We start from the raw sequence: 56,117 nt of genomic DNA on the forward strand, positions 1-56,117 counted from the left end.
TCCTCTAAAAGATCTGCCGTTAGAGACCATCTTGCAAAAAATCGCCGCTTCGATATGCGAAGTAGACGGGGTGGAGGATTATTTTTCCCATCTGGATCATGTGGTCATCGTTCGTATCGAATCCTTGGAAAAGCACCCTCAGGCGGATAAGCTTCAGGTTGCTCAGGTGACCGACGGTAAAAATAAGATTCAGATCGTTTCCGGAGCGCCGAATTTGAAAGCGGGAGATCTGGTTCCGTTGGCTCTTCCCGGAGCGGAACTGGGAGGCAAGAAAATTCTAGAGTCCGAACTGCGAGGAGTAAAAAGCTCCGGAATGTTATGTTCCGAAAAAGAATTGGGTCTCTCGGAAGAAGACGCGGGAGTGATGGTTCTCACGAATGCGGAACCCGGTTTGATCCTTCGGGACTTTTTAGGTTTCCGGGATAGAATATTCGATATTGATAATAAATCCATCACTCATAGACCGGACCTTTGGAGCCATTTCGGTTTTGCACGAGAACTTGCCGCGCAGTTGGAATTACCGATCAAATTCCATCCGTTAGAGCAGGATTGGCAATTCGATAAGAATCTACCTTCTCCTAAGGTAAAAGAAACCGAGTACGCGCATTCTTATTATTCCGTTTCCATCGAAGGCATTTCTGCTCTTCCTTCCAACATTCTTATAAGCTCTCGTTTGAAAAAATGCGGGGTCCGAGTCATCAATAATATCGTGGACGTTTCCAATTACCTTCTTTTGGAAGCGGGACAACCGACTCACTTTTTCGACGCGGACCTGTTGAAATCCCAAGGCGGGGTAGATTTGGAAGTGGATTACGCTAAGAAGGGAGAATCTTTTCCGCTTTTGGACGAGACCAAACCGGAACTAGGTCCCGAAATATTAGTAATTCGTAATTCAGGAATTGGGGTAGCCATTGCAGGAGTCATGGGCGGATCCGAGACAGCAGTCGGCGACAAGACAAAATCCGTGATTTTGGAGTCCGCAGTTTTTGCTAGAGAATCCGTCCGAAAATCCATCCGTAAAACAGGAATCCGCTCCGAGTCTTCCGTTCGGTACGAAAAGGGTTTGGAGGCTACGACTACGATTCCTGTAATCAAAAGGGCCTTACAACTTCTGAAAGAGAACGGTTGTCCGAACGTATCCGCCAGTCTTCCCGCGGGATACATCCATACTGCTGACAAAAAGGTCTCGATCGAAGTCAGCTTGGATTTCTTGAACAAGAAACTCGGAACCGAAATCGATAAGGCCTTATCCGAAAAAATCCTGAAACAACTCTCTTTTACGACCGAATGGAAAGGGGATACGGTTTCGGTAACTGTACCTAAATACAGACATAACTACGATATCACCATTCCGGAAGATATAGTCGAGGAAATAGGAAGAACGATCGGATACGCTTCCATTCCGGTTCGACCTCTTACCTCGGATGTCAGACCTCCTGCACGAAATTTCTCACGGGAACTGGAACGTCTTCTGAAGAGATCCTTTTCCGCGATTCTGGGTTATAATGAGGTATTCAATTATTCTTACGCTTCTTTCCAGGATGTTTCCTTTCAGTCCGATTCCAAAGAAGCGGTCAAGATTCTAAACACGATGCCCGACGAGCAGGCCTATCTTAGGACTTCGCTTTATCCGTCCCTACTGAAGAATGTAAGATTGAATTCCGATCGATTCGAAAAGTTTCGTATTTTCGAGTTCGGAAGAACGTATAAGAAGGCGGCAGAACCCGATAACGAAGCGAAATGGTTCGCTTGGGCGGTTTCCACAGGTCGTAAGGCTGGAGAAAAGGATATCGGACTCTTGGAATCCGATTTTCTCGAGGTTCGTGGCGGAATAGAGCAGGTTCTTCGTCATTGGAATCTTAGAGAATTCGAATGGAAGATCTCTGAGGTTCCGTATTTCCATCCTAAGGCTTCCCTTTCCCTTATCGTAGACGGTAAAAAAATCGGGGAACTGGGATACGCTCATCCCGCTGTCCTGGATTCCTACGACGTCAAAAAGAGAACTATATTAGGAAAATTTGAATTTTCCGCTCTATTGGAAGTTTGGTCGGAGGAAAGAAACCGGAACTATTTCAAGGCCCCTTCTCATTTCCCTCAGACTGAAATCGATTTATCCATCGTTATGGATCATACCGAATCTTCTTCCGTATTTGCGGAATTAGCTGAAAAGGAAAAATTCCCGGAATTGGAAGACATTCGAGTGACCGTAGTCTTTACCGGTGGAAATCTCCCGGAAAATAAAAAATCAGTATCTTATCGGTTCCGTCTGCTCGGTAAGGATAAGAATTTAACCCAGGATAGAATCAAGGAGATCACGGATCGTTTGATTCAGATCGCAAATTCCTCAGGTTACCCTCTTAGATAGAATATGAAGATTCACGAAACTGCCTTCATTCATCCGGCGGCGACTGCTATGGGTCTTTTAGAAATGGGCCCGTATTCTTCTCTTTGGCCAGGTGCGGTCGCTAGAGCGGATATGAACGTGATCCGGCTCGGCGAGGGCGTGAATATCCAGGACAATACCACTCTGCATACGGATTCGACCGGGAGCATCGATATAGGAGATTATACTTTAGTCGGCCATAATGCGATGCTTCACGGATGCAGAATAGGCAGGGCATGTTTGATCGGAATCGGTGCTGTTGTTTTGGACGAGGCTGAAATCGGAGACGGAGCCATGATTCTCGCCGGATGTATGATTCGCGGCGGAAAGAAGATCCCTCCTCGAGCCATGGTCCTTCCCAAAAACGGCGACATAGTCATATACGAAAGAAAAGCCAAGCCGGAGATGAGCGTGGCAGGATGTTTGGAGTATATCCAACTGTCTAAACGTTTCCAAGAGAATCGATTCGGGCCCTTTACGAAAGAAGAAGAGGAACAATTCCTCAAAGAAGCCAAAATGATCGTTCAAAACTTCGGAATCTGATCGTATATCCGTTCGTAAGGCGAACCGACTAATACTTTCGCATTATCGCATATTATGCAATTATGATTTAAATGGCGTATGACGCTTGATATAAATCAAGTGCTTGTTCGGCGCCTTCATTCAGCTTTCACTATCCGTACCGGACCCTCTTTCTACTCTGAATCTGGAAGCAGACTGGAGGAAAAGATTTTGGTGCTAAACAATCAATCCATTCAGAAAATTCGAGGCATTTGGAAGACTTTCGACCTGGCTCTGGGAATACCGGAGATAGATAAACAGCATTTGTGGTTGATTGCGATTCTTGTGAACCTGGAAGAAAAACTCGAGGGTGGCAACGGAGCCAAATTACAAGAGAGTTTTTCTTCTGCTCTGACCAAAACCCTGGATTATACTCTCGAGCATTTCGCCTTGGAAGAGAAACTATTGGAAAGTATCAATTTCGATAAGCTCGGGCAACATAGACTTCAGCATAGCCGTTTCATTATGGCATTACGTAGAAGGGCGAGAGAAAACGTAACGGAAGATTTTCGCCAGGCAGGATTGGATCTCCTCAAGAATCTGAAGAAATGGCTTTTCCGTCACATTCTAGGAGAGGATAAGGCCTATGCAGAAGCGGCAAAGGATATGATGAGCCTCGAAACCCAGGAATGGATGCAGAATCGATTGGAACATTCTCCTTATCGGGACGAGATAGAAGTTCTATATTCTTTGGTCGTGCATTCCGAAGAGCAGGAAATCTCGGCCGAGTTTAAGAACGTCGGAGAGGATAATCTTAAGGCGATTTCCGAATTATGGTACAGATATAGATTAAGAACCGGAATCGCAATTGTGGATATGCAACATCTCTGGTTATTACAGCTGCTAGTTAAAACCGACAAACTGTACAAACAGAAGCTGAGGCAAGAGATTAATAATAATTCCCTGAGTAGACAGCTGAAGAACGCGATTACCGAAACGATCGAATATATCCGTGAGCACTTCAATACGGAAGAAGCGATCATGCACCATTTTCATTTCATAGGTGAGAAGAATCATATCAAGCAGCATGAAAGCTTTAATATGCTGATCAACGACCTGGCGGAAAGGAGCGAAAAGGAAGAGATGGAAGCGATTTCACTGCTCCTCCAAGATCTGAAGGAGTGGTTGATTTCCCATATCGCGATCGAAGATAAGAAGCTATTCTACTTTTTCCGATCGAGGCTTGGCGACGTAAACGATTTCGTACGCCAGATGAACCAGGAAGGAAAAATCCATATCTGGAAGGATGCGGTAACCATCTATAAATTACTCGTAGATTATGAGGATATCAGTATGAATCAACACCCGCACCCTCATTCCCACTCTCACGGAACCGGAGTGCGATAGGACTTATTTTTTCGGGTCCGGTTTGCTTTCGGTAATCGAAGACATGGTGTTTAGGATTTTCTTGGACTTCTTCGATTGTTCCGATTCCGGAGTCGTTGCGGTGAATATATAAGCCGTCTGATCCTTTAACACGATCCATTGAAACATCCTTACTTCCCTATCTTTTCCGGATTTGGGAAGTTGAAATTTGGATTCTACGAACATGGCCTTATTGTTTCCTAAATCCCGTCTTTGAGGAACGGAGAGCACTTCGTATCCTTTATACAAATTGGAGTATATGGCCCCGATCGAAGCGACGTAGTCTTCCAGTGCGACCTTAGCGTTTCGGTTGGGAATCGGTTCGGAAACGAAGTGGATTACGGTTCGGATCTCCGGGTGTTCCGTAGGTTCGTTTTCGAAAAGATAAAATAGAACATTCGCGTTCTTTTGGGTTTCCGGTTTTCGAGTCTTGGATTTAGAAGATTCGACCGGATCCAAGCTCGGGTCCTGTTCCTCATAGGTCCAGCCTTCGTAATTCAGAACGATTCCTAGTTCGGGAATTTCCAGAGTCTTACTTACTTCCGGAACTTTTTCCAAGCAGGATACTGAGAGTAAGGAAAGACAAAAGAGGGATAATAGAGAATAAGACGATTCGTTTAGCCTGCCGTTCATAAGTCCCTACCGCTCGCTCTCCGCCCATTCGGGTTTAAGCCTTTCTCCTACGAAAGAGAAGGCCGGACCAAACCGAATCGATTGCGCAAACTTTAACGTCGACCAGCCCCGTCTTCAATCCGATTTCTCGGATTTTGTCCTCTTTTAGATCGGTTTTTACTCCCGAAGCGGATTTGGGCCAGGAGATCCAGACCATTCCTTTATCCGCGAGATGTTTCGGAAATTGCGGAAAGAATTCTTTCAAATCCTCCTCGGTCTTACAGAAAAAATGAATATAGTCGAAATCTCCGTCCAACTTCTTTTTGAATCGGATTTCGGAAGGAAGACCCTCTAAAAGATCCCTAAAACCTTTGGGTTCTTTTAGTAGAATGGCCGTTTGTCCTTCTTTGAAACCTAATTTTTTAACCAAGGGTGTGCCTGAATATCCTGCCATGTGGGGTTTCCCGAAGATTGGAATCTGGAAAAAAGTTAAAGGAGAAGACTGAGACGGGGAAAGGCTACAAAAAAACCGGCTCGTAAGCCGGTTCTTGCAATTTCTTAGAATTTAAGATCGGTATTAGTAAGGGAATCCTACCAGGATTTTCGCGCGGGTAAAGATGTCCGCAACGGAGAATCCGAAGAGTAGAAGAAGGAATAAAAACCCGGATCCGAAAATCGCACGGTTCATAACGTTATCGTATTTCAAGTGCATGAAATAAGCGAGAACCAAAGAGGCCTTGATGGTGGCGACGAGCATCGCGATTACGGTGTTCATGGCGCCGAAGTCCACTTGAGCGACTAAAACCGTAACGATGGTTCCGACGATCAGAGCTCCGAAAACGAAAGAGTAGGTTTTAACGGAGATAAGATGGTGTTCTCCGTGTCCGTGATCTTCGGTATGAGCCGTAGCCGTGGAAGGTTGTAATTTGGTCTTTCCAGCATCCACAGCTTTTTGGAGAGCTTGGCCCAAGCGAGTGGACTTATTCTTTTCCAAGAAGGACTTGAGTTTGTCCTCTTCCAAGATTTGGGCCAAAAAGTTAACCGCAAATCCCGCGACGGTTGCGTTTACGATCGCTCCCGCTCCGATTACGAATCCCGTGAAAGGAATCAAAAATCCGATACTGACAATAATATATAGCGCGTAGTTAAGAAACAGTTCCATCTCTTTTCCTGGAGCCCGACCTTTTATGGTCCAAAGCGTTGTACCCGAGGGGTTGGAACCAGTCTCGAGAAAAGGTAAAGAATCACAAGTACATTTCAGCCACGTAGAAGCCGGATTCCTTCCTCCCAGACCGATTTCGAAACTTTCCAAGGATCCTGGTCGATCGGCTTAGGAATTCGAATCCAAACCAGATTTTTAGGCCTGGGTTTTCCGTTTTTCGTATAGAAGGGAGACAAGGGAAGGATCTTGGAATCGCAAGTCTTCTCCCATTCCGGAATACGTAGATAAGCGTCGGACACGGATATCTGCGGAAGAAAGAGGAGTAAGTCGGAATATTCTTCCTGGGGAGAATGCTTTCTCAATTCCCAAAGGATTCGTCCCATGGTCCATCTGAAATTGATTTCGGAGATCTTTCTCAAGAGAAGGGACTCTCCCGATCGGAAGAAAAAGGAGTCTATGGAACCGAATCCGGAATAGTCCTCGCAAAACGAGGAGATTTTTTCGCTCACTCCTTGCATCAAGGAAAGATAATAATCGATTTCCTCCGATTCTCCTATCCAGGTGCCTGAATACCTTCCCTCCGGATCAGAAAGAAGAATGGTACCTCCCTCCGTTTCCGATTTTCCGTTTTCAGAACGAAATAGTAGACTAAAATCGGAGGTTCTATTCTTCCAGGGCTCCAAGACTAGATTTTCATTTCTTTCCAGAAAGAATTCCCGGACGGTTTCTTCCAATTCCTCCGGAGTTCCCAGAAGGGAAGCGCCTGCAAAACCGAATTCGGGTTTGAGAACGAATCGGTCCCGGGGATCCAAAGCGCCTCTACATGCAATCCATTCGGAAATTTCCCGGATAGGAAATGATTCGAATTCGCAGAAGCCCGAAGTCTGTTTCCATTCGCTTTGCCTAATCTTGGAAGATAAACGCTTAGAGAGAGCGAGAGCGTTGGGATTCAAAATGGGACCTTTTCCGTTCACCCATCGGGAGACGTTTCCCCATTCTCCGAACCTTGGATTTTCCTGAAAGCCTTGCGCGAGCCCGTGGGTTTGGTTCCATTTTAAGTAAGCGCCGATGCGGAAACCTTTCTCTTCCAGGTACCGAGTCCATTCCGGATCTGGAAGATTATGGACGAGTATCGTATCCGCTTCTTCTTGTAAGCCGGCAAGTACAAGCATTGCGGATTCTATGATGGAATTTCGGGAGTGAAGTTTTCGTGGAGAAAGCCTTTCTTCTAGGATCTCTTCTTCAAAATAGGCGTTCGGGCGGAAGATTCGAGGCATAATCGGGTTCTGGGTCGGGAAAAAATCGTTTCTCGGATCAAGAATGGGGTATAGTCTTTTCGATATTTAGAAAGAAGGCAGTCTTATGAAAACCCTTATCTTTGTCCTCTTTTCCCTTTCGCTGGCTTTAGTCCAAGTCCAAGCGGCTCCTAAAATTCTCACTATGGAAGAGAGGGAAGTGGAACGTCAGATCGAAGCGATTCGTAAGGCGGGGTTCTCCGATATAGAGATAGATAATCTTCACGCTTCGATATCGGAAAACATTCATAAGATCAATAAGATCCTACAAATGGATACGACTAAAAAGGCTCTGAGATATATCGGAGACGAACCGCAAGAGCTTCCCCAATTCCTGAAAACGGATCGGGAGAATAAGCCGTATCTGGAGTTGGATATGGGATCGGGAGAATCCTTCTGGGACTTTCCTAAAACTTATCTGTACAACGCCCGCATTTTCATCTATCCGGGGCAGAATCCGGACAAACTCGAAAAGATCATTATGCAATTCAAACGTACGAATTCCAACGGCGAGATTTTCATACGGGAAATGAGAAGAGTGATCAATGTGGACCCAAAGGGACCTCAGATCGGATCCGAAGGAAAGAGAACGCCGAATAATAATAAGGAAATCAAACTGGAATATTACTCCAGTTACGATACCGATCAGATTTGGCCCGATACTCCGGTTCAGTCCATTCCCCCGAGCGTGGAATCCAAGTTGCACGAAGAAACTAATCCTCTACCTTATAATAAGCAGAAGCAAATCATCGTTACCTATAAGAAATATCTGCGGAGAGTGGATAAGAACGTTAGACATAAGCTTCGGGATCTGGAATTGAACCAGAAAAGACTGATCTCGAAGATGTTGGAATTCCAATAAGTCGCTTATCTATCGTCGACCGTGTTCCGATCCCGGATAAGGTCGGCATTCTTCCCGAATCTTTTTTAGGTTTTTCCTGTCTCGGATTCTCGATTTCCTAATATTAATAGAATATGAATTATCGAACGGGCAGAAGATGTGCCACCTTATTCCTTTGCCTATCGCTTCCTTTGGTTTACGGATGTTCCACTCTTCTTGTGGATATCATCGAAGAAGGAGCGTCCGATAAGGCCTTAGCTCTCTTGGATGAAGGGGAGGATCCGAACGGACTCGCTGCCTGTGATACCCCTCTTTACACCGCTGCAAAGAAAAACGATCAAATCGTAATCCAAGCATTGTTGAAGAAGGGAGCCGACCCGAAACTCAGATCCAAAGAATGCGCCTATAGGGATATGTTCGGTCGTTATAAGGCAGGAAACAGAAGCCCATTGGATTCCGTTAAATCCTTAGAGGTTGCCAGGATCCTGCTAGATGCGGGAGCAGACCCTCGTTGGGGTGGCTTCGAAGAGAGGGGAAATAGCGTAGCCAATTGGACTCCTTTGTATGTGGCGATTCTTGCGGACCGCTATGAGATCGCCCGTTTGCTTGTGGAGAAAGGAGCGAGAGTGAACCAGTATTCGGATTCGGATGGATCGAATATTTTTCTGAGATTATTATCCGGTAAAAAGGATGCCAAAGCCCAAGCTCTCCGAACCTATCTGATTGCAAAGGGAGCCAAGGAGCTACCTCTAGCCCAAGCGTCCAAGTTGATAATGGGGACGGAAGCCTATACGACTTACAGACATATCCCGAGCGGACAGACAACTACCCTGTCTCCCGAGATCGCTTCCCTGATTCGTAAGTCCCCAGAACAGGTGATCCCACTCACCTTATCCGCCGAAGAAGGAAAATATTATCATTATTCTGAATTCGAATGGACGGATAATAAACAGAACCTTCATGAATGGTTGGTTTTGTTCCGGGCCTCTTTGGGACTCGTCCGTAGTAGGAAATAAATGTTAAACTTCCAGTTCATAGATCAAGTGAGAGAAGCGGGCCGGATATCCAATCGCAATAAAACGTTCCGGTTTCCGGCTTGCCATTTCACTGCAAAAAGGATTCTCTTTACACATGGCTATCCATTCCGTTTTCGGTAAACTCCAGTTCAAACCGGGGGAGGGGGACGTTTGTGTCTTATCCTCGCCTTACGAATTCGAACCTGCCCTTTCCACTCTAGGAGGGCCGGTGGATCGGGCCCTACGTTCCGGAAAGCGTTATCGCCTGATTCTGGCTTTCGTCCAAACGGAAGTGGAAATCAGGAATATCGCTTCTATGGTTCCTACTTCTTTGATTGAAGACGGGTTATTATGGTTAGCATATCCCAAAAAGGATTCTCGAAAGTATAATGTCTCCATCCATAGAGACGCCGGATGGGACCCTCTAGGTAAAATCAATTTCGAAGGGGTCCGTTTAATCTCGATCGACGACGACTGGTCTGCATTGAGATTCAGGCATACTTCCCTGATTAAGAATCTGGAAAGGGACCCGAGCCTGACTTTGAGCGAAGAGGGTAAAAAACGCGCTACGGCCAAGAAAAAGGCCGCGAAAAAAAAGACCCCGCCCAAGAAGAAATCCGCTCCTAAGAAGAAAACTCCCCCCAAGAAAAAGGTTAAAAAGAAATAGAGGTTTTCCTCTTACCGTTTTTTAGAGAAAAATCGCCTCTTATTAAAATATGAGGTCTTTCTTTTTTTGCAGAATGGATACTTATCTTGAACGGTTCCGTCCGTTCCGTTTAAGGGTTTGAAAATCGTATGTATCCTAAGTTCTCATATAAGCTTGGTGCGAGCGGATTCGGAATCATAATTCTTCTTTCCTTCGTTTCGATTTTTTGCGGCCCTTCTACGGACAAAACACCTTATAAAGAATTGCGCCAGCTTGCTTTCCAAACGGAATATGACGATATCGGAATCAAGGATCCTCTCGGTAAAACGCTGGTTTACGGGATTATCCTGGACTTGCCCGCTCAAAGGGAACTGGCCACGTTGACCACCTTTTTATCCGGAGATGCTAGTATCTTTCTTACTTCGGGAGCTTCCTTTATCGGAGGCGGAGGAAAAGAAAGAATCCAAAAAAGCACCGTTCGATTTATTCAAAAATACGCCTATTTGTGGAAACAAGGGAAGAAGGTGGAGGGAATTCCTAGTCCGGATTTGGATAAGGTTCGATTCTTCTTTCTTACTACGCAAGGAACCTATTATGTGGAGGATAGCGTCCAAGCGATCGATAAGGATGTGTCCTCTTTAACCCCTATCTTTGACGAGGCCCAGGCGGTTATTTCGGAGATTCGGTTGGAAGCGGAAAAAGCCTCCGACGACGATTGAATTAATAACCTCCGGCATCCCTCTTAACGATCAGGTCGCTGATCACTTTTTCTTCCGTTAGATATTTGCGATTCAGGTAGGAGATGGCATAGTTCAGAAATTTAGGAACTTCTTTGCCCGCATCCAAAAGATCCAATTTGGTCTGAGTCAATTCGTCCATGGTCGCCAGAGCGAGCTTTCTTTGGCTCTGGTGGGACTCGAATTCGTCCTCGGTTTGGAATTCCAGGCTTGCCACGATCTAAATGTAATCAGGAATTCGGATTTCTGCAAGCAAAAGCGGACGGATCGGAGAGAAAATCCCTTCTCCCTTTGCACAGGAAGAAGGGATTCGTTTTAATGTTACTTAATATTATGTCGGAGAATTTCCGTTTTGCTTCTCCCATTCCTTCGCTTTTTCGATGCCTCGTTTTTCGTTTACGAACGCGTTGATTACGAGAGAGATAAAGAAGAAGATCGCTACCACCAAAAAGGCGTTACGTAGATCGAAGATTTTCTGAAGCATTCCGATGGCGAATACTCCTATTGCTCCCGCCAGTTTTCCGGACAGTCCCCAGAGTCCGAAAAATTCTCCTGACTTTGTTTCCGGGGAGAAGATGGCCACTAGTCCCCGACTTGCGGACTGGGTGGATCCTACACCCGAACCTGCTAAGGTCCCGAAGAATACGAAAACCCATTGCACGGAGAAATCGAATCCTAAGCCGTTCAAAATCGCGGTGATATCTTTCACGAAGTAGATACCTAGAAGACATAGGATCCAGAAAACTAAGGTAATATTAAAGGTTCTCTTGGCGCCGAATTTGTCTTGGACCGTTCCAAAGACGATCGCTCCTATCATAGCGAAGATTTGCAGAAGAATAAAAAGAGTCTTCGTTTGCTCAGCGGTGATCTTGATTTCCTGGTTTCCGTAAAGAAATGCGAAGGAGATAACGATGGAGATCGCGGCCATAGAGAAGAAGAGCGAAACCAGATAGATAACCAAATCCTTGAAATATCCCACGGATCGGATCGTTTTGAATACTTGATGAAAGCCGATTCTTAAATAACTTCTTCCGTCCGGTTTTGCGGTAAGGGCCTGGTATTCTTTCAACAAGATGAATGTAGGAATTCCTGCGAGAAAAAAGAACAGGGCGGTCAAAGGTCCTACCTGTCTTAAGGAGCCGTAATTTTCACTCGTGATTGCGTCTCCTACCCATTGGCTTACCAGAAAAACGGAAAGCAATCCGCCGATATAACCGACTCCCCAGGCATATCCTGAAATTTTACCTAGTTGTTCTTTGGGGCCCAAATGTGGGAGGAAAGAGGAGGCGAAGTTTTCTCCCGATGCAAAAAAGAAGTTCGAAAAGATCAGCAATACAAACGCTACACCCCAGACTCCCGGGCTAGAAGCAAGCCAAAGGGCGGAAGTGGTGATAATGCAACCTATATAGCTCCAAAATAAAAAGGCTTTTTTTCTCGCGGAATAATCGGAGATGGCGCCGAATAAAGGCCCGGTGATCACTACCAATAGGTAGGAAATGCACAATGCTAAACCGAAGAAGAAATTTCCATCCTCATACGGATTGCCGGGATTGGAAGACTGCGGAACCAGAACTTCCGCGAAAACTCTGCAATAGATGACTGTTATAATAACCGTAGTATAGCTCGAATTGGCGAAATCGAACATGCACCATCCGAAGATTTCCCGTAAGGGAGCGCGTTTGGTTACTTGCATTGTAAAAAAGTTTCCTCTATGGAATTTCCGAATGAGGATGGGCTCGAAAGTCCTATTGTCAACGAGAAATATCGGCTTCCCAGGGTATATGCTACCTTTATAAAATTAGGAAAAAAATCCCTTGATCCCCCGCTTACGGATACTAGATTACTTGGAAGCTTCCCCTTTCGACGTCCAATAGATATACGAGTACATGAATTCGCCGGACTTCAGCCAAATCGATTTGAACGCCTTAATGCGACCTAGAAAGGTTTGCGTGTGCAACCAAGTATCCGAGCAAGATCTGTTGGATTCTATCCGTAGGGGAAACGATACATTAGGAAAATTAATGAGAGATACCAATTGCTGCACAGGCTGCGGCACTTGCAGAGGGAGAGTGACCAAACTACTTTCCGAAACTCTCGCAGCCCAGTCTAAATGAATCTTCCTTTTCTCTCCGTAAATATGGCCATGACCTTGGACGGAAAAGTTTCTCGTCCCGACGGAAAATGGTACGGTCTTTCTTCCCGAAACGATAAGAGAAGAATGGACCAAATCCGCTCCGAATCGGATGCTTTGATCCTGGGAAAAAACAGCCTTTTAAACGACGATCCGGTCACTCATCTACGTTATGTGGAATCCGACCGGGAACCTAGGCCTATTCTTCTAGTTCGTAACGGAACCCTGCCCGAGGATCGCAAAGTATTTCAATTTTCCAAGCAAAGACCCTTACTATTCTGCACTTCGAATAACGAGAAAGAAGTGCGCTCCAATTTGGAGGATCTCGCGGAGATCGTAGTATTGGATTCTCAGGATATGGATTCCGATTTTGTGCTTTTAGAATTGGGAAAACGAGGATATTCCAAAATACTTCTTGAAGGCGGACCTAGGCTCAACGATTCCTTTTTTCGAAAAGGATTGGTGAATCGGCTCTATGTTACGATCGTGCCTTTCTTAGTGGGACAAAAAGGACTTCCGTCGATCACCGGAGGGGACTCCGCCTACCTGGACTTCGACAAGGATGTCTGGAAGTTGACTTCTTGTGAAAAACACGAGGAAGAAGTCTTTTTGATCTATGATAAAAAGTAATCCGATAGAGTATGAGTAGTTCGGAACATTTTCTTCATAAATGGATTGCAACTGCGATACGCGGTTTCCTCTTGTTTTGTTTTTGCCTCTTGATCTATTACCAGACTTTCCCGGAGAAGAAACTTCTTTTCCAAGAGGATAAACTCGTTTATCTACCGGAAAATTTGGAATCAGTTCCGCTGGGACCGGACTGGGTTCGCTTGGACGAACTTCCGGAAGGTAGTTTGGAATATTTGGTAGAAGTGGAAGACTATCGTTTTTATCGGCATAGGGGATATTCTTTGGCAGATATCCAATCTTCGATCGTGCAAGCGGTTCTATTCTTCAGAAGACTTAGAGGGGCGAGTACCATCGATCAGCAACTGGCTAGAACTCTTTTTTTATCTAGGGATAAAACGCTGACTCGAAAATTGAGGGAAATCCGGATCGCCCAATGTTTGGATGAAGAGCTGGGAAAAAAGGGCGTCTTGGAATATTACCTGAATCTGGTTTATTGGGGAAGAGGACTCAACGGAATCTTTCGTTCTTCCAGATATTATTTTCAAAAACATCCTAAGAATCTGCTTCCAAGCGAATTCAAAGCCTTAGTCCAGATCTTAAAAAAGCCGGACGCTTATTCCTTGGAAGAAGTTCGGTCTTTAGCGGAACAATATTAATTTTTACAGTCGCTCTATTTTATCCACCAGGGCCCAGATTTGATCCTCGGAAAGCTCCTTCGAAAAGGAAGGCATCGCTTGGTTCTTTCCGTCTCGGATCGTTTTGAAAATTCCCGCTCTCATCTTATTCCCTCCGAATAAGAAGCCCATCCTCATTCCGAAGGTCCCGAATTTTCTAGGAGTCGGATTTACATTAGGGTCAGGGATACCGTTCGTACCGTGGCAGGTCGCACATTTCCCGTTCCAAAAAGTATCGGCGAATGCTCTCAATTCCTGGGTGGGAGGGATGGGTCTGGCGACTTCTTCTTTCTTGGTCTGTCCGGTCCCGCAAGTAACGTAAAAAGTAGAGAGAAGAATGGATAGAATCAGGGAGAATTTCATAATCCGAGAATTCTTTCCTGCTTTCCGGTTCGGAAAACTTTTTTTCCCCTAGTTTTTCAAAATTCGTTCCTTAGGATTAAAAATGGTTGGACATCGGAGCTCGAGAGGAAATACTGGCTCTAGATTCTCGGTGATTATAGAGAGAGGGTCACACCCGTTCCCATCCCGAACACGGAAGTTAAGCCTCTCATCGCTGATGGTACTGCATGGTTCGCTGTGTGGGAGAGTAGGACGTTGCCGGGTTTCTTAGCAATTATCAAAAGGCCGGTTTTTACCGGCCTTTTTTATTTTTCCGCCGCTTTTTAATAATCAGATCGGTAAGCATTTCCTATTCCAAGGCCTTTATCCGTCTGAGTACGAATTTCCCTATTCGTAGAATCATTATAAATTGAGAATATACTAAAGAATCCTTCGGATTCGATTTTCATTAAGATTTAAAAACATTCCGTTAAAACATACGAAATAAGTCGACCGCAGACATTTTACGGCCTAAGGAATCTCCGTTAAGTCTCTTTATTAGTAAAGATAGCGCTCGTTCGAAATACAGGTGTTATATCGGTACGATCTGAAATTTTTTTCCAAAATTTGAGATTGTTTCATTTTGTCCGCTTGACTACCTGCACTCTCGATAGTAGAATTCCCTCCGCTTCCGATTCTGGACCCCGAGGGAGTTTAGTTAGATTAGATGGGCTTAATTTCGAAAAGCGCGGGTTCCAAAATGACGTACTATGGCGGTTGATTCCTGACTGTGCTTGGTCGGGAGGAATTCCCCTCCCGACCCACCTTTTTACGTCTATCATTCGATTTTTCTATTCTGAAACTCTTTTTGTTTAGAACATTTTTTTAATATTCCAGTTATCAATCGGCTATCCCTTCGGCTCGAATCATTTTTCGAAATTATTTGAGCGGATTTCCAATTCAGGATCGCAAATTCCCCGAGGAAATAAATTGTAGTCCCACATATTTCCGTATAGGAGCCGAAAGGAATGTATCGTAGACCGATATATCTAGTAAAATTCTTACTCAATGTCGCATTAGCGACCGTTTTGATCTTAAGCTGGTCCCCTGCCTCGGCCGAATCGCAATGCCAAGGATTATCCAAAGGCCAATGCGAATCGGATTCGGATTGTACCTGGGTATCGGGTTATAAGAAAGAAAGCGGAACTAGTGTGGATGCTTATTGCAGGGCAAAGCCAGGTAAGGCTTCCGATAACGGTAGCACCGTGAAAAAGTCCAAATCCAAGAAATCCGAAGATAGCGACGACGATTCCGACGAAGCGGAACCTAAGAAGAAAAAGAAATCCAAAAAGGATAAGGACGACGACGATAAGGATTCTAAAAAGTCTAAGAAAGACAAAGAAGACGATGACTCCGACTCTAAAAAATCCAAGAAGTCCAAAAAGGACAAGGATGATGACGGAGATAAAAAGTCCAAGAAATCCAAGAAGGATAAAGACGAGGACGACGATAAGGACTCCAAGAAGTCAAAGAAATCCAAAAAAGATAAGGACGACGACAAGGATTCTAAAAAATCCAAAAAGTCTAAGAAGAAAAAGAAAGACGATTAACTCGTCTCATTCTACTTTCTGAAAACAAAAAGACCGGAGAATTTCGCTCCGGTCTTTTTTGTAATAACGGACTTTCGTATGGGATCAGGTATATTCTTCGATCGGAAGACAGGAACAAACTAGGTTTCTATCCCCATATACGTTGTCGATTCTTCCCACATAAGGCCAGAACTTATGCTCCTTGGTCCAAGGTGCCGGGTAGGCCGCTTTTTCACGAGAATAAGCATGGCTCCAGGAATCTCCGATTACCATCGCTGCGGTGTGAGGAGAATTTTTCAAAACGTTGTCCTTGGCGTCCGCTTTTCCGTTTTCGATCTCCTGAATTTCTCCGTGGATTCGTATCATTGCCTCGCAGAATCGATCCAATTCTTCTTTGGATTCGGATTCGGTAGGCTCGATCATAAGAGTCCCCGGTACAGGAAAGGACATGGTAGGCGCATGGAATCCGTAATCCATCAATCTCTTGGCCACATCTTCCACTTCGACACCGCTGGCCTTTTTAAAAGGTCTCACGTCCAAAATACATTCGTGAGCGACGAGACCGTTCTTTCCCTTATATAGTACGGGATAGTAATTCTCCAAACGCTTCGCGATATAATTGGCATTCAGAATAGCGGCCTCGGTCGATTGTCTTAGACCTTCGGATCCTAATAGAGCGATATAGACCCAGGATATCAGGACTATACTCGCACTTCCCCAAGGAGCTGCGGAAACGGCACCGTGCGCGTTGCCTGTTCCGTTATTCACTAACGGGTGGCCGGGTAAGAAGGGCTTTAGATGTTCCGCTACTCCGATCGGACCTACTCCAGGACCTCCTCCTCCATGAGGAATGCAGAATGTCTTGTGCAGATTGAGATGGCAAACGTCAGCGCCTATACTTGCAGGGCGAGTGATCCCCACTTGGGCGTTCATATTCGCCCCGTCCATATAGACTTGTCCGCCGTGTTCGTGAACGATGGAACAGATTTCCTTAATAGGCTCTTCGTAGACTCCGTGAGTCGACGGATAAGTGACCATGAGGGCCGCTAAGTCGTTGGAATGTTGCTTTGCCTTGGCTCTCAGATCTTCCAAATCCACGTTTCCATCCGAATCGCAGGCCACGACTACGACCTTGAATCCGGCCATTGCGGCCGAGGCAGGGTTTGTTCCGTGGGCGGAAATAGGGATCAGACAAACGTTTCTCTGTTTATCTCCTCTGCTCAAATGGTAATTGCGAATCGCGAGGAGTCCGGCGTATTCTCCTTGGGAACCCGCATTCGGTTGCAGAGAAATACCCGGAAAACCGGTTACCTGGGAAAGCCAGGATTCCAATTGGCGGAATACCTCCCTGTATCCTTCCGTTTGGTTTTCAGGAGCGAAAGGATGGATGGAGGAGAACTCGGGCCAGGTGATCGGATACATTTCGACCGTGGCGTTCAACTTCATCGTGCAGGATCCGAGAGGGATCATGGACGTAGTAAGAGATAAGTCTCTGGATTCCAATTTCCGAATGTACCGAAGCATCTTTGTCTCTGTATGCTGGGAATTGAAAACGGGGTGCGTGAGATAATCGGACGTTCTTAGGAATGGAGTGGAAATCGAGACCGCATCCGAAGACAGATCCAAACCTTTTCCTCCGAAAACGGAAAGAAGATCTTCGAGATCGGAAACTTCTACGGTTTCATCCAAGGCTATGCCTATTCTTCCGTCCCCGAAATTTCTAAGATTGATTCCTTTTTGGACCGCTGCTTCTATATAGGCTTGCGCTTTCGAACCGGCGACGATCGTAAGAGTATCGAAGTATTCTTTGTTTTTGATTTCGATACCGATTTTCTCCAGATTCTTGGCTAGGGTCTCCGTAAGTCTATGGATTCTGAGAGCGATACCTTTCAGGCCTTTCGGACCGTGATAGACTGCATACATGGAGGATAATACCGCCAGTAGAACCTGAGCGGTACAAATATTGGAAGTGGCCTTGTCTCTTCGGATATGTTGCTCTCTAGTTTGTAAGGAAAGTCTTAGCCCCGGGTTTCCTTGGCTGTCTTTGGAGACTCCTACTAAACGACCGGGCATATGACGCTTGAATTCGTCTTTGGTCGCGAGATATCCAGCGTGAGGTCCGCCGAATCCGAAGGGTAGACCGAATCTTTGGGAAGTTCCTACGGCGACATCGGCTCCGAATTCTCCCGGTGCTTTTAATACGGTAAGAGAAAGCAGATCTGCGGCGCAAATAGTAAGAGCTCCTACATTATGCGCTAGTTGGAAGAAGTTTTCGTAATCGTAAACGTTTCCCTCGGTGTCCGGATATTGGACGATGACTGCGAAATAGTCCTCGTTGAGTTCCGCCTGAAGATGGTTTCCTACTCTCACTTCGATTCCGAGCGGAACGGCTCTGGTAAGTACCACATCTATGGTTTGGGGGTGGCAGAGTTCCGATACGAATAAAAGCTTGGAGGTCTCATTCTTTCTAACCGCGTATGCGAGAAACATGGCCTCCGCCGCTGCGGTAGCTTCGTCCAGGAGAGAAGCGTTGGAAATTTCCAGACCGGTCAGATCCATGATCATAGTTTGGAAGTTCAGAAGAGCTTCCAATCTTCCTTGGGAAATCTCCGCTTGGTAAGGAGTGTAAGCGGTATACCAACCGGGGTTTTCCAGAATATTTCTTTGGATGACGCCGGGGAGAACGCTAGCTTGGTATCCGGAGCCTATATAGGAACGAAAAACCTGATTCTTAGAAGCGATGGATTTTAGGTCTTCTAGAATTTTTCTCTCGGTGGAAGCGGGAGGAAGATCCAAAGGCTCCGGAAGACGAATACCGGCCGGAACCGCTTTTGCTACTAGGTCTTCCAAATCGCTAAGACCCAGAACGGATAGCATTTCTTTGATTTGTCCTTCGTCCGGACCGATATGGCGTCTCGGAAAAGTATCTAATGGAGCGAGGGGATTTTTCATATCCTTGGCCTTATCGGTTCCGTTCCAGGTGCTTGTACTCATGTTAGATTTTCCTAATCCAGTTTACTGACGAATTCCCTATACGATTCCGGATCCAAAAGTTTGTCCACTTCCGCGGCGTTGATTCCTTTTACTCGGATCATCCAGGCTCCGAAAGGATCGGAATTTACAGATGCGGGATTTCCGGCCAGAGCGGAATTTACTTCGGATACTTCTCCGCTAACGGGAGCGTAAAGATCTTCCGCGGCTTTCACGGATTCGATCGTACCGAAAGAGTCGAATTGCTTGATCGTCTTTCCTACTTTCGGAAGATCTACGAATACGATATCGCCTAGGGCCCCTTGGGCGTAATCGGAAATTCCGATCAAAGCCGTATTGCCTTCCACTTTCACCCATTCGTGCTTTTCGGTGAAACGATATCCTGATGGTGCGTTTGTTACTGCCATTTGTAGATCCTTTAATTAATTTTTCCGAATACTTCCCGGAACGAAAGACTTGGTAAATATGATGGCTTGCTTTGCCTGGCCTCGTATTTCTATTTGGACAGGCTCTCCGTGGACGATCTTGTCGGAATCCACTAAGGCAAGGCCGATTCCTTTTCTAAGGCTTGGGGAGAATGTACCGGAAGTCGTGATTCCGATATTCTTGCCTTGTGCGTCCAGTACGGGCATATTCTCCCTGGGAACTCCCGCTTCCTGCAATTCGAAAGCGGTAATTCTACGAGGGCACCCGTTCTTCTTTTCTAAAATGATGGAATCATATTTGGGATAATGGACCGATTTTTCCTTAACGATCCATCCGATTCCCGATTGTACCGGGCTGCGAGAAGCTTCCAGTTCGTGGCCGTAAAGAGGATACTTGGCCTCGATTCTCAATGTATCCCTGGCTCCGAGACCTACGGGTAAAAGTCCCAGGTCTTTCCCGTGAGCGAGGAGCTCTTTCCAAAGTTTTACTCCGGTAGCATTGGAACTGTAGATTTCGAAACCGTCCTCCCCGGTGTATCCGGTTCTGGAAAGAATGAGGTCCTCGTTATTGAAATGGAATAGTTTAAATTTATAATATCCTATATCGCTTAGATCCGCTTTCAGATAGGAGGAAAGAATGGAGTCCGCCTTGGGGCCTTGGATTGCGATCTGGTGCCAAGAGGAGCTTTCGTTTCTAAGCTCGGCTCCGGATTTCGGGAATAGCGGTTTCAAATATTCGTAAACCGCATCCACATTGGAAGCGTTCGCACAGATCATATATTTTCGATCGTTGAAACGGTAGAGAGTGATATCGTCTACCAGTCCCCCCTCTGCGTTGATCACCGCGTTGTACTGAACTTGTCCATCCAAGAGAGAAGCGACCGAATTGCAGGTAACGGATTCGAGAAAGGAGAGTAGAATCTCCGGTTCCCCTTCTAAGAAGATCTCGCCCATATGGGAAACATCGAAAAGCCCGGCCGCTTCTCGGGTTGCATTATGCTCGGCGATGATTCCGGAATACTGCACGGGCATATCCCAGCCTCCGAACGGAATCATCTTGGCACCTAGTAATTTATGTTCCTCGTAGAGAGGAGTGGTTTTCCATTGGGACATAAGCGTTTGGGGCCATCTTTTCATCCCATCGTCATGGGAAAAACAATTTTAGGCCCCTTATCCAAAGATTTAGAATGGCAAAATTAGAACCTTTCTATTTTAAGAGGAATGGCTCTAGTATGACGAAAATTGGGCGGTTCGTTTCGGGTGATCACTCGGAACTAGTGCTTCGTTTTTATATGGGAATCTAGTCCTTTGATTTTCTCCTTACGTACACGACCTTATCCACTTCAGCGATCGTCTTTCCCGTCTTCACATCCTTGATCTCCGCAGTGAACGTAACGTCTAATTTTCTTTTAAGGTCCGCTTCTTCCTTTATCTCTCGAATTCTTTCCTTGGAAATTCGGAACTCGGCTCTTACTTTTCCTTCTCCCGGTTTGAGAAATCGGATCGTTGCCGCCTTGTCCCAAACTAGATAAGCGGGACCAAGATTTTCCATTAAGATCAACATATAAAATGGATCGCACATAGAATAGAGAGATCCTCCGAATTGTGTTCCCACATAATTCTTATTCAATAGATTCAGATTCATCGTGGTTGCGAATGCGGTTCTATCCTTGTTCAGCGCTTGGACTTTGATTCCCGCTCCGAAATACGGAGGATAGAAATTGAAGAAATGGAATTTCAATCTTTGGAATAGGCTGGGGTTGGTCATGGCGGTTTCTTTCTTTCCCTTTTATCCCAAACTAAGAAGCGCTTCAAAAATCCGAGCGATTTTTGGCGAATATAATTGGTTTGTAAGACGGAATGTTATGATGATTCTGCCCTAAAATTCTTGCTAAGCTCGAACGAGTCTGATAGCAATTACGGGCGAATCCTGTACAAAGAATTCCCGGAGGGGGAATGAAGCCGAATCAAACTGTGAAGAGAAACATAAAATTGTCCCTGGCGATTATGGCGCTGATCGCGTCGGTCGTCGCTTGCGGAAGCACCGCCGAATATAAAATCGCATACAAAAAACCGGAAATCGCTTCCAAGACGAAAGGATTGGTGGCGGGAGCTTCCAAGGTGGATCTGACTCCGCCTCCTGGACTTCCCTTGGCCGGATATTCCAAAATGGCGGAAATCGAAAAGGGTTTTCGCACTCGGATTTTCGCGAGAATTTTTTATATTAAAAAAGATGCAAACGAACCGGTTGTATTGATCCAAAGCGATTTGCTTTCCGGATCCCTTTTGATACATCACCTCTTGGCGGAGCGTCTCGCCGCCAAGACGGATATCACTTTCGGAGGAATCGTTTTCGCAGGGACGCATACTCATTCCGCTCCCGCGAATTTCTTCGATAACGATTTTTACAACGAGTTCGCATCCAATAAGCCTGGTTTCGACAAGGGCTGGACGGAATTCGTTTTGGATCGTCTGACTGTCGGGGTAGAGGAGGCTTATAAGTCTGCGAAACCGGCAAAAATCGCTTCGGGTAAGTCCGTTATTTGGGGATTGACTCGTAACCGATCTCTCGATGCTTATCGCGCAAATAAAAATTCCGGTTTCGAAGAATTGAAACCCGAAATCCAGTATGAGATGGTCAATCCCGAGTTAGTGATGATCCGTATCGATGCTCAGGACAAAGACGGAAAGTTCAAGCCTCTCGGCGCATTCTCCACATTCTCCATACACGGTACGACGGTTCCGGATTCCAATGACGTCGCTAACGCGGACGTATTCGCGTATCCGGAAAGGGCTATAGAAAAAAAGATCCGTAAGGAATTCAAACCTAGCTGGGAACCCATCCATGCGTTGAATAATTCCACTCACGGGGATAACTCGCCCGACTACCGGGAAGATATGCAAGGTTTCATAGAGTCTAGAAGAATCGGCGAGGCCTTGGGAGAAAAGGCTTCCGAGTTATTCGATTCACTTCAGAATTCCTTGAGCGCCGACGCAAATCTTTCTTTCAACGCCAAGGAAGTCGACTTATACGAAAACAATAAGATCGGTAATGCGGAAGTCTGCGACAGACCTTACGTAGGAACCGCTTTGACCGGAGGAGCGGAAGACGGGCTAACTCCCGTTCTGAATTGGTTGCCTTTCTTTGCGGAAGGATGGCCTCGTTGGTTTTTTACAGGAGGTTGCCAAGGTCATAAGAGAATCGTAGGATTTAAATACCTACAGCCTATCGTTCTTCCCAAAGGTAAGTTTCCTCATAGATTGCTTTTGCAATCAGTAAGAGTCGCAGACACTCTATTATTACCCGTACCTTTCGAAGTCACGAAAGAATCGGGAAGGAGATTCGTAGAGGAAGCTATTAAGTCCAGTCCTCAGCCGGTTAAAAACGCTTCCGTCATCAGTTGTGCCAACGGTTATTTCGGATACGTAACGACTCCGGAAGAATATACCCGCCAGCATTATGAAGGAGGGCATACCTTGTACGGACCGGGTACCCAACCGTTCTTGCAGGCGTATCTCGCGGAACTCACCAAAAATCTTCCCGCATCCGGAGGAAAAGAATCCTTCCCGACCAATTGGGAATACTCTTTAGATCGTTCGGATCGTTTTCCTGAAACCGAAAAAGCCGAAGGAGCTCGGGAACTTGTGGATAAGCCCGAATTGCTGATGGCCGAGGAGAATCTGGAAAAACATTGGGTGTTTCGATACAAGGACGCGGGCCCTTCTCAAATCGCTCTACACGAATCTTTGGTTTCGATCGAGTACAAGGAAGGAACCGCAGATTGGAAGGAACTCCTACATGAAGGAGAACCTATCGACGATCGAGGAGTGGACATAGAAGTTCGTAAGGACTCCAATTCCGGAAAAGGAATGGCGGTCTACGAAGTGCGCTGGTACAACCCGGAGCATAATCCAAAACGCAAATATAGATTCGCGATTCGTCCTAGGGCCGGACTCGCAAAATTCGTATCCCCCGAATTTTAATCCTGGGACAACTCCTTTTTTTGAGAAGGCCGCTTGCGGCCTTTTCTTTTTCCTTTTCCGAATACGGGTAAGAAGAATTCTATCTTTATGGATTGGAAATTTTCCAAATTCAAGCCCGGCCAACCTAGAAGATGGGAATTCCTACTTCCTCCCGGATCCGCAAAAAAGACAGAATCTGTTTTGGAATCTATCGTTTCGAATCCTTTTCTTCCTAGAACGCATGAGCCTACTTGGACCGTTTATCCGGAAAAATTCGTATTAGAAAAAGCGAATTTTCGCCAAGCCTTAGAGATTTTGGCGAGAATTCCTTGGATCCGTGATTTTAGATTGAACCTAGGAAAATATCGATTCGATAAACACTTCTCCTTTGCCGGTCTGATGGAATCTTTGCATACGACCGGATTACTTCCCAAGGAATGGGAGATACGTTTTCATCCCCAAGTAAGAGGACGCACGGAGGTTTCCCGAGAGGATTTACAGGAACTTTGGGAAGAATCTTACGAATCCGGAACCTATAGCGAAGAGCAAAAATTTACGGAATGCAACGCTCTCTGCATCGGAGAAGATATCGTAATCTCTTTGAGCTTAGGAGGAGATCCTCTTTTTAAAAGGGGAAATTTCAAGGCACTCGGAAAATCGGCTCCTGTCCGAGAAGATAGTGCTTCCTTTCTACTTTATTTATTACGGGAGAAGATGGAAAATCCGGATGCAATCTTCGTTCCGTTTGCCGGATCCGGAACCTTCGTTTGGGAAGCGATTTCGATGATTGCAGGCATCGGATTTCCTCACTTGGAAAGGAAATACATGTTTCGTGAATGGAACGATTTTCCGGAGCCGACTTGGGAATTCCTGAAAAAAAGAATGGGAGAAAAAGGGGAGAATCGTTCCTTGCGAGTCTGGTGGAACGAAATAGAAGCGGATATCTTTTCCTATCTGGAGGAAAGAAGCGGAGAATATCAAAAATTTATAAAGCACGCTTCTCCGAATTTTAAGCTTTCGGTTACGGGAGAGGAGGGCGACTTCTTCTCCTTTTCCCCTAAAGAAATTTGGGATTCGATGGGCAAACCCGAAAGAATCTGGATGCCTTTGAATCCTCCTTACGGTATGCGGGTCCAGAAAGGTTCCCACGCCGGTTTATACCGCAGGCTAGCCGAAGCCGTAAAGGAGTTTTGGGCCTTGTCTGCGGAAGTTTCTGGCTTCGTACTTTGTCCGGACGAGGAATCCTGGTCGGCCTTCTTGAAAGGACTTGGAACCAAATCGGAAACTGTCCATATAACCCATGGAGGTATCGATCTGCGCGCAGTGTATTTTTAAAAAACCGACTAGGATTTTCGCTGACAAAATCGATTCTGGGATGTGTCTAATCCCCATTCAAAAAGGGTTTTTTCCCAAGGATTTAAGAATCGATGAATCGAATCTGGTTAGTGTGTCTGGGGGCTATTCTCTTTGCCGGCTCCGTTTCCGCAAAAGTAAAATCGCAAATCGTAGAATACAAACAAGGCGATACCCTCCTGGAAGGATACGTCGCTTATCCGGAAGGAGTGAAAAAGGCGCCGGGAATCGTCCTCGTCCACGATTGGTTGGGCCTCGGCGAAAATACGAAAGCTAGAGCCAATCAGTTAGCGGAGTTGGGTTATGTGGCCTTTGCCGCGGACATTTACGGAAAAGGAATCCGTCCCAAAACGGGAGAAGAGGCCGCGAAACTGGCAGGTACCTATAGGGAAGGGGATCGAAAGCTTCTGCGCGATAGAGGACAAGCTGCGTTGGATGCTCTGAAATCCATCGAAGGAGTGGATCCGAATAAACTAGCGATTTTGGGGTATTGTTTCGGAGGAACCGCCGCACTCGAGTTAGCCAGAAGCGGAGCCGATCTTAAAGGAACGATCAGTTTTCACGGAGGACTATCTACGCCTAAAACGGAAGATGCAAAGAACATAAAAGGCAAGGTCTTGGCATTGCATGGTGCGGACGACCCTTTCGTAAAGTCGGAGGAAGTCCTTGCATTCCAGGATGAAATGAGGAAGTCGGGAGTGGATTGGCAATTCGTTTCCTACGGAGGTGCGGTTCACTCCTTTACGATCAAGGAAGCAGGGAACGATAACTCCAAGGGAGCCGCATATAACGAAAAAGCGGATAAACGTTCCTGGATTGAACTCAAGACCTTCTTAAAAGAAATCTTTGCTTCTAAGTGAGAGGAAGCCGCCGCAGGATATATTCCTGCGGCACATTGTCTTCGTTTTCTTTACGGATCGAATCCGAAAATCTCCGGGCAGAATCCTAAAAAAGAAAGTTTTTTCCTTTAATCATGGGAAAAGAAGAAGCAGACTGCCCTTATGATCCGCTCCGTTTACAGAGTCGATACGAAAGGTTCCATCGATTCTTTAGAAAGAAGAGATGAAGAATTACCGCCACCTCAGGATTTCGAAGTCACCGTCGAGATTCGGGCCATAGGTTTGAATTTTGCCGATATTTTCGCAATACAGGGTTTGTATAGCGCCACACCTAAGGGTTCCTTTATTCCTGGATTGGAATATTCCGGAAAGGTTGTAGCCGTAGGAAAAAAGGTAAAGAGCTTTCGTAAAAACGATAAGGTCATGGGAGTCACTCGCTTCGGAGCCTACGCGGATTATATCAATATCGATCAGAGATACATATTCCCTCTTCCGAATCGTTGGACTTACGAGCAAGGTGCGGGATTTCTAGTGCAGGGTCTTACGGCATATTATGCGCTTCTTCCCTTAGGCGATCTCAAGAAGGGGCAAAACGTTCTCATCCACAGCGCCGCCGGTGGGGTGGGAATTTACGCCAATCGGATCGCGAAAAAATTCGGAGCTTGGACCCTAGGAACTGTGGGTAACCATTCCAAAATCTCTCTTCTGGAAAAAGAAAAGTACGACGCTTGGATCATACGCTCCTCCCGTTTCCGCGAAGAATTGAAATCCGCCTTAGGGGGGAGGGAACTCCATTTAGTTTTGGAATGTATAGGCGGAAAAATTTTCAAATCCAGTTACGAAGCCTTGGCTCCTATGGGAAGAATCGTAGTCTACGGATCCGCTTCCTTTATGAGTCAGGGAGATAAGGTCAATTGGCTTAGTCTGGCCTGGAGATACCTAACCCGTCCCAAGGTGGATACACTGGAAATCGTATCGGAAAACAAAGCGGTCATGGGTTTTAACCTGATTTGGTTGTACGAAAAAGTGGACGAACTTACACACCATTTAAAAGGTTTGTTAAAACTGAATCTCGAACCTCCTCACATCGGATCCGTTTATCCATTCGTGGATCTTCCCGATGCGGTCCGTCATTTCCAAACGGGAAATACTACGGGGAAGGTCGTAATCTCGATAGATCCCATAAAATGACGAATCCAACCCAAGAGTCTTCCATCGGTTCCCTACTCTCTTCTTCCAAAAGAAGCTTCGAAGAATATTTGGAGAAAGAAGTCTATCCCGACTTTCGAAAAGAATCCGCGCCCGAACTGGCGGATGCTATGGAGTATAGCTTAAGAGCCGGGGGCAAAAGGCTAAGACCCATTTTGGTTTTTGCCTCTTACGGAAGAATCGATTCCGACTCCTTGGCCCTTGCCGCAAGCTTGGAATTCATTCATACTTACAGTCTAATCCATGACGATCTACCCAGCATGGATAACGACGATTTTAGAAGAGGGAAACCGTCTTTACACAGACAATTTTCCGAAGCTACGGCGATTCTTGCAGGAGATGCGTTGCAGACATACGCGTTTTCCTGGTTGGGTCGGATCCATTCTTCTCAGGAAAATATCCATAGGGATTTGCTTTTGCTTTTAGCGGAGGGATCCGGAGCTACGGGAATGGTGTCCGGACAAATGTATGATTTATTGTTAGAGCGAAATCCTTCTTCTCTTACGGGAACCAAAGAAGAACTTCTTCTTACCACACATCGTTTAAAAACCGGGGCTCTTATCCAGGCGTCTTTTCGCTTGGGGAATCGCCTAAGATCGGATTATAAAAATAGAATCTCTTCCATCGACAAATACGGTTCCAATTTGGGACTCTTATTTCAAATCACGGACGATATCTTAGATGTGGAAGGAACACAGGAAGATCTAGGTAAAACTCCCGGCAAGGATGGGAAATCCGGTAAGATCACTTATCCTTCCGTTTATGGGATGCAAGCCTGCAAGGAAAAAGTCAGGACGCTCGTTTCGGAATTGAAAGAGATCGGGACCGAGTTGGATGCTCCTTCCCAAGTTTCCGGAATCGCTTCCGATTTTCCGAAATTCTTCTCCTACTTACCCGAATACATTGGCACGAGAAAAAATTAGATTGGACGAACTCCTTCTACGAAAGGGGTTTGCTAAAGAAATCTCAAGAGCTAGAAGCCTCATCTTATCCGGATCCGTTCTAGTCAACGATCGGGTCGTAGATAAGGTCGGAGTCTCTGTCGCGGAAAATAGCGAGATTCGAATTAGAGATATTATTCCTAAATACGTGAGCCGAGGCGCATACAAGCTCAAGGCAGCTATCGAAAAATGGAATATCGATCTAAAAGGGAAACTCTGCATGGATTGGGGAGCTTCCACAGGCGGATTCACTCAGGTTCTATTGGAAGAAGGTGCCGGTTCCGTATTTGCATTCGACGTGGGTTACGGACAGATGGCGTCCAAAATCGCAATGAACCCGAAAGTAATCGTAAGAGACCGTTTTCATATTAAGGAAACGAGTTGGAACCTTCTCCACGAACTTTGGAAAACATTATCCGATTCGGAATTTCCTAAGGAAATCTTTTTGGTAATGGACCTTAGCTTTATCTCCTTGGAAGCCGTCCTTCCTACTATCGCCAGATTGAAAGCTGAGAATCCGAGCGTATCCTGGAAAGCGGTCAGCTTATTCAAACCCCAATTCGAAACGGAAGCCAGATACCTCGAAAAAGGAGTTCTTAAGGATTCCGTAATGCGCTTAAGAGTTTTGAGATGGTTCTTGCGATTCTTGAGAAAAAAAATCGGGGGAAAATTGCTGGGACTTTCGGAATCCCCGATTACCGGGAGAGACGGTAACCGGGAAATTCTGGTTTATTGGGAAATTTAACCGAAGGTAGCTCCCAAGGCGATGGAGAATCTGGATCCGAGTCCGGGCTTCTCCGCTTTTCCGTCGGTCTTTACGAACTCGTAATCTCTAGGGCGTAAGAAGAATGTTCTGGCTTTGAATTCGAATGTGAATCCCGGCCAGAGAGTGGTGTTCCTGCCTGTGCTGGTATTATACCAACTGATGCAACCGCCGGTTTGCCAAACGGATTTACTCAATCTTTTTTGGATCTCCCCGTTATAGCGATCCTGTACATCTTTTCGAACATCCAAGAACTTTACGTTTTTCTTAGTAAGATAACGGATTCCTTGCAAGGTATACTGCACTTGGGACTCGATCATTAGAATCATGGAGCTATGGCCTAAACCTGTATTAGGTCCTACAATCAGGAATAGATTCGGAAATCCGGAAACTGTCGTACCAAGATACGCTTCCGCGGCGTCTTTCCAAACGTCCGCTAAGAGTTGTCCTTTTCGTCCTCGAATCTCGAAAGGCGCCACCGCTTCCGAGGCTTGGAATCCGGTTGCGAAGACGATCGCGTCGACCTTATGTTCTTTTCCGTCCTTAGTCTTAATCCCGGTCGCAGTGATTTCGGAGATTCCGTTCGTCACCAATTCCACATTCTCGCGATTGAGCGCCGGATAGTATTCGTTGGAGAGAAGAATCCTTTTGCATCCGATCGTATAATTCGGAGTCAACGCTTCCTGGAGTTTCGGATCATGGATGCTCTTTTGAATGAAACTCTTCCCGAATTTCTCCACTATTTTCATGATCTTGGGGTTGATGGCGAAGGCTATCACTCCGATTTCATTCGACCAATAGATCAATTTACGGAATAACCAACGGAAAGGGGGAAGAAATTTGAAGATCCCTCTTAAGGTAGATCCGATTCCTGCATCCGGCTTAGGAAGAATCCAAGGAGGAGTTCTTTGGAAGAGTTTCAATTTTCCTACGATAGGAGCGATCGTAGGTACGATTTGAATCGCGCTCGCCCCTGTCCCGATCACTGCCACCGTTTTTCCGTTCATATCGAAACTATGATCCCATTGCGCGGAATGGAATTTGGGGCCTTTGAATTTGTCGATTCCATCTATCTTGGGAAGAGAAGGTCGACTTAATCCTCCCGTTCCGCTTACCACTGCTTTTGCCTTATACTTCTCTCCGCTCTTCGTGGTGATTTCCCATAGCCCCGTTCTTTCATCGAAGAAGGCCCCGTTCACTTCCACATTGGTCCGGATATGAGAACGGATTCCGAAGTGGTCCGCGCAGTAATTCATATAATTTAGAATTTCTTTTTGAGGTCCGAATAAACGGGACCAGTCCGATTTTGGTGCGAAGGAAAAGGAGTACAAGTGCGATTGAACATCGCAGGCGGCTCCGGGATAATGATTCTCTCTCCATGTTCCCCCGACTCCGCTTCCCTTTTCCAATAGTACGAAGGAATCGATTCCCGACTGCTTTAATCGAATGCCCATGCAAAGTCCGGCGAATCCGGTACCGATGATGGCTACATCCAGTACCTTTTCCGCTTGCGAAGGCTGGGATGTACTCGGTCTTTCTAATGTCTGAGCTGCCATTTCTATTTTCTCTCCTCTAAGAAATATTGATAGTCCCGAAAAGGACCATGGTTTCTGGAAAATAGAATATCTGAATTTTCGCAAACGATCGTCCGAACTTAGGATTCGAGACGGGGAAAGTTCTCTAGATTTCAAAATCGATTCCTATCATTTATCAATTTGCCGGAATTCTAATTCCATCCTAAAAAAACGTGAGCAACTTTTCCGCCTCCGGAATCGGTCCTTGCAGCAAACATATTTGCAATTCAAACAAAAGGAGATACCTTCATGTCGACAGAACCGATTCCGTTCCTTCCGAAAGTCTTACGGACAACCCTAGGAGAAGAAGGAGCCGACGCACTTGCGGATACATTACAAAGGATTCAATTGAACGAGAGAAAAGCCATGGAAGAAACTATGACGGAAAAATTCGAGAGAAGGTTGGTAGAAGAGACAAGTTCTCTCCGGTTGGAATTAAGGGAAGAAACGGGTAAATTGAGGACCGAATTAAAAGAAGAAACCGGGAAATTAAGAACCGAACTGCGGGAAGAAACCGGGAAGTTAAGAACTGAAATGAAAGAAGAAATCGGAAAGTTGCGGGCTGAATTCAAGGAGGAAATCAGTAAGGTTCGAATAGAATTGAAAGACGAAACCGGAAAATTATGGATCGCAATATCCGAACTCCGGGCAGAGATGCATGCCGGTTTTGCAAACATCCAAGATCAGTTCAAAGACGTTTATCGAGAGATTGCAAAAATACATTCCGCAATTGCATCCCAAACAAGATGGATTTTGACGGTCGTTTTAGGAGCCGTTCTCCCCATCTATCTGGCTTTATTTAAGCTCCTTTCTCAAAACGGTTAACTCTCCGTACAAATAAAAAAACCCCGGGTGTGGACGCCGGGGTTTTTCCCTACATTGAAAGAAGCGGATTATGGACGAACCGAAATCACTTCGTCTTTGTTGATCAAAGCTACGATGTGTTTGTATTCCGGGGAATCCTTTCCGTATTTCAGCTCGGTAGCGCGGAGAAGGTGAATGTTCTTCTTATGACGGAATTTGAACATTTGGTCTTCGCTAGCACCACCGTATTTTTTGATCATGTTTTCCTCGAAAGCGTAGCAGCTTGCAAGGTACTTGTGAGCTGGGTATTCTTTCTCGTTCTCGTTGACCTCGATGTAGAGCTCCAGTATGGGGATACACTGAGGGAGGTTTTGCAGATCGTATTCCGTAATGATCCAAGATCTATATACATCGGAAAGTAGACGTTTGAACTCGGCACGCTCGCGTAGATCCGGGTTCTTGATCTCATCCAAGTGGTTGATAGCCTTGGTAAAATAATTCAATGCTTGTTGTTTTGCTTCCAGTTTCTGACGAGAAACGACACGATCCTCACGGGCCTTGCGGTCGACTTTTTGCCAGTACCATTTCTCATCTAAGCGTTTTTTCTCCGCTTCTTCCTTACGGTACTGCTCGACAGCTTCCCTCATCTTGAGGACGGTATTTACTCCGGATTGGTAGCTAGTCAGGGCCAGGCGGAACTTATTGTTCGCGAAAGCCTTAGAAAGCTGATGGAGTTCTTGGAAGTTCTTGTCGTAACCTTTGAAGTCAGGGTTCTTCCAGGTCGCTTCCTGCTCCTGGATTTCTTTCTTACGTTTCTTAGCTTCTTCCGTTAGATTCTTGTCGTCGTCTTCCGGGACCAGCTCACCTTTCAGCAGTTCGTCGATTTTATCAGCTGCCGCTTTAGCATCTGTGGTATCCTGCCCCCCTTGGTTCTGTGCGAACAAGGAGAGGTTGAGTCCGACCACGGCCAGAAGAACGAATATAGTCTTCATCACCTTCATAGTGCTCACACCTGTTGCCTTCTCTTTCAAAGATAGGATTTTGAGAAAGGACGTCTAAGTCCTTCTCTTCTGTAGATCTATCGGTTCCTTTTTCCGGGATATAAACCCGGTTCGGAAAAAATTTCCCTTTTTTGGCCGATTCGCGACATAAAAGACGGATCTTTTTTGCTTAAATCTACGGGCAAGTTAGGGTTTTCTGCTTCGATCCTGTCTTTCCCAATCCTTTCGGAAAGACTCTTCCAGAATCCTCGTTTCGATTGAACTTGTCAGCAGATTTTTAGATCGGAACTGGAAATGCTTTCCGGGACGATTTCTTTCTTTCTCTCTCTTCCTCTTCCTTCAGTTTGGACCCTGGAAGATGAACTTAAAGAATTTAACGCCGATTCGAGAAGGTTCTCCCGGATGTCCGATCTGTTCCGGGGTCGGATTCGTACTGGAGGAAAACGTAAAGAACTCCAGCTCCGGTATATTGCTGCTCTGCTCCTGCGTGGGGGAATCCTGTGCCTGCAAGGGCAGACCTCCTTATCTTGTTTATGACGAAAGTCAGAATCGGATGATGCCCTGCGTTTGTCACAACGCAAGAATGGAACTGCAAAGAGTGGAGTTTCAGGTGAAGAAAGCCGGGATTCCTCCTCGTTATAAATATAGAACCTTGGATAGAATGGACACCAAGGAGCTTTCCTTCCTGATCGCTCACGATTGGGCGGACGAATTGGTGAAGAAATGGAGCGAATTGGGCAAGTCCGCCCAAGGTTTGTATCTCTGGGGCGGAACCGGTTCGGGCAAAACTCTCCTTGCCTGTGCCATATTAAACGAATTGATCTTTCGTTATGGATTGGAATGTAAATACGCCAAGATCAACCGGGACTTTCTCTCCACGATCCGCGATACGTATCAGAAGGACAGCGAGCTTCACGGGATGGAGCAGACGATCAAAAAGCAATTCACGGATGTGGAGGTACTCGTTCTGGATGATTTCGGTGCGAATAAGGAATCTGACTGGGCTAATTCCCAACTTTACGATTTGATCGACGCTAGATACGAAGAAGAGAAGGTAACGATTCTTACCTCCAATATTTCCTTATCCGATTGGAAAGACAAGGCAGAGGGAAGAATATTCTCCAGGTTAATGGAAATGACAAAGGAGATCCATCTGGATTGTCCCGATTATCGCCTCAGCCATTCTTTTTCGAGTTCTTCCGATGGATAAGAAAGTTTCGCAGGCCATTCTAAGTTTGGGAACGAATCTAGGAGACAGAAAAAAAAATCTAGAGAATGCGATTCTGAAAATAGACTCGCATCCCGAAATCGAGATCCTGCAAAAAGGAACTCCTTTGAATACGGTCGCTTTGGAGGTGACCGATCAACCGGATTTCTTGAACCAGTTAGCTCGGATCTCCACCACTCTCACTCCTCAGGAATTGTTGGGCGAACTTTTGAATATCGAAAACGAGTTGGGAAGAATACGTGTGAGAGACAAAGGGCCTAGGACCATAGACATAGATATTCTCACATACGAAAAAATCAGAATGCACGAGAAAGGACTGCATCTTCCTCATCATTCTCTATTTACCCGTCCTTTTATATTAGAACTTTTAGATGAATTGGGAGAGGCCTCCTTGGCGGAAGCCTTCGGATCTCCTTCGGAGGGATAAGATGAGGGATGTGCATAAAATATTCCCCAAAGGTAAAAAGCCTTTGGAGAAGAAAATCAGCGTTTTGACCTGCTACGACTTTATGTTCGCTCGTATTTTCGAAGAAGCGGGCGTGGACTGCTTATTGGTCGGGGACACTCTCGGAGTCGTATTCCAGGGACAGCCGACCACTCTACCCGTTACCATAGACGAGATGATTTACCATGCCAAGGCAGTGAGAAGGGGGGCTCCGAATACGTTTATCGTGGTGGATTTACCTTTTCTTTCTTATCAAGTTTCTATCGAGGAAGGTATTCGCTCTGCCGGAAAGATCATGAAGGAAAGCGGTTGCGACGCGGTAAAATTCGAGGGTGGTACTCCCGAGATTTTGGAACTTGTCTACAAGCTGGAAAGAATAGGAATTCCCGTGATGGGACATATCGGGCTTACTCCCCAATCCGTAAACGTTTTCGGGGGCCACAAGATCCAGGGCAAGGCGGAACAGGATCGTATTCGATTGATAAACGAAGCTAAAGGCCTTTCCGATTCCGGAGCCTTCTCCATCGTTTTTGAGCTCATCCCCTCCGCCCTTGCGTCGGAAATTTCTTCCTCCGTTCCCATTCCTACGATCGGAATCGGAGCGGGAGCTTCGACCGACGGACAGGTCTTGGTCATGTACGATTTTCTAGGATTAAATAAGGACTTTCGTCCGAAATTCTTAAAAACATATCTAAACGGATACGAGGGCGTTTCCAACGCAGTCAAAAATTATATTAAGGAAGTTAGGGAGGGAAGTTTTCCCGGCCCGGAACATTCTCATTAAAGGGTTTTCCCGAGGATTTCTTGACGTTCCGTGTGTAAGAGAAACGCTGGAAAGAGAAACGCTCCCGAAACGGAAATAAGATCAAAAGGACGGAGGCTACGTGGACATAGTCGAACTTGAGAAAGGATATCCCGAAACCGAGGCTAAAATCAAGGCCCTTGCTTCAGAGTGCGGGAACCAGACGGAAATTATCCGCGGGGCGGTGGTGTCGGATACCATTCATTTCATCGGAGATACCCGTAAAATTTCCGACAAAGAAGGCTATGTAAAGGAGCTTCCCGGAGTGACTCGTATTTGGAACGTCTCTCTTCCTTATAAGAATATCGCAAGGACCGCCGCCGGAAAAAACGGAGAGGTAGTCCATAGAGAAAACCGCATCGTAGAGGTGAAGGGTAAGGACGGCTTAGTCCGTAAGTTCGGAACCGGAAAACACATTTTCGTGGTCGGTCCGGATTCTCCTCAGACATACGAGCAGACGATCGCTATCGCTAAGCAGGCGGTCGAGCTCGGTAAGAAATTTGGCATCCTAGATCGCATCATTTTCCGCGGAGGAGCCTTCAAACCTAGAACTCGTCCCACGGATTGGAGAGGAATGGGTTGGGACGGTATCAAACTTCTGGACAGAGTGAAGGAAGAAACAGGTCTTCCTTATGTAACCGAAGTTATGGATCATACCATGGCGGAAGAAGTTTCCCAGCACGCGGATATGATTCAGATCGGAACGCGTAACGCCCAAGACTTCGAACTTTTAGAGGCTGTAGGCCGTACCGGCAAACCGGTCATTCTAAAAAGAGGTTTCGGAAACGAAGCCATCGAATGGTTTTCCGCGGCGGAATACATCGCTAATCAAGGAAATTTGAATATAGTTCTTTGCGAAAGGGGAGTGAAGACCCTTTTCATCAAGGAAGGATATTGCCGTAACACTCCCGATTTGAACGTGATCACTCATGCAAAGAATCAGACGATTCTTCCTGTGATCTTCGATCCGAGCCACGTTGCGGGAGACGACAAGATCGTAGTTTCCAACCTTTTGGCTTCTCTCCCTTTCAATCCGGACGGATCCATTACGGAAACCCTCCATGTGGAAGAATTCAGAAAAGAGCAGATGTGCGATGCTGCTCAGGCGCTACTGATGAGTCTATATGAAAAGACGGTCGAAGCCATTCTAACGTATGAGGAAAAGATAAAGCCTCTTACGGATCAGGTGGATTCGTACTTCGCGGAGAGAAAGGGCAAAAAATAGATTAGCCCTTTTTCGGAAAGCGGCCCTTAGTCCGGAAATTTAGGCGCCAACTCTATCTTGGTTTTTTCCCAAAGATCGGGAAGGTTGGCGCAAAGTTGAAGACAAGCTTCCAAATCTCCTCCCTTTAGTTTGGCTTCGGCCTCGGTAACGGTGATTTGCACTCCCGAGAGTCCGAAATTTGCCGCAACTCCTTTCGTTTGATGAAGTTCGGCTTGTAGTTCGGTCGCTTTTTTTTCGGAAACGAAGTTGCTGATATTCTCTAAACGGCTGTTCATATTCTTCCGAAGTGAACGAACCATTTCTTCCAACCAAAGCCGATCCTCTTCGTCGTCGCCTTGCTTTAAGGCTTCCAAGCGAGACCAATCCACTAACATAAATCTCTCCCTTCCGAACCGCGTTTGGTACTGCGATCGAATTCTGAAAAATCGGAGGCTATCCGAGATGGACGGCGACCCCATTATTTATAGCTTGAATAAAAAATCCACGTCGATTTTCGTATTATCGAAGATTTAAGTCTCTCACGAAATCCGTTTTCGGATGAGAATTTCTCCGAGGCAGGTGCCCGGGCCACGAGAGGCTGCTACTTAAGAGGCGAAACTTAATGAAAATTCACCCAACCGCAATCGTAGATTCCAAAGCGGAACTTCACGAGTCCGTGGAAGTCGGAGCATACTCGATCATCGAAAGAGACGTAGTCATAGGAGAAGGTACCGTTATCGAAACAGGGACCCGAATCTTTGCGGGGACCCGTTTTGGAAAATTCAATAAAGTACATCACGGCGCGGTTATCGGAGTCGGCCCCCAGGATTTAGGTTTCGATCCGAATACCTCGACCAAGACGATTATCGGAGACAATAATACGTTTAAAGAATATTCGAATATTCACCGAGGAACTAAACCGGATTCTCCCACAATTATCGGAAATCGCAATTATGTAATGGGGAACGCTCACGTAGGTCACGATTGTGTGATCGGAGACGATAATATCCTGACTCACGGTCTGGTACTTGCGGGACACGTAACGGTCGGAAACAAGGCTTTCATTTCCGGGCTAGTTGCTGTCCATCAATTCTGCTTTGTCGGAGATTATGCGATGATTGCGGGCTGCGCCAAAGTGGTTCAAGACGTTCCGCCGTTCGCCACTGCCGACGGAAATCCTTGTACGATCATCGGTTTGAATACCGTGGGATTGAAAAGAGGGGGATTCTCTCCGGAAACTAGGGCCGCGATTAAGAACGCATATAAGGTCATTTATCATTCCGGAATGAATTATCGCCAAGCTCTGGAAGAATTGGAAAAGAGATCCGACAATCCTCCGGAAGTCTTGAATATTATCAAATTCTTCAGAAATAGCGATCGCGGGGTGATGGATCACAGGTGAGGGTCGTCGTTACCGGCGGCGCCGGATATATCGGGAGCCACGTAGTAGCCTTATTATTGGAACGCGATTACGAAGTAGTCGTGGTGGATAATATGGAGAAGGGAAATCCAATCAACCTCTTCTCCGAGGCGGAATTTATCGAAGGGGATATCCATGATACGGCGGTTCTAGAAAAGACTTTCTCCAAGCATGTGGATGCGGTTTTTCATTTTGCCGCATGGAAGGCCGCCGGGGAATCCATGTTGGACCCCGGAAAATATTCTCTAAACAATATCGCAGGTTCCATCCAATTGATGGCTTGGATGGAAAAGGTAGGAACTAAGAATATAATATTCTCCTCTTCGGCCGCTGTTTACGGAGCTCCTCAGTATCTTCCCTTGGACGAAAATCATCCGTTGATTCCGGAAAATTACTATGGATACACGAAATTAGCGATAGAGGAGAATCTGCGCTGGTTCGATAAGCTAAAAGGGTTCAAATTTGCCGCATTAAGATATTTTAATGCGGCGGGTTACGACGTGAAGGGAAGAATTCGCGGAATCGAAAAGACTCCCGCAAATCTTCTTCCTATCATAATGGAAGCCGCCGTTGGGATTCGCCCGAGTATGGAAATTTTCGGAACGGATTACGAAACCGAAGACGGAAGTTGCATAAGGGATTATATTCACGTTAACGATCTTGCATCCGCTCATGTATTGAGTTTGGACTATCTTTACACTAAGAACGAATCCATCGCCGTAAACCTGGGCACTGGAAAAGGATTCTCGGTTCTGGAAGTTTTGCGCTTGGCGGAGAAGATAGTGGGAAGGCCTATCCCGCATAAAATTTCGGGTAGAAGGCCCGGAGATCCTGCAAAGCTTTGGGCAAAGGCGGAATTAGCGGAAGAACTGCTCGGTTGGAAATGTAAATACAGCGACCCGGAAACGATTTTGGAAACGATGTGGTCGGTGTATAAAGACCTTCCGAATTGATCCAGTTTATTTGATCTTAAGACATTCCGGGTTAATGGAATTCACGTATTCTAGGGGAAGGTTTCCCAGGATATCCGCTCCTAGAAACTTACCTGCTAATTTTAATTTTCCGCTCTTGTATTCGGAAACCCACTGTTTGTGGAATTGGTTCGACAATGGTGCATATGACCAGTGCCATTTTTCCTCGTTGTAACCCTTGTCATTTCTTTCTTTTTTAGGAGTATAAGGCTGGCAGAATCCGTATTTATACGCATTCTTTTTCATCCAAAGATAGAATTTCTCCCCCTTTCCGTCCTTTTCAAAATAAGAATTTTCTAATGCATTAATATCTATATCTGTTCCCCAGTGGTGACGGGAAGTTCCGGGAGCGCTGGAGAATTCCAATATCAGAGAGACGATTTCTTCGGGAGTCTTACCGGCTACAGGTTCTCTCATTTTCTTTTTGCCGGTGTATTTGCTTTCCCAAATGGATTTTTGGTCCGAAAAGGATCGAAAGGCGGATACCAAAAACGGCGCTTGTCTTTCTTCTGGATGGGCCTTTTTATATTCTTCCCTAAGCTTCAAAAAAGCGGCCTTGGTTTCCGCCCTTAGATAAAATTCCCGATTATCGTCCGGATTCTTATAAAGAACTAATGCCTTCTCCTTTTGAAAATTGCCGGTCAAATAATCTTGGACCGGAGTTCCTTCATAGATGTCCCCTTTACTTTGGCCGATAAGAACGGAGGATAGAAGGAGCGGAAGTAGCAGAATCGAGCTTCGAAGAAAAGACATACTAACTCCAATTTCTCATTCGGATCCTCGGGGAAAAGGGATTTTTAAGGATCAAAGGCCTATCTTATCTGTGGTATTTCCTGCGATATTCTTAGATTTACGTTAAGAGCCTGTCCCGGATGGTTCGGTCTCTTGGAGCCGGAGACCGATCTATAAACTAGAACCGGTTTTTTGGGTGGATATTAAGTTTTCGCCTGAAACGCCGAATTTATATTGAGCTCTCGAAGAAATTCGATTGAAGTTCGATTCTATTTGGAAATTTTTTGTAAAAAACAAATGGGAGAACCCTGGATGAAAAAAATCATCGCTCTTCTTCTGCCCCTGACTCTGACTTTCAATTGTATCCTGTTCGACAAGATCGGTTTTTCCTATCCGGACACGGTTGACGGCAGCGAGGCTAAAAGTATTATCCTGACGAGTGCTGTAATAGGTTCCGCTGCGGGCGGTGGTCCGAGCATTCTTTCGATCTTAGCTCCTCAGTTAGCAAAAATCGAAGAAGATAAATACTATACTAAATCGGATGTGGATGACTGCGCGAACTCCGCTTTGATCATCAACATAGTTACGATAGACTTAGGCGGATTTACCTGTAATCTGGATCCAAGACCTACTTTGATTCCGTACATTTACTGATCCGTTTTCGCCGGGGGTTCGGGTATTCCTGACGGATGCTTGTCCCCGGCGTATCTATTCCCTTCTTAATTCCCAAAGAGACTCAATTCGAAAAAAGCTGGGCTCCTTCGTTGAAGCGGGAGGAGATTTCCGATTTTTCCAACTCTCCCAAATTTCCGAAATCGGCCGCGTCTTTTCTGGAGATCTCGATCCAATCCTTGTCTTCTCTTAGGTCGGCGATCTTGAAGTCGGGAAGTCCGCTTTGACGCACTCCTAATAATTCTCCCGGCCCTCTGAGTTTTAGATCGGCTTCGGAAAGATAGAATCCGTCGTCGGAATCCACCAAGGCTTGTATCCGATACCTTGCCTCTTCGGTGATTTTGGAGTCCGAGATAAGAATGCAGAAACTCTCGTGAGGACCGCGACCTACACGTCCTCTCAGCTGATGCAATTGGGAAATCCCGAATCTATCCGAGTGTTCTATGACCATTACGGAAGCGTTGGGGACGTCCACTCCGACTTCCACAACGGTTGTACTTACCAGGATCTGAATCTCGTTTTGTTGGAACAATTTCATCACTCTGTCTTTTTCGGAAGTGTCCAATTTTCCGTGAAGGAGTCCCACGTTGAATTCCGGAAAAATTTCCTTACGTAATAGTTCATAAGCTTCGATGCAGGATTTTAAATCCGTCTTTTCGGACTCTTCCACAAGAGGATAAACGATATAACATTGCTGCCCTTGGGAAACGTACTTGCGTATGGATTTATATACTCCGCTTCTTCTTTCCTCGGTAAACCAAAGAGTCTTGATCGGGATTCTTCCGGCGGGCCTGTTTTTGAGAGTAACGAGTTCCAAGTCTCCGTATAGGGTAAGGCAAAGTGTGCGAGGAATCGGCGTAGCGGTCATCGCAAGTATATCCGGATTTTTTCCTTTGGCCCGTAACGTTTCCCTTTGTTCCACTCCGAATTTATGTTGTTCGTCTATGATCACGAGCCCTAGATCCTTGAATTCCACATCGGGTTGGAATACGCTATGCGTTCCGATAATCAGTAGGGATTCTCCCGTCTTGATCCTAAATAGCTTTTCCGCACGATTCTTCTTAGGTTCCTTTCCGACTAGGAGTTCGATTCGTAAGAAAGGCATGTTTCCCAGGAAATTCATTACGGTTTGGTAATGTTGTCTGGCCAGGATTTCCGTAGGAGCGACCATGCAGATCTGAACGTTATTATCCGTATAACGTAGCGCTGTAAGAAGAGCGACTAGGGTTTTTCCGGATCCGACGTCTCCTTGCAGAAGTACGGCTGCCGGCGTATCCGCTTTGGTCCATTCTTCTATTTTTTTTAGGCTTTCTCTCTGATCTTCGGTTAGCTTGAAAGGAAGTCTGGAAAGCACATCCTTTGCGGTTTTAGATTCCGGAAGAGGCCATAATAGCCGGGGGATTTTTGCCCTCTGGGATTTTTTATATTCTATTAATAGATTAAAATAATATAATTCTTCGTATTTGAAACGAGTTCTGGCCTTTTCCAGATTTTCGTCCTCGGTAGGGAAATGAATTTCTCTGTAAGCGGTGGAGCGATCTACCAGGCTTCTTTTTTTCAGAATGGGTGCGGGTAGAATCTCCGGAATTTTATCGGAAAGCAGGGATAGCGCGCCGTGGATCAGCTTTCTCAATTCTCTGGAATTCAAATGTTCGTCCCTCATTGCCTCCGTAGTCGGATAGAGGGGGATAATTCTGCCGGTATGGATGCTTTCCGGTAGTCCGTCTTCGGAGAGATCGGAATTGTTTCCGTAAGCTAGGACTTCGTAGTCTGGATGTATCAATTGGAATCCGCGAAAGTATTCCAGCTTACCGGTTACCGCGACTAGGATTCCGGATTGAAAAATTCGTTTGAAGAATTGGATTCCTTTGAAGAATACAAGACTGATAGGCTCGTTATCCTTGGTCTTGGCCGAGACTACTAGTCTGGATTTTCTTCCGTGTGCCAGGTAGGAATCCACCACTTCCAGTATTAAGGTTACGGTTTCTCCCTGTTTGAGTAGAATATTTTCCGTAAGATTCCGATCCAAATAGCGACGAGGGAACCAGTTCAATAAATCCTGAAGAGTACGTATCCCGACGGATTCCAAAGCCTCCAGCTTTTTGGGACCGACACCTTTTAAAATCGAGATGGAAGCCGATAGATCGATTTGTGTTTTCTTTTTTTCAGAGACCGAGTTCTTCATTCTGGATCGGTTTCGGCGGAGGAGAATTTTGCAACACTTCCTCCTGCACCGAACTCGAATCATCCAATCCTAGGTAACAATAACGGCAACCATAAATCCTTGCTTGTCGCTTTGCTCCGGGAGTTGCGGGTTCGAATAACACAGCATATAAATATTCGTGTTTATCCAGAAACCGTCCGCATACGGGACAGAGTCTAGGCCGGGGAACGTTCGGATCCCATTGGCCTCCGTAGACCTTACGAGGATTCCCGTAGTCCTTATCTCTCTTCGGTTTTTTCGCGTCATTCTTGTCCATTCTCTTGGTATCTACCGTATAAAGAACGTGGAAGAAGATGGCTGCTGCGGCTAAAGCGGCGACTATGGTAAGAAAAGTCGTCATTGTTTCAGGTAGTCCTTGATTTTCTCCGCCATGGATCCGGGCAGTTTGATCCCTTTATCGGCAAGTCTACCCGCATATTTGTGAAAAGAATAGGTATGCTGGGAGGATTTGATCACTCCTTCAAAGCATTCCTCCAGGGAGTTGGAGATTTCCTCCCAGAGAGGGAGATTCTCCGATATTAGATTTTCGTAACGATGTAGAAGACGACGATTTACTCCCCTGCATATGGATCTATAAAAACAGAATCGAATGAGCAGAGGGGAGGCCCCGTTCTTTTCGCGGATATCCCTTTCCAATTGGTTTAGATTGATACAGTCCACGATCTCCAATTTGTAAGAATGCGAACTGTGCTCGAATGTGATCAGATTCAGAAACATATGTTTGAAAAGGGAAATCTTATAGCAGTTCTCCAATCCGCATTCTCCCATTTTTCCGTCTTCGCAGCGGGTATACATTACTATATCCGTATCCGAGTCCGCTGTGGCTTGTCCGAAGTTTAGGGAGCCCAGGATATCGAAGGCTACCTCGTCTCCTCCGTAATTGATGAGCTTGTTGAATTTTTTGAAGTCCTCGATTCTTTCCCTGGATACGCGGGTCTCATGGGATCTGAAAAATTTCTTCAGACCCACAAACTTCATGATGTTGGAATTACTCCTGAGTTTGGGAAGAGTCATAAACCTATCGGATAAAATCTTCCGCCGAAACTTCGGAATCGCTGCTCATACGAACAAGGTTTAACTTGTTTTCCGAGCAATCGATTTCCATCAGATGGCGAATTGAGTGATCCGATAGTCTATTCAGTTTTACGTTTTTTACAAGAGCGTTTTCGATTTCTATTTCGGAGAAGAAGCCTCCCGGTTGGAATCCGAAAACGGAATCCACAGGCCCGAAATTAGAAGGGTTCAAAAAGACGGTTTTTCCTTTTTTTATGATTCCTTGGTCTTCGTGAACATGACCCGAAACGACTAATGCGGGAGAATAATCGTCCAAGTATCTGCGGATTCCTTGGGATCCGATATGCCCGTAGCTCGGAATCTTATCCAAAAATCCGTAAGCAGGATTATGAATCACGACTACGTCCGGGTTTTCCTCTTTGAAGAAATCCTCCGGTTCGCTGTAATTTTTTCCGTTACGATCGTATTCGTGGAATTTTACGGCCAATTTTTCGGGGATGCCCGAAGTAATGATGGGAGCTCCGCCGTATCCTGAGAATTTCAATCCTTGCATCTCGAAGGATTTACGATGCAGATCCCTTTCGTATAAAGCGGTGTATTGCAGATCTATATCGTAATTACCCGGCAGAGATAATACCGGAGCCTTGGCATATTTTTGGATGATGATTTCTATGAGCTCGTATTTTTCCTTCATGGTCTTGGCGGCTTGGTGGAATAATCGCCGGTAATCATGAGCTTTTTCTACGACCGCGGGTTGGTTCTTTTCGGGGAAGCGAACCGCTCGGGTCGCATAATCGTAAGGATTAATCTCTTCGTGGATTTCCTCTGTGATACGATACATTTCCTCTTGGAGGGTTACGAATTCTATGATTCTTTCGGGGTTAAAGAAGGCCTTGTATATAATATCGCCGGAGAAAAGGTACAGATCGCATTCAGTTCCCTGTAGGATCTCTTTCAATCCCCTAAGACCGTCGTGGATATCGGTGAGGTATACTATCCTCATTAGAACCTAGCCTAATCTTTGCTAACGACTAACGCCGTTCGATCCTTCTATACTGATTATCGAAATGGGCGCGAGAATGTCCAATCTTTCTAATCCCGCCACAGCATAAGCATGCTATCTTCGTTTTCCGAAATGGGTTCGACACGCAGATAATCCGGTCCGAAAAAATCCAGAAGAGGTTTTAAAATCGTACTGGATCGCACGTACACGAACACATTTCCCTTTTCCGGGATGACTTTCTGCACGGAGACCTTTCCTGCGACCTCGGGTATCTCCGCCAAAAAATAATTCAAGTCCACTTTGACTTCGTTTCCCACTTCCGTAAGGGATAGAATTTCCGGAATTTCCTCTACGATTTCCTCCAGTATGATTCTTCTATGAAACTTGAAGATCTTGGAGAAGATCCGGACCGGGTCCACGGACCTAGGATTATAGTCGTATAACCGAAACGACTCAATTCTAAATACGACTCGATTTCCTTCTACCCGAACGGGTCTCAGAGATAACTTATAACGGATAAAATGGATCCTTAATAATTTAGACCATGTGGATCCTTGGATGGAATAATGACCGGAAAGAAATAAAATTCCTCTTTCCGAATCCATGACAAGGGATTCCAGATCCTCGGTGCCTTCCACTACCTTCTTTTGTAGGACCTTATTCAGGGAATGTAGAAGAACTGCGATCCTATAGTTGCTCTTTAGGGACGAGTCTTCTCTGGAACTTTTTCCGGAAAAAAGTTCTAAGAGATTGAATCCCGGAAGTTTCCGTAAATCGAGCATGAGAAGAACAAAATTAGCGTTTCGGATTTGGTCGGTAAACTCATTTCTATTCCGTTTTGAATTTAGAATCTGAGACGGTGCAAGTGACGGATCCTTTTTTTTCTTGCCGGTAAAGGGTTTCCGAACCAGGATCATCGTTTCTTCGTATTTGGGAAGGATAGGTTTTAACCAATGCAAATAGGAGTCATCGGATCGGGAAGTTTCGGAACTTCTTTAGGGGTTTTACTCGCAGATAAAGGATACGACGTTACGATTTGGGGAAGGAACCCCGATTTAATCGCCGGAATCAACCGGGACCATAAGAACGAAAAATACCTTCCCGGAATAGAACTTCCTAAGAATTTAAAGGCTACCTTGGAACTGAAAGAAGCGGTCCAAGACAAGGAAATGATCGTATCCGCTCCTCCCTCCCATGCGATTACAGATATTTTGAGAGAAATCAAATCCTACCTTCCGGAAAAGGCACCAATCGTTTCCGCAAGTAAGGGGATCGAAAACGGGTCCCTTCGCTTGGTTTCGGAAATTTTCGAAGCGGAACTTCCGGGAAAATTCCATAGTAGACTCTCCTATCTTTCCGGTCCTAGCTTTGCGAAAGAATTGGTAAAACGAGTCCCGACCATCGTTAGCATCGCTTCCAAGAACGAAGCTACGGCTCGTAAAGTACAGGAGATATTCAGCTTCACTTACTTCAGAACCTATTGGACTCCGGACGTAGTCGGAGTGGAAGTGGGCGGATCCTTAAAGAACGTTATCGCAATCGCCGCGGGAGTTTCGGACGGTTTAGGGTTCGGACAGAATACCCGCGCCGCATTAATTACTAGAGGATTGACCGAAATCTCCAGATTGGGGGTCAAATTAGGCGCGGATCCTCTTACTTTTTTAGGGCCGTCCGGTATGGGGGATTTGATCCTGACTTGTTGCGGAGAAGCTTCCAGAAACAGAACGGTCGGTTTCAAACTGGGAAAGGGAGAAAGTCTGGAGGCCATACTCGGTGGCATGAACGAGGTTGCGGAGGGAGTTAAGACTGCGAAAAGCGGGCACGAATTATCCCAGAAGTTAGGGATCGAAATGGCGATTACCACGGAAGTCTATAAAATGCTTTACGAGCATAAGAATCCGAAGGACGTTGTTAGAGATCTGATGGGTCGGGATCTGAAGCGCGAAGGGCTTTAAGACCGCCATAGTCCGAAGGCCTATTTCTTTACCGAATGAAATTTTAAATATATCTAAAGTGATTTCCGCGATTCGTCCAGGCAGATATATTCCGTTTTTATTAATCCTTTTTTGTTCTTTTTGCCAATCCCTTTCCGCCCAAGGAAAGGCGGACTACGGTTGGACGGGGAGCCCCGGAAATTTCGTGTTGGTGATGGACGGAAATACCGTTCTAAATAAGGAAAGCGAATTCAAATCCTTTCCGGAAGGTTTAAATTCGGGCCAAAAATCCGAATTCGCTCTTCTTGCCGGAGAGTATCTTCTTCTCAATAAGGATTCCGTAAGATTCTCGAATCTGATGCAACTCCTCAAACAGGACAAAGAGCTGGGATTCGCAGAAGTTCTACTAGCGTATTTCCAAGACGTGTATTTCTCCCGGAAAGGAAACGGAGAAAGTTTATTAAAATCCTGGAATGCTCCCGCGGGAGATTCTTACCAGAAGGAGTTGGCGGATTCCGCACGGAACGTTCTTCTCCATAAAAAGCATTCCGAAAAGATCAAATGTTCTCCGAAAAAGCAATACTATTCCCTGTGTAGGGCCTTAAGGTTGGAAGGTTATCTTGCGGATATAAAGCCAGGCGAACAGAACCACGAAAAAGAATACACGAACCTGCAAAGAATTCTTTCTCCTTTTCCCGGAATTTCCGATCAGGAAGAAAAGGAACTGAAACATATTCCGTTCCTCTCCAATATTCTTCCCGGAGTATCCGATCATTTGGCCGAGTTAGGCTTGGCGAGAGATGCGATCCATTTTTCCAAGATAGGGATCGTCGCGGAAAATTTAGGCGGAAGAATGATAGCCCATTCTTATGAGAAACTCGCCTATTACTATCTCGTGGACGGGGATCCGAATTCCGCGGAAAAGGTTTTAAAATACATCATAGATCGGCAGGGAGAGATCGCCCCTTCTTATAAGAATTCTTTGTATTTGAAATTGGGAACCTTGGCGTATTTGCAAGGGGATTCTTCTCGTGCTCTGGATTATTATTTAAATCTGGATTTTTTACATTGGTCTTCCAGAATTCTTCATCCTTTTCTGGGCGATCCGATTTCCATCAATAGCGCCAGAGATCTTGTCTCCGTAGCCGTCTGGAAATCCAAGAATTCTCATAAGGCAGTGGATGCGCTTCAGTCGGTAAGCACACCTAAGAATCTGACAGAGGACGACCTATTTACGAAACTCCGGATTATCCAAATTCTATCCGAGGACGAGCCGGAAGTTGCGTCCAAACTCGCGATGGATCTTAGCTTTCTCGCCCAAAGCAAGGGTTGGAGAAGGGTGGAATATTCGGCGACCTTGCTCCACGGTTTTCTTCAATTAAAGACTAATAATTTACGAAAGGCAATTATAGAATTTACTAAGGCCGGGGGGATCCTGAAGGAAACGGACCCTTCCTATAAGGAAGAATGGATCCGCCTCAACGGTCTGTTTCTATCCCACAGAGAGTCCAGTAATCTAAGGGGAGTAAAAGGATTCTTGGACCAAGCGATCCGCATTTCTTCCGCCGGATATTCGGATGACAAGGTCTACGAGATGAAGAGCTATCTTCCTCCTCTATTCGGCACCAAGAATCTGGAAAACGCCGCCGTGGATTTTTATACCAGACACGGATACAATTCCGATTTATTATCCCTTTTCGTTCATGGAGAGGAAAATTCCGAATACCAGGAAGATGATTCTCTTTCCGATCTTGCGATCGCCCGCACTCATATTAGAATATTAAGATACAAGGGTTTCTATCCGCCCGGAAGGGAACCTTGGAAATCCTCCTGGTCGGAAATCCGTTCCAAAGAGGCCGCAAGAATTCGAGAAGAAGCGGATCCCCTCCGGAATCTGAATTTAAGAAGAATTTCCCATCCTCTTCTCGCGGTTTTCGTAAGGGACAAGAGAATCTTTCTTTTTTCCAAAGACGGAGATTCTGCCGATCTGGAGGTGAAGGAATTGAATACGGACAGTCCAACGAGTTATTCCGCTCAATCGGCTTATCGATCGGCCCTTGATTCCTTTTCCAAAAAAGATAAAATCCAGATTTACCTGAACGCGTCCGGAGTGGAAGCGGCGGAATATCTCAGGAAAGAATTTCCCGATTCGGATATTAAGTTATTCCGTAGATTCGATAGAAGAGAAGAGAACGACACCGCGAAGAAAATCTACGGGCCTTCCTGTGAGAATCTGTTTCCTAAGCATTCTTCGGAAGGAGAAGGGAAATTCGCCTGGCAATCCTTTCCTTTACCTTATTACGACGGATCTAAACTTTTACAGGCAAAGTCCTCTTTGCTGATTTGGAATCTGAAAGTTTCCTCCAAGTCACCGAACGGTCTTAGGGATTACGAATGGTCTTGCGGTAACGAGTCCATTTCCTTTCGAAAGGCGAAACGCAGGCTCGATTATAGGAATCTTCCGGATCGAATGGCATTTACCAAAGATTCCTTGAGCGGCACGGGTTGGGGAGACAAGTCGGAGGACTTTTTGGACTGGGCTAGATACTGGCTCTCCGCGGGAACCTCTCGCCTATACTATGTTAAAAGTTGGAACCCGGAATCCGAATCCGACATAAACTTAATGGAGAGATTGGCTTCCGAAAATGGGGATGCCAATTTCGGAAATAGAGTATTAAAAATGGTGAGAAACGCGGAATAATTTCCCGGTTTTGGACCCTTTTCCTACTGGAAATTTTCCCTTTTTACCCCCAAAACACTCGACATCCTAAAGTTTTATGCGGATGGTATCATTTACATAAGATGGACCCCGATAGTAGAAGCCGGATTTTTCCGGACCAAGCCGATTTAAACCCTCCTTTGCTTCCCGTTTCCGCCCGCTTAGACCGAAAAATCTCCCTTTCAGGAAGATCTAGCCGTTAATGGACGTAATCGGATTCTTCGTCATTCTTTTACTTATATTTGCTAACGGGTTTTTCGTATCTGCGGAATTCGCTTTGGTTTCGATCCGTCCTTCCAGATTGGAAGAAATGATCCGAGACAATCGCCCCTTGGCAGTCCTGACCAAAAAAGCGTCCACCATGCTAAACGATATGCTTTCCGTATGTCAGGTGGGGATCACTATCGCGAGTCTACTTTTAGGTTGGGTGGGAGAAGGATATCTCTCTAGTTGGATAGAACCCATTTTTCATTTTGCGGGATATCCGGATTCCGATCTGACAGTACACGGCGTTGCAGTCGCAATATCTTTTGCTTTAATCACTTTTTTGCATATACTTTTGGGAGAATTGCTTCCTAAAACCGTGGCAATCCAAAAGACCGAGAATATAGCTCTGGTTACCAGTATTCCTATATTCTTCTTTTATTATGCGTTTTATCCCATTACGTTCTTTTTGAACGGAATGACTACTTTGATTCTGAAAGTCATCGGTTTCAAGGAAGACGCGCATCGCATCATTCATTCTCCCGAAGAATTGATGATTTTGATCCAGGAACAGAACAAGCAAGGTAATATCGATCAGGAAGAATTCCAGATCATCCAGAATACTTTTCAGTTCTCCGAGCATTTGGCCAAGGATGTGATGACTCACCGTCTGAGTATCGTCGGAATACCTGCGGATACGCAAATGGACGGCGTGTTGACGGTGATCGCAGAACACCATTTCTCTCGTTATCCCGTCTACGAAGGCACCACCGACAAAATCGTAGGGATCATTCACGTTCAGTCCTATTTGGCTTGGTTATCCGAACCTAAGAGGAACAAAAAATCCAAAGTCACTGCAATCATGCAGGATCCGATCGTGGTTCCGGAAGGAATGTCCATCGAAAAGGTCCTCCAAAAACTCAGGGTGGCCAAGCAACATATGGCCATCGTGATAGACGAATACGGCGGTGTTTCCGGTCTGCTTACCCTTGAGGATATCGTAGAAGAAGTCTTCGGTCAGATTCGGGACGAGACGGACGATCATGAGACGGACCCTGTGCCTTCTCATTCTCCGGACGTGTTCGATATTGACGGAGAGACCGAGCTGGACGAGCTGAAGGAAATTCTCACCGGTATACAGGAAGAGGACCTGAACGATATTCGAACCATCGCGGGATTTATTTTGGATAAATTGGAAGATATGCCTAAGGAAGGAACCGAGATCCGGATTCCGGAAGGAACTCTTACCGTCGAAAAGATGGACGGAAATAAGATTATGAAAGTGCGATTTACTCGTCTTTCCAGACCTTCTTCCTTTGCGATTTAAGTTGTAAATTCTCGGATTTGTTCGGAGATTATTGAAATGGATAAGAAGGATATTCTGATCGCCGTTAGTGGGAGTATCGCCGCTTTCCGAGCCTGCGAACTTGTGAGAAATCTGGTAAAAGACGGCTATCCCGTTTCCGTGATCATGACGGAGAACGCTACGAAATTCATAGGGCCGATCACATTCGAGGCCTTGACCGGAAAAAAAGTCCAGGTGGACGAATACGAGCAAGGGATGGCGCATATTGATGCTCGTAACCGTGCCGCAGTCATGGCGGTGGTTCCGGCTACCGCAAACATCATCGCCAAAATGGCAAACGGAATCGCGGATGATCTTGTAACCTCCACCTATCTCGCCGCGAAATGTCCGATATTGGTGGCTCCGGCGATGAATCCGAATATGTTCCTACATCCTGCGACTCAGAGAAATTTGAACCGATTGAAAGAGGACGGCGTTTTTATTTTGGATCCGCAGGAGGGAGTAGTGGTCTGCGGAGACGAAGGTTACGGAAAGCTGGCGGACGTCGCAGTCATGCAAAAGAAGATTCTGGAAACGTATCTCAAGGCCGCCAAGTAAACGCCGATTTCATTCGATGAAATATTCTAAAATTATAATAAGCTCCGGACCCACCAGGGAGTGGATCGATCCGGTCCGTTTTATCTCCAACGCTTCTTCCGGCAAGATGGGATTCTGCCTTGCGGAGGAAGCATTGCGTCGAAATATCGAAACCGTTTATATTCGAGGACTTACTCAGGCAGAATATTCCGAGCCCAAGGGAGCTAAGATTCTTTCCGTGGAGACTACGGAGGAAATGAAAGACGCCGTTTTATCCGAGATATCCGACTCCTCCGTTTTGATAATGGCTGCAGCACCTGCCGATTTTCGCCCCAAGCTTTCCAACGATTCCAAGATCAAAAAGGAAGAAGGTTCCGATACCCTGGTTTTGGAATTAGTCAAGAATCCGGACATTCTTCTTGCGGTTGACGAACGGATTCGAGAGAAGAATATTCGCAACGTCTTGAGGATCGGTTTTTCCGCCGAGACTCATTCCCTGAACGAAAACGCTTTAAGCAAATTGAATAGAAAGAGCCTCGATTATATCGTGGGGAATTACGTAGGTAAGGACTCGAAGGGTTTCGGGGATAGGGATACGAGTGTCATGATTTACGGAAAAGACGGATCCTTGCGTGAGTTGGGACCGGATTCCAAAGAAAGGATCGCTACCGGAATCCTGGAATATCTGGGAATATTTTCCTCTTAGAAAATTTTCCCGAGTACTATTGAAATACGGCCTTAGCTTCGTCCAGAGTGTGATAGATCGCCACTTTCTTGGGGAGTTCCATGAGTCGGATCGCGTTTTCCAAGAAATGGTTCAGTCCTCCGATTACGATTTTACCGTTGTGTTGGTCCACCGTTTTGATCAACGTGAGAAGAGTCGCCACTCCCACGCTATTGATATATTCCAAAGAGGAAAGATCTAAAATGATTTCGTAGACCCCTTCGTCGAAGACGAAATTGATCTTTCTGGAAATCTCAAAGGCGTTCGTGTTCGTCACCTTACCGTTCATGACTACGACGAGGACTTCCTTATTCCCTACTGGGATTCTTTTTGTTTCTATGAATAGGCCTTCGAATTCCGTTCTTGCCATTTTTTCCAATCCGCACTATTATAGCATCAATGTCCCGTCTTTTAGAGTCGCTGTGAGCCGATTCCATCCGGAGACGAGTTCCGTTCTTGCGTTCAATTTCGCGCTTCCACGCAGAAGTATTTTCAATTTTCCTTTTCCGTTCAGGTCGCCTTCGAGATCCAGATAGACTCTTCTGTGGTCGTCTTTTCTCAGAAATTCGATCCCGGTTCCTTTTTGTAAAGGTTCCCAGTTCGATGCGACTGTTCCGAAGGTGATTAGACGAGAATTCCCGTCAATATCCAAAAATAAATCCAAATGAGGCTCCCCAAAATTCTCATGGAGCGAGATCGTAAAAGGGAGTTCCCTCATGGTTAGAGTTTGTCTTCCAATCGAATCGCTACGGAAGGCTCTAGAATAACGTCTAAAGCGTCTATTCTTCCCAAGGAAGCTGAAATGGAGGCTTCCACACAAGGGTGGGTGACGACTACAACCTCGACCGGTTCGGAATCCGACTCGTTTTGGCGAACCGAGGAGATGGATACTCCGTTGGTTCCCAGGTCTTTTGCGATTTCGGCCAAGACCCCGGGTTGGTCCAAGGTATTGAAACGAAGATAATACCGTGCTTCGGTTTGATTGGCTTCGGAAATGGAAGCCTTAGGGAATCGATTTCTTTCCGTAGGAAGATTTTTGCCTCTCCTGAGTCCGTAGAAAAGAAGATCGGAAACGACCGCGGAAGCGGTAGGCAAGGCGCCCGCTCCTTTTCCTACAATGAGGCCGGGTCCTGCAAATGCGGTCTTATAGTATACCGCATTGGTCTCGTTCATAACGCTTGCAAACGCATGGTGTTTCGGAATCATTACCGGCTGCACTCTTGCTTCCACTTTTCCGTCCAATTTGCGGACAAGGCCCAATAACTTGATTCTATAACCTAATTCGGAGGCAAACGCGATATCTAATCGCGTAATCTTTGTTATCCCCTCTATCGTAACACTCTGTAAAGGAATTTTCTCGCCGAAGGCTAACGAGCCGAGTAAGCTGATCTTATGTGCCGTATCGATTCCTTCCACGTCGAATGTGGGATCCGCTTCCGCAAAACCCTTTTTTTGCGCGAGAGATAATGCCTCTTTATAATCTAGGCCGTCTGTTTCCATTTTGGAAAGAATGAAATTGGTTGTGCCGTTTAAGATTCCGAAGAGACCGATCATTCTGTCCCCTGCCATGCTATTTCGTATGGTCCGAATGATCGGGATAGAACCTCCCACTGCCGCCTCGAAACCGATATCCGTTCCGGTCTCCTCCGCAGCCCTAAATATGGATTCTCCCTTTTCGGAGAGCAGAGCCTTATTGGCGGTGATTAAAGTCTGTTTGGCCTTCAATGCCTCTAATGCGATTTCTTCCGCGACGGTGGTGCCTCCCACCAATTCCAAAACGAGATCGATTTCGGGGTTACCCGTTACGGACCGGAAATCTTCCGTGATTTTGGTCTTCGGAAAATTCTTCAAATGGGAGGAGATCTTGGATGGAGTTCTTGTGCAGACAGTATGAAGTTGTACGGATAGGCCGTATTCTTTTTCGAATCTATGCGATTCTTCCGCAAGAATTTGTATTACTCCGGAACCGACAGTACCAGCACCAATTAAGCCGACTCGAATCGTTTGCATTCTGGGACAATCCTTTCGGTCCTACTGGAAACATTCGACCTTTTTCCGGATGTAGAATGCCTTTCCAAGTCGTTAGCTGGTTTTTTCTTTACTAAATGCGGTCCTCTTGATACAGATTCTATTTGAAGACGGTTTTAGGAATCCGTCAAGGACGGTCTACCCGAAACGAGTCGCCGCCCAAATCCATCGAATCAAAGGATAACCCCTCTATGGCGAATCGTCGCAAGCCCCCTCGTAAATCCTCAGGGAATAAGAAACAAGATTCTTCTCATAAACACCAGGGAGGGAATCGGGGCCACCAGCAAAAGAAAAGACCTGACCAGGGTCGTCCGAATCGACACCAACAACAGGCGGTCGCCAATAAAATTTCCGAAACCATGAAAGAGCTGCCGCCCAAAAAGCCTGTCGGAGGAAATAGTTCCTCCACCGGAGCCAAGGTCGTAGGTATTATCGCATTGGCATTGATCGCATTTTTCGGATATTTTATCGCCCGAGAATACTTGGATAAGACTCCCGTTTATGGTAAGCATGGTTGGGATGAGGAAGCGGGTCCTTCCCTCGATTGGGAAGACGCCGCAAAATATTGTAATTCCAAAAGAAAGCGTCTTCCGGATAAGGAAGAGCTGAAAACCTTCTCTAGACGAGCCGATTCCAAACTAAAGCAGGTCGGTTTTTATTGGTCCACGAGTCCGGAAGGAGACAAAGGGAATTATACCACCGTCAATCTTAGCTCGGGAGAATTCGGATCCAGTCCCACCGCCGGTAAATTCGCCGTAATTTGCGTGAAATAAGACTTTCCTCCCGGGATCCGTATCCTTAAAATCGGGACGAAATATATTTCCGGAATCGATTCCTACTAAGACCTTCCGAAAGAAATAGTCGGGAAGGTCGGTTCGGATCCGTAATCCTCGGCGAGTGCCGGAGAATCCTATGCCTGTCTTAACTTTCGCTAGCGTTAGCTACTTAACCGGATTCATTCTCACCGGTCTTTGCTCTCTCTTTCTATTGATCCGAAAGGAAAAATTGGAAACGACAGCTCATTTGGGTTGGGTCTTTCTTTACGGATCCTTGTTAGAGCTTTCCTATTTAATAGGAACTTCCTTTTTTCATCCTCTGGCGTTTTTACACAGATGGGTTTCCCTTCCCGCGGCCTTTCTGCTCTTCGCGCATTTGGGATCCTATTTTTTTCTACTGAAACCTCAAGTATCCTTAAGAAACGGAAGGATCTTTTTGGGAGCGGGATACGTCTTGGCTCTCAGCGTTTTGATCTTTCATGTCGTAGGGACGATTTTCTCCCATCCGGTATACGATTTTTCGGGATGGACCTTCGACATCATTTCGCGACCGGACGAAAAGGTCTTGGCCGGAGTCGGAATATTTTATCTTTTTGGAATATTGATCTTCGGAGCTTGGAGAGCGTTCCAGGCGCATAGATCCGATATAAAACTATTGGCTTTAGGACTTTGGATGCCTTTCGTTTTATTGTTGGGAACCACGATATTATTTCATTCCAAAGAGATCGCGTTTCCTATCGATCGTGCAATCGCTCTTTCTTTTTGGAATCCCGTTTTTCTAGTCGCACTTTTTCTGGCCTGGTTCGTACATCTACGCGCTTCGGGAGAAGCTTTCAGTCTGAGATTTCCTTTTTTACTCGGAATCGTTTTGCTTTTGCTCTTGGTGTTCTTAGGAAGCAGTTGGTTGTTCCTACAACCGAGTTTGGAATCGTTTAGAAATACCGTGGAAGAAAGACAGAAGGCGGAAGATCTACCGATAGGTTCTTATACTCTTTCCGTTCAGGAAAACGGCGGTTTCGTTCTGACCACCTCGGGAGGATTGGATTCTTCTCCTTTTGCAGAAGCAAAGAGAGAATTGATTCTCTCCTTTCTCTGGGAAAATCCGAATCTGATCGCAAAGGAATTCCCCGCTTATTCTAAGCTCGGCGAGTCCTTGAAGGGCTCGGAACAATATTCCGAAAATTTGATCGGCTTTTCGAAAGGACTGGAAAGACTTAGGAAGAAGGTTAAAAATCTTCCCGAAAAGAATCTAAGGGAAAATATACTCGATTCTCTCATTACGGATGAGAGCGACCCGAATTTGATTCATTTTTTGAGAGTGGTTTCCGGAACTGTCCGGAATTCCTCGGCCGAAGGAGAATCTCTACGCGCTTTAGTAGTCGATCAGATAAGAGAGTTGGTTCCGGAGGGAGAACCTAGATTTCGCAGAATTCCTGGGGTCTTCGGAGAATATTATTATTCCATTATACATAAATCGCCCGGAAAAACCCAGGCAAGGGAAATCGGAATTCCTTTGGGCGATTATCTAAAATTCCAAACCGGCCTTCTTCGCAAGCCTCTTTTGGCCTTCCTGCTCTGTTTGATTCTCTTCGGACTCTGTGCGAACGGATTTCTTTCCTTCTTTTTGCTTCGCCCTTTGGAAAGATTGTATTCCGGATTGGAATTGGTAACGGAAGGAGATTTAAACCGGGAGTTGCATCCGGAAGCTTGGGATGAGATCGGAAGTCTCGCGGACCAATTCAATAGAATGATCGAATCCATTCGTTCCGGCGGAGAATCGGAATCTTGGGAAAATTCGGTCGATCCCGAGGATAGAAAATCGTCCTTTTCGTTTAAGGAGATTCTCTCTCGAATCAATTCTTCCGATTCTACTCTAGAATTGAAATCGATCGTTTCGGAACTACGCAATCTACCTAATTCGAATCCGCAGAGATCCAAATTGATCGTTAAGGCGGCATTGAAAGCTAAGGATTACGAATCCGCATATTCCGCTGCGGAAGAGCTACGTTCTTCCGGTTCCGTCGCCGATCCCGAGTTGCTATTCGTTCTTTCTTACTGCGCCAAGAAAAAGGGAGACGCTATTACCGCGATTCGCTTAGCGGAGGAACTACGGAAAATTCTTCCCAGACATTCCCAGAATCGTTTGCATCTTGCCGAAATGTATTATCATTCCGGAAGATTTGCGGAAGCGCAGGATATGGCCGTGGAAATCAGGATGGAAGAAGGCGCTTCTCCTGCGGTATCTAAGCTTCTGAATGCGATAGAAAAAAAGAACGCTTAAAAGACTTTGGTTTTATGAACCGATCGAT

The 56,117-nt window shown here is 45.8% G+C and carries 56 protein-coding genes and 1 rRNA gene (2 of these 57 running past the window's edge); 34 read left to right on the plus strand and 23 right to left on the minus strand.

The window, feature by feature from the left end; translation table 11 throughout:
• The 3 genes from pheT to LEP1GSC061_RS16505 form a co-directional block, all read left to right on the plus strand.
• Nucleotides 1-2,365 carry the 3' portion of a phenylalanine--tRNA ligase subunit beta gene (gene pheT, locus LEP1GSC061_RS16495; protein ID WP_040509328.1) on the plus strand. It extends 35 nt beyond the left edge of the window, so the window shows 2,365 of its 2,400 coding nt (coding positions 36-2,400); its start codon lies beyond the left edge, outside the window; the stop codon is at nucleotides 2,363-2,365.
• Nucleotides 2,366-2,368: 3 nt separating this feature from the next.
• The gene (locus tag LEP1GSC061_RS16500; RefSeq protein WP_040509035.1) at nucleotides 2,369-2,926 is read left to right on the plus strand and encodes a gamma carbonic anhydrase family protein; all 558 of its coding nucleotides are present in this window, start codon (nucleotides 2,369-2,371) and stop codon (nucleotides 2,924-2,926) included.
• 192 nt (nucleotides 2,927-3,118) lie between these two features.
• Nucleotides 3,119-4,291, plus strand: a complete 1,173-nt coding sequence (locus tag LEP1GSC061_RS16505) for a bacteriohemerythrin (RefSeq protein ID WP_016546802.1) — start codon at nucleotides 3,119-3,121, stop codon at nucleotides 4,289-4,291.
• A gap of 3 nt (nucleotides 4,292-4,294) precedes the next feature.
• Here the strand turns inward: LEP1GSC061_RS16505 and LEP1GSC061_RS16510 are convergent, their stop codons facing one another.
• From LEP1GSC061_RS16510 to LEP1GSC061_RS16525, 4 genes are all read right to left on the minus strand, one after another.
• Entirely contained in the window at nucleotides 4,295-4,942 is a 648-nt protein-coding gene (locus LEP1GSC061_RS16510; RefSeq protein ID WP_016546126.1) for an LIC_13215 family putative lipoprotein, read from the minus strand.
• A gap of 34 nt (nucleotides 4,943-4,976) precedes the next feature.
• Entirely contained in the window at nucleotides 4,977-5,375 is a 399-nt protein-coding gene (locus tag LEP1GSC061_RS16515) for a DUF3052 family protein (RefSeq protein WP_016546029.1), read from the minus strand.
• A gap of 123 nt (nucleotides 5,376-5,498) precedes the next feature.
• A complete protein-coding gene (locus LEP1GSC061_RS16520; RefSeq protein WP_016546470.1) occupies nucleotides 5,499-6,083 on the minus strand; it encodes a cytochrome C oxidase subunit IV family protein in 585 nt (194 codons plus the stop codon).
• Nucleotides 6,084-6,178: 95 nt separating this feature from the next.
• On the minus strand, nucleotides 6,179-7,360 hold the full coding sequence (locus LEP1GSC061_RS16525) for a hypothetical protein (RefSeq protein WP_016546549.1): 1,182 nt from the start codon (nucleotides 7,358-7,360) through the stop codon (nucleotides 6,179-6,181).
• 85 nt (nucleotides 7,361-7,445) lie between these two features.
• On the opposite strand from LEP1GSC061_RS16525, the gene LEP1GSC061_RS16530 reads away from it, so the two are divergent.
• From LEP1GSC061_RS16530 to LEP1GSC061_RS16545, 4 genes are all read left to right on the plus strand, one after another.
• On the plus strand, nucleotides 7,446-8,240 hold the full coding sequence (locus tag LEP1GSC061_RS16530) for an LIC13212 family protein (protein WP_016546758.1): 795 nt from the start codon (nucleotides 7,446-7,448) through the stop codon (nucleotides 8,238-8,240).
• A 113-nt stretch (nucleotides 8,241-8,353) separates the two neighbouring features.
• Entirely contained in the window at nucleotides 8,354-9,235 is an 882-nt protein-coding gene (locus tag LEP1GSC061_RS16535) for an ankyrin repeat domain-containing protein (protein ID WP_016546831.1), read from the plus strand.
• A 115-nt stretch (nucleotides 9,236-9,350) separates the two neighbouring features.
• Entirely contained in the window at nucleotides 9,351-9,902 is a 552-nt protein-coding gene (locus LEP1GSC061_RS16540; protein WP_016546014.1) for a hypothetical protein, read from the plus strand.
• Between the two features lie 128 nt (nucleotides 9,903-10,030).
• Entirely contained in the window at nucleotides 10,031-10,600 is a 570-nt protein-coding gene (locus LEP1GSC061_RS16545; RefSeq protein ID WP_016546052.1) for a hypothetical protein, read from the plus strand.
• 1 nt (nucleotide 10,601) lies between these two features.
• Here LEP1GSC061_RS16545 and LEP1GSC061_RS16550 read toward each other — a convergent pair whose 3' ends face one another.
• Nucleotides 10,602-10,826 (minus strand): hypothetical protein, encoded by a 225-nt coding sequence (locus LEP1GSC061_RS16550; RefSeq protein ID WP_040509329.1) that lies wholly within the window; start codon nucleotides 10,824-10,826, stop codon nucleotides 10,602-10,604.
• A gap of 123 nt (nucleotides 10,827-10,949) precedes the next feature.
• Nucleotides 10,950-12,311, minus strand: coding sequence for an MFS transporter (locus tag LEP1GSC061_RS16555; RefSeq protein WP_016546786.1), 1,362 nt, complete (start codon nucleotides 12,309-12,311; stop codon nucleotides 10,950-10,952).
• A gap of 193 nt (nucleotides 12,312-12,504) precedes the next feature.
• Between LEP1GSC061_RS16555 and LEP1GSC061_RS16560 the strand changes: the two genes are divergently transcribed.
• Genes LEP1GSC061_RS16560 through LEP1GSC061_RS16570 form a run of 3 tightly spaced genes read left to right on the plus strand, consistent with a single transcriptional unit; the run spans nucleotide 12,505 to nucleotide 14,035 of the window.
• A complete protein-coding gene (locus tag LEP1GSC061_RS16560) occupies nucleotides 12,505-12,732 on the plus strand; it encodes a (2Fe-2S)-binding protein (protein ID WP_016546684.1) in 228 nt (75 codons plus the stop codon).
• Entirely contained in the window at nucleotides 12,729-13,379 is a 651-nt protein-coding gene (locus LEP1GSC061_RS16565) for a RibD family protein (RefSeq protein ID WP_016546144.1), read from the plus strand. The genes LEP1GSC061_RS16560 and LEP1GSC061_RS16565 overlap by 4 nt, the downstream gene beginning before the upstream one ends.
• 11 nt (nucleotides 13,380-13,390) lie before the next feature.
• Nucleotides 13,391-14,035, plus strand: coding sequence for a biosynthetic peptidoglycan transglycosylase (locus LEP1GSC061_RS16570; protein WP_016546030.1), 645 nt, complete (start codon nucleotides 13,391-13,393; stop codon nucleotides 14,033-14,035).
• Nucleotides 14,036-14,038: 3 nt separating this feature from the next.
• On the opposite strand, the gene LEP1GSC061_RS16575 is transcribed toward LEP1GSC061_RS16570, so the two are convergent.
• Nucleotides 14,039-14,416, minus strand: a complete 378-nt coding sequence (locus LEP1GSC061_RS16575) for a c-type cytochrome (RefSeq protein ID WP_016546782.1) — start codon at nucleotides 14,414-14,416, stop codon at nucleotides 14,039-14,041.
• Nucleotides 14,417-14,542: 126 nt separating this feature from the next.
• Here LEP1GSC061_RS16575 and rrf point away from each other — a divergent pair.
• Both rrf and LEP1GSC061_RS16585 read left to right on the plus strand, forming a co-directional pair.
• Nucleotides 14,543-14,659, plus strand: a 5S ribosomal RNA gene (rrf, locus tag LEP1GSC061_RS16580).
• Between the two features lie 743 nt (nucleotides 14,660-15,402).
• On the plus strand, nucleotides 15,403-15,984 hold the full coding sequence (locus tag LEP1GSC061_RS16585; RefSeq protein ID WP_016546631.1) for a hypothetical protein: 582 nt from the start codon (nucleotides 15,403-15,405) through the stop codon (nucleotides 15,982-15,984).
• A gap of 84 nt (nucleotides 15,985-16,068) precedes the next feature.
• Here LEP1GSC061_RS16585 and gcvP read toward each other — a convergent pair whose 3' ends face one another.
• The 4 genes from gcvP to LEP1GSC061_RS16605 form a co-directional block, all read right to left on the minus strand.
• A complete protein-coding gene (gene gcvP / locus LEP1GSC061_RS16590; RefSeq protein WP_016546738.1) occupies nucleotides 16,069-18,957 on the minus strand; it encodes an aminomethyl-transferring glycine dehydrogenase in 2,889 nt (962 codons plus the stop codon).
• Nucleotides 18,958-18,968: 11 nt separating this feature from the next.
• Entirely contained in the window at nucleotides 18,969-19,361 is a 393-nt protein-coding gene (gene gcvH / locus LEP1GSC061_RS16595) for a glycine cleavage system protein GcvH (RefSeq protein WP_016546216.1), read from the minus strand.
• A gap of 15 nt (nucleotides 19,362-19,376) precedes the next feature.
• The gene (gcvT, locus tag LEP1GSC061_RS16600) at nucleotides 19,377-20,492 is read right to left on the minus strand and encodes a glycine cleavage system aminomethyltransferase GcvT (protein WP_040509039.1); all 1,116 of its coding nucleotides are present in this window, start codon (nucleotides 20,490-20,492) and stop codon (nucleotides 19,377-19,379) included.
• 187 nt (nucleotides 20,493-20,679) lie between these two features.
• On the minus strand, nucleotides 20,680-21,147 hold the full coding sequence (locus LEP1GSC061_RS16605; protein WP_016546057.1) for a DUF4442 domain-containing protein: 468 nt from the start codon (nucleotides 21,145-21,147) through the stop codon (nucleotides 20,680-20,682).
• A 188-nt stretch (nucleotides 21,148-21,335) separates the two neighbouring features.
• On the opposite strand from LEP1GSC061_RS16605, the gene LEP1GSC061_RS16610 reads away from it, so the two are divergent.
• The 6 genes from LEP1GSC061_RS16610 to LEP1GSC061_RS16635 all read left to right on the plus strand — a co-directional run bounded on the left by LEP1GSC061_RS16610 (nucleotide 21,336) and on the right by LEP1GSC061_RS16635 (nucleotide 28,429).
• Nucleotides 21,336-23,363, plus strand: a complete 2,028-nt coding sequence (locus LEP1GSC061_RS16610) for a neutral/alkaline non-lysosomal ceramidase N-terminal domain-containing protein (protein WP_016546808.1) — start codon at nucleotides 21,336-21,338, stop codon at nucleotides 23,361-23,363.
• Nucleotides 23,364-23,450: 87 nt separating this feature from the next.
• Entirely contained in the window at nucleotides 23,451-24,677 is a 1,227-nt protein-coding gene (locus tag LEP1GSC061_RS16615; RefSeq protein WP_016546454.1) for a hypothetical protein, read from the plus strand.
• A gap of 92 nt (nucleotides 24,678-24,769) precedes the next feature.
• Nucleotides 24,770-25,555 (plus strand): dienelactone hydrolase family protein, encoded by a 786-nt coding sequence (locus LEP1GSC061_RS16620; protein WP_016546499.1) that lies wholly within the window; start codon nucleotides 24,770-24,772, stop codon nucleotides 25,553-25,555.
• Between the two features lie 141 nt (nucleotides 25,556-25,696).
• Entirely contained in the window at nucleotides 25,697-26,725 is a 1,029-nt protein-coding gene (locus LEP1GSC061_RS16625) for a zinc-binding dehydrogenase (protein ID WP_016546862.1), read from the plus strand.
• Nucleotides 26,722-27,666: a polyprenyl synthetase family protein gene (locus tag LEP1GSC061_RS16630; protein ID WP_016546004.1), complete on the plus strand. Its 945-nt coding sequence runs from the start codon at nucleotides 26,722-26,724 to the stop codon at nucleotides 27,664-27,666. Before LEP1GSC061_RS16625 ends, LEP1GSC061_RS16630 begins: the two co-directional genes overlap by 4 nt.
• Complete coding sequence (locus tag LEP1GSC061_RS16635) at nucleotides 27,647-28,429, plus strand: TlyA family RNA methyltransferase (RefSeq protein WP_040509043.1); 783 nt, start codon at nucleotides 27,647-27,649, stop codon at nucleotides 28,427-28,429. The genes LEP1GSC061_RS16630 and LEP1GSC061_RS16635 overlap by 20 nt, the downstream gene beginning before the upstream one ends.
• Here the strand turns inward: LEP1GSC061_RS16635 and LEP1GSC061_RS16640 are convergent.
• On the minus strand, nucleotides 28,426-30,003 hold the full coding sequence (locus LEP1GSC061_RS16640; RefSeq protein ID WP_040509331.1) for a flavin-containing monooxygenase: 1,578 nt from the start codon (nucleotides 30,001-30,003) through the stop codon (nucleotides 28,426-28,428). The two genes, LEP1GSC061_RS16635 and LEP1GSC061_RS16640, sit on opposite strands and share 4 nt — an antisense overlap.
• A 267-nt stretch (nucleotides 30,004-30,270) precedes the next feature.
• Here LEP1GSC061_RS16640 and LEP1GSC061_RS20885 point away from each other — a divergent pair, with 267 nt between their 5' ends.
• On the plus strand, nucleotides 30,271-30,846 hold the full coding sequence (locus tag LEP1GSC061_RS20885; RefSeq protein WP_016546490.1) for an LA_3696 family protein: 576 nt from the start codon (nucleotides 30,271-30,273) through the stop codon (nucleotides 30,844-30,846).
• A gap of 68 nt (nucleotides 30,847-30,914) precedes the next feature.
• On the opposite strand, the gene fcpA is transcribed toward LEP1GSC061_RS20885, so the two are convergent.
• Complete coding sequence (fcpA, locus tag LEP1GSC061_RS16650) at nucleotides 30,915-31,826, minus strand: flagellar coiling protein FcpA (protein WP_016546854.1); 912 nt, start codon at nucleotides 31,824-31,826, stop codon at nucleotides 30,915-30,917.
• Between the two features lie 358 nt (nucleotides 31,827-32,184).
• Here fcpA and zapE point away from each other — a divergent pair, with 358 nt between their 5' ends.
• The 4 genes from zapE to LEP1GSC061_RS16670 all read left to right on the plus strand — a co-directional run bounded on the left by zapE (nucleotide 32,185) and on the right by LEP1GSC061_RS16670 (nucleotide 35,526).
• Complete coding sequence (zapE, locus tag LEP1GSC061_RS16655; protein WP_016546741.1) at nucleotides 32,185-33,036, plus strand: AFG1/ZapE family ATPase; 852 nt, start codon at nucleotides 32,185-32,187, stop codon at nucleotides 33,034-33,036.
• Entirely contained in the window at nucleotides 33,029-33,481 is a 453-nt protein-coding gene (gene folK, locus LEP1GSC061_RS16660; RefSeq protein ID WP_016546147.1) for a 2-amino-4-hydroxy-6-hydroxymethyldihydropteridine diphosphokinase, read from the plus strand. The genes zapE and folK overlap by 8 nt, the downstream gene beginning before the upstream one ends.
• A 1-nt stretch (nucleotide 33,482) precedes the next feature.
• Entirely contained in the window at nucleotides 33,483-34,283 is an 801-nt protein-coding gene (panB, locus tag LEP1GSC061_RS16665; RefSeq protein ID WP_016546015.1) for a 3-methyl-2-oxobutanoate hydroxymethyltransferase, read from the plus strand.
• 100 nt (nucleotides 34,284-34,383) lie between these two features.
• Nucleotides 34,384-35,526 (plus strand): N-acetylneuraminate synthase family protein, encoded by a 1,143-nt coding sequence (locus LEP1GSC061_RS16670; protein ID WP_016546347.1) that lies wholly within the window; start codon nucleotides 34,384-34,386, stop codon nucleotides 35,524-35,526.
• A gap of 26 nt (nucleotides 35,527-35,552) precedes the next feature.
• On the opposite strand, the gene LEP1GSC061_RS16675 is transcribed toward LEP1GSC061_RS16670, so the two are convergent.
• A complete protein-coding gene (locus tag LEP1GSC061_RS16675; protein ID WP_016546062.1) occupies nucleotides 35,553-35,900 on the minus strand; it encodes an Hpt domain-containing protein in 348 nt (115 codons plus the stop codon).
• 227 nt (nucleotides 35,901-36,127) lie between these two features.
• Between LEP1GSC061_RS16675 and lpxA the strand changes: the two genes are divergently transcribed.
• Nucleotides 36,128-36,907 carry an acyl-ACP--UDP-N-acetylglucosamine O-acyltransferase gene (lpxA, locus tag LEP1GSC061_RS16680; RefSeq protein WP_016546392.1) on the plus strand — a complete coding sequence of 260 codons (780 nt, stop codon included), beginning with the start codon at nucleotides 36,128-36,130 and terminating at the stop codon, nucleotides 36,905-36,907.
• The gene (gene galE, locus LEP1GSC061_RS16685; RefSeq protein ID WP_016546291.1) at nucleotides 36,904-37,878 is read left to right on the plus strand and encodes a UDP-glucose 4-epimerase GalE; all 975 of its coding nucleotides are present in this window, start codon (nucleotides 36,904-36,906) and stop codon (nucleotides 37,876-37,878) included. The genes lpxA and galE overlap by 4 nt, the downstream gene beginning before the upstream one ends.
• Before the next feature lie 6 nt (nucleotides 37,879-37,884).
• Here galE and LEP1GSC061_RS16690 read toward each other — a convergent pair whose 3' ends face one another.
• Entirely contained in the window at nucleotides 37,885-38,649 is a 765-nt protein-coding gene (locus LEP1GSC061_RS16690) for a M15 family metallopeptidase (protein WP_016546591.1), read from the minus strand.
• Between the two features lie 291 nt (nucleotides 38,650-38,940).
• On the opposite strand from LEP1GSC061_RS16690, the gene LEP1GSC061_RS16695 reads away from it, so the two are divergent.
• Entirely contained in the window at nucleotides 38,941-39,282 is a 342-nt protein-coding gene (locus LEP1GSC061_RS16695; RefSeq protein WP_016546282.1) for a TIGR04452 family lipoprotein, read from the plus strand.
• Between the two features lie 82 nt (nucleotides 39,283-39,364).
• On the opposite strand, the gene recG is transcribed toward LEP1GSC061_RS16695, so the two are convergent.
• The 5 genes from recG to LEP1GSC061_RS16720 all read right to left on the minus strand — a co-directional run bounded on the left by recG (nucleotide 39,365) and on the right by LEP1GSC061_RS16720 (nucleotide 44,323).
• Nucleotides 39,365-41,485: an ATP-dependent DNA helicase RecG gene (gene recG, locus LEP1GSC061_RS16700; RefSeq protein WP_016546588.1), complete on the minus strand. Its 2,121-nt coding sequence runs from the start codon at nucleotides 41,483-41,485 to the stop codon at nucleotides 39,365-39,367.
• Entirely contained in the window at nucleotides 41,466-41,864 is a 399-nt protein-coding gene (locus LEP1GSC061_RS16705; protein WP_016545965.1) for a hypothetical protein, read from the minus strand. Before LEP1GSC061_RS16705 ends, recG begins: the two co-directional genes overlap by 20 nt.
• Nucleotides 41,861-42,538: a hypothetical protein gene (locus LEP1GSC061_RS16710; RefSeq protein ID WP_016546388.1), complete on the minus strand. Its 678-nt coding sequence runs from the start codon at nucleotides 42,536-42,538 to the stop codon at nucleotides 41,861-41,863. The genes LEP1GSC061_RS16705 and LEP1GSC061_RS16710 overlap by 4 nt, the downstream gene beginning before the upstream one ends.
• A gap of 4 nt (nucleotides 42,539-42,542) precedes the next feature.
• Nucleotides 42,543-43,541 (minus strand): metallophosphoesterase family protein, encoded by a 999-nt coding sequence (locus tag LEP1GSC061_RS16715; protein WP_016546250.1) that lies wholly within the window; start codon nucleotides 43,539-43,541, stop codon nucleotides 42,543-42,545.
• Between the two features lie 89 nt (nucleotides 43,542-43,630).
• Nucleotides 43,631-44,323 (minus strand): hypothetical protein, encoded by a 693-nt coding sequence (locus tag LEP1GSC061_RS16720; protein ID WP_040509336.1) that lies wholly within the window; start codon nucleotides 44,321-44,323, stop codon nucleotides 43,631-43,633.
• 171 nt (nucleotides 44,324-44,494) lie between these two features.
• Between LEP1GSC061_RS16720 and LEP1GSC061_RS16725 the strand changes: the two genes are divergently transcribed.
• The 5 genes from LEP1GSC061_RS16725 to LEP1GSC061_RS16745 all read left to right on the plus strand — a co-directional run bounded on the left by LEP1GSC061_RS16725 (nucleotide 44,495) and on the right by LEP1GSC061_RS16745 (nucleotide 50,986).
• Entirely contained in the window at nucleotides 44,495-45,496 is a 1,002-nt protein-coding gene (locus LEP1GSC061_RS16725) for an NAD(P)H-dependent glycerol-3-phosphate dehydrogenase (RefSeq protein WP_016546876.1), read from the plus strand.
• 193 nt (nucleotides 45,497-45,689) lie between these two features.
• Complete coding sequence (locus LEP1GSC061_RS16730; protein WP_232218497.1) at nucleotides 45,690-48,176, plus strand: tetratricopeptide repeat protein; 2,487 nt, start codon at nucleotides 45,690-45,692, stop codon at nucleotides 48,174-48,176.
• 220 nt (nucleotides 48,177-48,396) lie between these two features.
• Entirely contained in the window at nucleotides 48,397-49,725 is a 1,329-nt protein-coding gene (locus LEP1GSC061_RS16735) for a hemolysin family protein (RefSeq protein WP_016546085.1), read from the plus strand.
• Nucleotides 49,726-49,761: 36 nt separating this feature from the next.
• Complete coding sequence (locus LEP1GSC061_RS16740; RefSeq protein ID WP_016546409.1) at nucleotides 49,762-50,301, plus strand: phosphopantothenoylcysteine decarboxylase; 540 nt, start codon at nucleotides 49,762-49,764, stop codon at nucleotides 50,299-50,301.
• A gap of 16 nt (nucleotides 50,302-50,317) precedes the next feature.
• Complete coding sequence (locus tag LEP1GSC061_RS16745) at nucleotides 50,318-50,986, plus strand: phosphopantothenoylcysteine decarboxylase domain-containing protein (RefSeq protein WP_016546526.1); 669 nt, start codon at nucleotides 50,318-50,320, stop codon at nucleotides 50,984-50,986.
• Nucleotides 50,987-51,002: 16 nt separating this feature from the next.
• On the opposite strand, the gene LEP1GSC061_RS16750 is transcribed toward LEP1GSC061_RS16745, so the two are convergent.
• The 3 genes from LEP1GSC061_RS16750 to LEP1GSC061_RS16760 are packed head-to-tail and all read right to left on the minus strand — an operon-like array spanning nucleotide 51,003 to nucleotide 53,014.
• Nucleotides 51,003-51,374: an STAS domain-containing protein gene (locus tag LEP1GSC061_RS16750; RefSeq protein ID WP_016546104.1), complete on the minus strand. Its 372-nt coding sequence runs from the start codon at nucleotides 51,372-51,374 to the stop codon at nucleotides 51,003-51,005.
• Nucleotides 51,375-51,392: 18 nt separating this feature from the next.
• Nucleotides 51,393-51,722 (minus strand): hypothetical protein, encoded by a 330-nt coding sequence (locus LEP1GSC061_RS16755; protein ID WP_016546223.1) that lies wholly within the window; start codon nucleotides 51,720-51,722, stop codon nucleotides 51,393-51,395.
• Nucleotides 51,723-51,724: 2 nt separating this feature from the next.
• The gene (locus tag LEP1GSC061_RS16760; RefSeq protein WP_016546300.1) at nucleotides 51,725-53,014 is read right to left on the minus strand and encodes a homoserine dehydrogenase; all 1,290 of its coding nucleotides are present in this window, start codon (nucleotides 53,012-53,014) and stop codon (nucleotides 51,725-51,727) included.
• A gap of 209 nt (nucleotides 53,015-53,223) precedes the next feature.
• Between LEP1GSC061_RS16760 and LEP1GSC061_RS16765 the strand changes: the two genes are divergently transcribed.
• The 3 genes from LEP1GSC061_RS16765 to LEP1GSC061_RS16775 all read left to right on the plus strand — a co-directional run.
• Nucleotides 53,224-53,805 carry an LIC_10572 family protein gene (locus tag LEP1GSC061_RS16765; protein WP_016546173.1) on the plus strand — a complete coding sequence of 194 codons (582 nt, stop codon included), beginning with the start codon at nucleotides 53,224-53,226 and terminating at the stop codon, nucleotides 53,803-53,805.
• Between the two features lie 139 nt (nucleotides 53,806-53,944).
• Nucleotides 53,945-56,089 carry a HAMP domain-containing protein gene (locus LEP1GSC061_RS16770; protein WP_016546514.1) on the plus strand — a complete coding sequence of 715 codons (2,145 nt, stop codon included), beginning with the start codon at nucleotides 53,945-53,947 and terminating at the stop codon, nucleotides 56,087-56,089.
• Nucleotides 56,090-56,103: 14 nt separating this feature from the next.
• Nucleotides 56,104-56,117, plus strand: partial view of an amidohydrolase family protein gene (locus tag LEP1GSC061_RS16775; RefSeq protein WP_016546771.1) — the beginning only. Its footprint extends 1,252 nt past the window's final position; the window shows 14 of its 1,266 coding nt (coding positions 1-14); it begins with the start codon at nucleotides 56,104-56,106; the stop codon falls past the right edge of the window.

The sequence above is a fragment of the Leptospira wolffii serovar Khorat str. Khorat-H2 genome (assembly GCF_000306115.2).
Taxonomy (GTDB): domain Bacteria; phylum Spirochaetota; class Leptospiria; order Leptospirales; family Leptospiraceae; genus Leptospira_B; species Leptospira_B wolffii.

Coding starts and splice junctions, on each gene's coding strand:
- gcvH (WP_016546216.1), bottom strand. CDS start 19,361: ATGGCAGTAACAAACGCACCATCAGGATATCGTTTCACCGAAAAGCAC.
- LEP1GSC061_RS16640 (WP_040509331.1), bottom strand. CDS start 30,003: ATGGCAGCTCAGACATTAGAAAGACCGAGTACATCCCAGCCTTCGCAA.
- LEP1GSC061_RS16535 (WP_016546831.1), top strand. CDS start 8,354: ATGAATTATCGAACGGGCAGAAGATGTGCCACCTTATTCCTTTGCCTA.
- LEP1GSC061_RS16745 (WP_016546526.1), top strand. CDS start 50,318: ATGAAATATTCTAAAATTATAATAAGCTCCGGACCCACCAGGGAGTGG.
- LEP1GSC061_RS16615 (WP_016546454.1), top strand. CDS start 23,451: ATGGATTGGAAATTTTCCAAATTCAAGCCCGGCCAACCTAGAAGATGG.
- LEP1GSC061_RS16770 (WP_016546514.1), top strand. CDS start 53,945: ATGCCTGTCTTAACTTTCGCTAGCGTTAGCTACTTAACCGGATTCATT.
- LEP1GSC061_RS16515 (WP_016546029.1), bottom strand. CDS start 5,375: ATGGCAGGATATTCAGGCACACCCTTGGTTAAAAAATTAGGTTTCAAA.
- LEP1GSC061_RS16720 (WP_040509336.1), bottom strand. CDS start 44,323: ATGCTCGATTTACGGAAACTTCCGGGATTCAATCTCTTAGAACTTTTT.
- LEP1GSC061_RS16725 (WP_016546876.1), top strand. CDS start 44,495: ATGCAAATAGGAGTCATCGGATCGGGAAGTTTCGGAACTTCTTTAGGG.
- LEP1GSC061_RS16630 (WP_016546004.1), top strand. CDS start 26,722: ATGACGAATCCAACCCAAGAGTCTTCCATCGGTTCCCTACTCTCTTCT.
- LEP1GSC061_RS16765 (WP_016546173.1), top strand. CDS start 53,224: ATGGCGAATCGTCGCAAGCCCCCTCGTAAATCCTCAGGGAATAAGAAA.
- LEP1GSC061_RS16760 (WP_016546300.1), bottom strand. CDS start 53,014: ATGCAAACGATTCGAGTCGGCTTAATTGGTGCTGGTACTGTCGGTTCC.
- LEP1GSC061_RS16570 (WP_016546030.1), top strand. CDS start 13,391: ATGAGTAGTTCGGAACATTTTCTTCATAAATGGATTGCAACTGCGATA.
- LEP1GSC061_RS16735 (WP_016546085.1), top strand. CDS start 48,397: ATGGACGTAATCGGATTCTTCGTCATTCTTTTACTTATATTTGCTAAC.
- LEP1GSC061_RS16560 (WP_016546684.1), top strand. CDS start 12,505: ATGAATTCGCCGGACTTCAGCCAAATCGATTTGAACGCCTTAATGCGA.
- LEP1GSC061_RS16525 (WP_016546549.1), bottom strand. CDS start 7,360: ATGCCTCGAATCTTCCGCCCGAACGCCTATTTTGAAGAAGAGATCCTA.
- LEP1GSC061_RS20885 (WP_016546490.1), top strand. CDS start 30,271: ATGTCGACAGAACCGATTCCGTTCCTTCCGAAAGTCTTACGGACAACC.
- LEP1GSC061_RS16695 (WP_016546282.1), top strand. CDS start 38,941: ATGAAAAAAATCATCGCTCTTCTTCTGCCCCTGACTCTGACTTTCAAT.
- LEP1GSC061_RS16750 (WP_016546104.1), bottom strand. CDS start 51,374: ATGGCAAGAACGGAATTCGAAGGCCTATTCATAGAAACAAAAAGAATC.
- LEP1GSC061_RS16520 (WP_016546470.1), bottom strand. CDS start 6,083: ATGGAACTGTTTCTTAACTACGCGCTATATATTATTGTCAGTATCGGA.
- LEP1GSC061_RS16605 (WP_016546057.1), bottom strand. CDS start 21,147: ATGACCAACCCCAGCCTATTCCAAAGATTGAAATTCCATTTCTTCAAT.
- LEP1GSC061_RS16555 (WP_016546786.1), bottom strand. CDS start 12,311: ATGCAAGTAACCAAACGCGCTCCCTTACGGGAAATCTTCGGATGGTGC.
- LEP1GSC061_RS16500 (WP_040509035.1), top strand. CDS start 2,369: ATGAAGATTCACGAAACTGCCTTCATTCATCCGGCGGCGACTGCTATG.
- gcvP (WP_016546738.1), bottom strand. CDS start 18,957: ATGAGTACAAGCACCTGGAACGGAACCGATAAGGCCAAGGATATGAAA.
- fcpA (WP_016546854.1), bottom strand. CDS start 31,826: ATGAAGGTGATGAAGACTATATTCGTTCTTCTGGCCGTGGTCGGACTC.
- gcvT (WP_040509039.1), bottom strand. CDS start 20,492: ATGTCCCAATGGAAAACCACTCCTCTCTACGAGGAACATAAATTACTA.
- panB (WP_016546015.1), top strand. CDS start 33,483: ATGAGGGATGTGCATAAAATATTCCCCAAAGGTAAAAAGCCTTTGGAG.
- LEP1GSC061_RS16740 (WP_016546409.1), top strand. CDS start 49,762: ATGGATAAGAAGGATATTCTGATCGCCGTTAGTGGGAGTATCGCCGCT.
- LEP1GSC061_RS16690 (WP_016546591.1), bottom strand. CDS start 38,649: ATGTCTTTTCTTCGAAGCTCGATTCTGCTACTTCCGCTCCTTCTATCC.
- LEP1GSC061_RS16545 (WP_016546052.1), top strand. CDS start 10,031: ATGTATCCTAAGTTCTCATATAAGCTTGGTGCGAGCGGATTCGGAATC.
- LEP1GSC061_RS16705 (WP_016545965.1), bottom strand. CDS start 41,864: ATGACGACTTTTCTTACCATAGTCGCCGCTTTAGCCGCAGCAGCCATC.
- LEP1GSC061_RS16620 (WP_016546499.1), top strand. CDS start 24,770: ATGAATCGAATCTGGTTAGTGTGTCTGGGGGCTATTCTCTTTGCCGGC.
- recG (WP_016546588.1), bottom strand. CDS start 41,485: ATGAAGAACTCGGTCTCTGAAAAAAAGAAAACACAAATCGATCTATCG.
- LEP1GSC061_RS16755 (WP_016546223.1), bottom strand. CDS start 51,722: ATGAGGGAACTCCCTTTTACGATCTCGCTCCATGAGAATTTTGGGGAG.
- LEP1GSC061_RS16540 (WP_016546014.1), top strand. CDS start 9,351: ATGGCTATCCATTCCGTTTTCGGTAAACTCCAGTTCAAACCGGGGGAG.
- LEP1GSC061_RS16625 (WP_016546862.1), top strand. CDS start 25,697: ATGATCCGCTCCGTTTACAGAGTCGATACGAAAGGTTCCATCGATTCT.
- folK (WP_016546147.1), top strand. CDS start 33,029: ATGGATAAGAAAGTTTCGCAGGCCATTCTAAGTTTGGGAACGAATCTA.
- LEP1GSC061_RS16575 (WP_016546782.1), bottom strand. CDS start 14,416: ATGAAATTCTCCCTGATTCTATCCATTCTTCTCTCTACTTTTTACGTT.
- LEP1GSC061_RS16710 (WP_016546388.1), bottom strand. CDS start 42,538: ATGACTCTTCCCAAACTCAGGAGTAATTCCAACATCATGAAGTTTGTG.
- zapE (WP_016546741.1), top strand. CDS start 32,185: ATGAACTTAAAGAATTTAACGCCGATTCGAGAAGGTTCTCCCGGATGT.
- LEP1GSC061_RS16715 (WP_016546250.1), bottom strand. CDS start 43,541: ATGAGGATAGTATACCTCACCGATATCCACGACGGTCTTAGGGGATTG.
- LEP1GSC061_RS16730 (WP_232218497.1), top strand. CDS start 45,690: ATGGACGGAAATACCGTTCTAAATAAGGAAAGCGAATTCAAATCCTTT.
- LEP1GSC061_RS16610 (WP_016546808.1), top strand. CDS start 21,336: ATGAAGCCGAATCAAACTGTGAAGAGAAACATAAAATTGTCCCTGGCG.
- LEP1GSC061_RS16675 (WP_016546062.1), bottom strand. CDS start 35,900: ATGTTAGTGGATTGGTCTCGCTTGGAAGCCTTAAAGCAAGGCGACGAC.
- lpxA (WP_016546392.1), top strand. CDS start 36,128: ATGAAAATTCACCCAACCGCAATCGTAGATTCCAAAGCGGAACTTCAC.
- LEP1GSC061_RS16510 (WP_016546126.1), bottom strand. CDS start 4,942: ATGAACGGCAGGCTAAACGAATCGTCTTATTCTCTATTATCCCTCTTT.
- LEP1GSC061_RS16565 (WP_016546144.1), top strand. CDS start 12,729: ATGAATCTTCCTTTTCTCTCCGTAAATATGGCCATGACCTTGGACGGA.
- LEP1GSC061_RS16530 (WP_016546758.1), top strand. CDS start 7,446: ATGAAAACCCTTATCTTTGTCCTCTTTTCCCTTTCGCTGGCTTTAGTC.
- LEP1GSC061_RS16585 (WP_016546631.1), top strand. CDS start 15,403: ATGTATCGTAGACCGATATATCTAGTAAAATTCTTACTCAATGTCGCA.